Origin of the sequence: Acrocarpospora sp. B8E8 (assembly GCF_039871605.1) — a bacterium.
In the GTDB taxonomy this organism is placed as follows: domain Bacteria; phylum Actinomycetota; class Actinomycetes; order Streptosporangiales; family Streptosporangiaceae; genus Acrocarpospora; species Acrocarpospora macrocephala.
Genome location: NZ_JBDPLV010000002.1, coordinates 1 through 57,671 on the forward strand (window position 1 = coordinate 1; position 57,671 = coordinate 57,671).

The 57,671-nt window shown below is 68.6% G+C and carries 46 protein-coding genes and 2 pseudogenes (1 of these 48 running past the window's edge); 28 read left to right on the plus strand and 20 right to left on the minus strand.

Going from position 1 to position 57,671, the window contains the following annotated elements; genetic code table 11:
- Positions 1-218: 218 nt before the first annotated feature.
- On the minus strand, positions 219-548 hold the full coding sequence (locus ABGB08_RS02740) for a hypothetical protein (protein WP_347585844.1): 330 nt from the start codon (positions 546-548) through the stop codon (positions 219-221).
- A 28-nt stretch (positions 549-576) separates the two neighbouring features.
- On the opposite strand from ABGB08_RS02740, the gene ABGB08_RS02745 reads away from it, so the two are divergent.
- Both ABGB08_RS02745 and ABGB08_RS02750 read left to right on the plus strand, forming a co-directional pair.
- The gene (locus tag ABGB08_RS02745; protein ID WP_347585847.1) at positions 577-1,434 is read left to right on the plus strand and encodes a Tn3 family transposase; all 858 of its coding nucleotides are present in this window, start codon (positions 577-579) and stop codon (positions 1,432-1,434) included.
- 7 nt (positions 1,435-1,441) lie between these two features.
- Positions 1,442-2,010 (plus strand): annotated as a pseudogene (locus tag ABGB08_RS02750) (Tn3 family transposase).
- Between the two features lie 88 nt (positions 2,011-2,098).
- Here ABGB08_RS02750 and ABGB08_RS02755 read toward each other — a convergent pair.
- The 4 genes from ABGB08_RS02755 to ABGB08_RS02770 form a co-directional block, all read right to left on the minus strand.
- Positions 2,099-2,302, minus strand: coding sequence for a M55 family metallopeptidase (locus tag ABGB08_RS02755; protein WP_347585849.1), 204 nt, complete (start codon positions 2,300-2,302; stop codon positions 2,099-2,101).
- 39 nt (positions 2,303-2,341) lie between these two features.
- Positions 2,342-3,124, minus strand: coding sequence for a MerR family transcriptional regulator (locus ABGB08_RS02760; RefSeq protein WP_347585852.1), 783 nt, complete (start codon positions 3,122-3,124; stop codon positions 2,342-2,344).
- Between the two features lie 164 nt (positions 3,125-3,288).
- Positions 3,289-4,854 (minus strand): serine hydrolase domain-containing protein, encoded by a 1,566-nt coding sequence (locus tag ABGB08_RS02765; protein ID WP_347585855.1) that lies wholly within the window; start codon positions 4,852-4,854, stop codon positions 3,289-3,291.
- A gap of 484 nt (positions 4,855-5,338) precedes the next feature.
- Positions 5,339-5,986, minus strand: a complete 648-nt coding sequence (locus tag ABGB08_RS02770; RefSeq protein WP_347585857.1) for a helix-turn-helix domain-containing protein — start codon at positions 5,984-5,986, stop codon at positions 5,339-5,341.
- Between the two features lie 68 nt (positions 5,987-6,054).
- Here ABGB08_RS02770 and ABGB08_RS02775 point away from each other — a divergent pair, with 68 nt between their 5' ends.
- Complete coding sequence (locus tag ABGB08_RS02775) at positions 6,055-6,819, plus strand: SDR family oxidoreductase (RefSeq protein WP_347585859.1); 765 nt, start codon at positions 6,055-6,057, stop codon at positions 6,817-6,819.
- A gap of 277 nt (positions 6,820-7,096) precedes the next feature.
- Here ABGB08_RS02775 and ABGB08_RS02780 read toward each other — a convergent pair whose 3' ends face one another.
- On the minus strand, positions 7,097-7,927 hold the full coding sequence (locus ABGB08_RS02780; RefSeq protein WP_347585861.1) for an NAD(P)H-binding protein: 831 nt from the start codon (positions 7,925-7,927) through the stop codon (positions 7,097-7,099).
- An 83-nt stretch (positions 7,928-8,010) separates the two neighbouring features.
- Here ABGB08_RS02780 and ABGB08_RS02785 point away from each other — a divergent pair, with 83 nt between their 5' ends.
- From ABGB08_RS02785 to ABGB08_RS02805, 5 genes and pseudogenes are all read left to right on the plus strand, one after another.
- Entirely contained in the window at positions 8,011-9,030 is a 1,020-nt protein-coding gene (locus ABGB08_RS02785) for an AraC family transcriptional regulator (RefSeq protein WP_347585863.1), read from the plus strand.
- A gap of 157 nt (positions 9,031-9,187) precedes the next feature.
- Complete coding sequence (locus ABGB08_RS02790; RefSeq protein WP_347585866.1) at positions 9,188-9,517, plus strand: hypothetical protein; 330 nt, start codon at positions 9,188-9,190, stop codon at positions 9,515-9,517.
- Positions 9,514-10,407 (plus strand): recombinase family protein, encoded by an 894-nt coding sequence (locus tag ABGB08_RS02795; protein WP_347585868.1) that lies wholly within the window; start codon positions 9,514-9,516, stop codon positions 10,405-10,407. The genes ABGB08_RS02790 and ABGB08_RS02795 overlap by 4 nt, the downstream gene beginning before the upstream one ends.
- 4,746 nt (positions 10,408-15,153) lie before the next feature.
- A pseudogene (locus tag ABGB08_RS02800) lies at positions 15,154-15,519 on the plus strand (copper resistance CopC family protein); the annotation flags it as partial.
- A 575-nt stretch (positions 15,520-16,094) separates the two neighbouring features.
- Complete coding sequence (locus tag ABGB08_RS02805; protein ID WP_347585870.1) at positions 16,095-16,568, plus strand: CopD family protein; 474 nt, start codon at positions 16,095-16,097, stop codon at positions 16,566-16,568.
- On the opposite strand, the gene ABGB08_RS02810 is transcribed toward ABGB08_RS02805, so the two are convergent.
- Positions 16,556-16,720 carry a hypothetical protein gene (locus tag ABGB08_RS02810; RefSeq protein ID WP_347585872.1) on the minus strand — a complete coding sequence of 55 codons (165 nt, stop codon included), beginning with the start codon at positions 16,718-16,720 and terminating at the stop codon, positions 16,556-16,558. The genes ABGB08_RS02805 and ABGB08_RS02810 overlap by 13 nt on opposite strands.
- An 85-nt stretch (positions 16,721-16,805) precedes the next feature.
- On the opposite strand from ABGB08_RS02810, the gene ABGB08_RS02815 reads away from it, so the two are divergent.
- A complete protein-coding gene (locus ABGB08_RS02815) occupies positions 16,806-16,979 on the plus strand; it encodes a hypothetical protein (protein ID WP_347585874.1) in 174 nt (57 codons plus the stop codon).
- 248 nt (positions 16,980-17,227) lie between these two features.
- On the opposite strand, the gene ABGB08_RS02820 is transcribed toward ABGB08_RS02815, so the two are convergent.
- Together ABGB08_RS02820 and ABGB08_RS02825 are read right to left on the minus strand one after the other, a co-directional pair.
- The gene (locus ABGB08_RS02820; RefSeq protein WP_347585876.1) at positions 17,228-18,076 is read right to left on the minus strand and encodes an SAM-dependent methyltransferase; all 849 of its coding nucleotides are present in this window, start codon (positions 18,074-18,076) and stop codon (positions 17,228-17,230) included.
- A gap of 380 nt (positions 18,077-18,456) precedes the next feature.
- On the minus strand, positions 18,457-19,500 hold the full coding sequence (locus ABGB08_RS02825) for a LacI family DNA-binding transcriptional regulator (RefSeq protein ID WP_347585878.1): 1,044 nt from the start codon (positions 19,498-19,500) through the stop codon (positions 18,457-18,459).
- Between the two features lie 196 nt (positions 19,501-19,696).
- Between ABGB08_RS02825 and ABGB08_RS02830 the strand changes: the two genes are divergently transcribed.
- The 4 genes from ABGB08_RS02830 (at position 19,697) to ABGB08_RS02845 (ending at position 24,708) form a co-directional block, all read left to right on the plus strand.
- Positions 19,697-21,970, plus strand: a complete 2,274-nt coding sequence (locus ABGB08_RS02830) for a glycoside hydrolase family 9 protein (RefSeq protein WP_347585880.1) — start codon at positions 19,697-19,699, stop codon at positions 21,968-21,970.
- Positions 21,971-22,327: 357 nt separating this feature from the next.
- Positions 22,328-23,134: an SDR family oxidoreductase gene (locus tag ABGB08_RS02835; protein ID WP_347585882.1), complete on the plus strand. Its 807-nt coding sequence runs from the start codon at positions 22,328-22,330 to the stop codon at positions 23,132-23,134.
- 36 nt (positions 23,135-23,170) lie between these two features.
- Complete coding sequence (locus ABGB08_RS02840) at positions 23,171-23,674, plus strand: 2,4'-dihydroxyacetophenone dioxygenase family protein (protein WP_347585884.1); 504 nt, start codon at positions 23,171-23,173, stop codon at positions 23,672-23,674.
- A 50-nt stretch (positions 23,675-23,724) separates the two neighbouring features.
- A complete protein-coding gene (locus ABGB08_RS02845; protein WP_347585886.1) occupies positions 23,725-24,708 on the plus strand; it encodes a LysR family transcriptional regulator in 984 nt (327 codons plus the stop codon).
- 87 nt (positions 24,709-24,795) lie between these two features.
- On the opposite strand, the gene ABGB08_RS02850 is transcribed toward ABGB08_RS02845, so the two are convergent.
- Positions 24,796-25,839 carry an alcohol dehydrogenase catalytic domain-containing protein gene (locus ABGB08_RS02850; RefSeq protein WP_347585888.1) on the minus strand — a complete coding sequence of 348 codons (1,044 nt, stop codon included), beginning with the start codon at positions 25,837-25,839 and terminating at the stop codon, positions 24,796-24,798.
- 262 nt (positions 25,840-26,101) lie between these two features.
- On the opposite strand from ABGB08_RS02850, the gene ABGB08_RS02855 reads away from it, so the two are divergent.
- From ABGB08_RS02855 to ABGB08_RS02880, 6 genes are read left to right on the plus strand one after another with little or no spacing between them, the layout of a single operon-like run.
- Complete coding sequence (locus tag ABGB08_RS02855) at positions 26,102-27,457, plus strand: extracellular solute-binding protein (protein ID WP_347585890.1); 1,356 nt, start codon at positions 26,102-26,104, stop codon at positions 27,455-27,457.
- A 2-nt stretch (positions 27,458-27,459) separates the two neighbouring features.
- Entirely contained in the window at positions 27,460-28,386 is a 927-nt protein-coding gene (locus tag ABGB08_RS02860; protein ID WP_347585892.1) for a sugar ABC transporter permease, read from the plus strand.
- Positions 28,383-29,246 (plus strand): carbohydrate ABC transporter permease, encoded by an 864-nt coding sequence (locus ABGB08_RS02865; protein WP_347585894.1) that lies wholly within the window; start codon positions 28,383-28,385, stop codon positions 29,244-29,246. The genes ABGB08_RS02860 and ABGB08_RS02865 overlap by 4 nt, the downstream gene beginning before the upstream one ends.
- Before the next feature lie 26 nt (positions 29,247-29,272).
- Positions 29,273-30,100 (plus strand): VOC family protein, encoded by an 828-nt coding sequence (locus ABGB08_RS02870; protein WP_347585896.1) that lies wholly within the window; start codon positions 29,273-29,275, stop codon positions 30,098-30,100.
- Positions 30,097-31,050, plus strand: coding sequence for an aldo/keto reductase (locus tag ABGB08_RS02875; RefSeq protein WP_347585898.1), 954 nt, complete (start codon positions 30,097-30,099; stop codon positions 31,048-31,050). The genes ABGB08_RS02870 and ABGB08_RS02875 overlap by 4 nt, the downstream gene beginning before the upstream one ends.
- Before the next feature lie 29 nt (positions 31,051-31,079).
- On the plus strand, positions 31,080-32,483 hold the full coding sequence (locus tag ABGB08_RS02880) for a GH1 family beta-glucosidase (protein ID WP_347585900.1): 1,404 nt from the start codon (positions 31,080-31,082) through the stop codon (positions 32,481-32,483).
- A gap of 212 nt (positions 32,484-32,695) precedes the next feature.
- Here the strand turns inward: ABGB08_RS02880 and ABGB08_RS02885 are convergent, their stop codons facing one another.
- The 6 genes from ABGB08_RS02885 to ABGB08_RS02910 form a co-directional block, all read right to left on the minus strand.
- Positions 32,696-33,049 (minus strand): hypothetical protein, encoded by a 354-nt coding sequence (locus tag ABGB08_RS02885; RefSeq protein ID WP_347585903.1) that lies wholly within the window; start codon positions 33,047-33,049, stop codon positions 32,696-32,698.
- A 270-nt stretch (positions 33,050-33,319) separates the two neighbouring features.
- Positions 33,320-34,192, minus strand: a complete 873-nt coding sequence (locus ABGB08_RS02890) for a carbohydrate-binding domain-containing protein (protein WP_347585905.1) — start codon at positions 34,190-34,192, stop codon at positions 33,320-33,322.
- A 482-nt stretch (positions 34,193-34,674) separates the two neighbouring features.
- Positions 34,675-36,639, minus strand: coding sequence for a condensation domain-containing protein (locus ABGB08_RS02895; RefSeq protein ID WP_347585907.1), 1,965 nt, complete (start codon positions 36,637-36,639; stop codon positions 34,675-34,677).
- A gap of 1,332 nt (positions 36,640-37,971) precedes the next feature.
- Positions 37,972-38,247 (minus strand): nuclear transport factor 2 family protein, encoded by a 276-nt coding sequence (locus ABGB08_RS02900; RefSeq protein WP_347586425.1) that lies wholly within the window; start codon positions 38,245-38,247, stop codon positions 37,972-37,974.
- Positions 38,244-38,453, minus strand: coding sequence for a nuclear transport factor 2 family protein (locus tag ABGB08_RS02905; protein WP_347585909.1), 210 nt, complete (start codon positions 38,451-38,453; stop codon positions 38,244-38,246). The genes ABGB08_RS02900 and ABGB08_RS02905 overlap by 4 nt, the downstream gene beginning before the upstream one ends.
- A gap of 40 nt (positions 38,454-38,493) precedes the next feature.
- Positions 38,494-39,342 (minus strand): SDR family NAD(P)-dependent oxidoreductase, encoded by an 849-nt coding sequence (locus ABGB08_RS02910; protein WP_347585911.1) that lies wholly within the window; start codon positions 39,340-39,342, stop codon positions 38,494-38,496.
- Between the two features lie 115 nt (positions 39,343-39,457).
- On the opposite strand from ABGB08_RS02910, the gene ABGB08_RS02915 reads away from it, so the two are divergent.
- The gene (locus tag ABGB08_RS02915) at positions 39,458-40,363 is read left to right on the plus strand and encodes a LysR family transcriptional regulator (RefSeq protein ID WP_347585913.1); all 906 of its coding nucleotides are present in this window, start codon (positions 39,458-39,460) and stop codon (positions 40,361-40,363) included.
- Between the two features lie 155 nt (positions 40,364-40,518).
- On the opposite strand, the gene ABGB08_RS02920 is transcribed toward ABGB08_RS02915, so the two are convergent.
- Entirely contained in the window at positions 40,519-42,588 is a 2,070-nt protein-coding gene (locus ABGB08_RS02920; RefSeq protein ID WP_347585915.1) for an alpha-L-fucosidase, read from the minus strand.
- A 242-nt stretch (positions 42,589-42,830) separates the two neighbouring features.
- Here ABGB08_RS02920 and ABGB08_RS02925 point away from each other — a divergent pair, with 242 nt between their 5' ends.
- From ABGB08_RS02925 to ABGB08_RS02945, 5 genes are read left to right on the plus strand one after another with little or no spacing between them, the layout of a single operon-like run.
- The gene (locus tag ABGB08_RS02925) at positions 42,831-44,168 is read left to right on the plus strand and encodes an extracellular solute-binding protein (RefSeq protein ID WP_347585917.1); all 1,338 of its coding nucleotides are present in this window, start codon (positions 42,831-42,833) and stop codon (positions 44,166-44,168) included.
- A gap of 55 nt (positions 44,169-44,223) precedes the next feature.
- On the plus strand, positions 44,224-45,198 hold the full coding sequence (locus ABGB08_RS02930) for a sugar ABC transporter permease (RefSeq protein WP_347585919.1): 975 nt from the start codon (positions 44,224-44,226) through the stop codon (positions 45,196-45,198).
- Complete coding sequence (locus ABGB08_RS02935) at positions 45,195-46,040, plus strand: carbohydrate ABC transporter permease (RefSeq protein WP_347585921.1); 846 nt, start codon at positions 45,195-45,197, stop codon at positions 46,038-46,040. Before ABGB08_RS02930 ends, ABGB08_RS02935 begins: the two co-directional genes overlap by 4 nt.
- Positions 46,041-46,065: 25 nt before the next feature.
- Positions 46,066-48,036: an alpha-amylase family protein gene (locus ABGB08_RS02940; protein WP_347585924.1), complete on the plus strand. Its 1,971-nt coding sequence runs from the start codon at positions 46,066-46,068 to the stop codon at positions 48,034-48,036.
- Between the two features lie 54 nt (positions 48,037-48,090).
- Positions 48,091-52,554: a glycosyl hydrolase family 98 C-terminal domain-containing protein gene (locus ABGB08_RS02945; RefSeq protein WP_347585926.1), complete on the plus strand. Its 4,464-nt coding sequence runs from the start codon at positions 48,091-48,093 to the stop codon at positions 52,552-52,554.
- 68 nt (positions 52,555-52,622) lie between these two features.
- Here the strand turns inward: ABGB08_RS02945 and larE are convergent, their stop codons facing one another.
- The 3 genes from larE to ABGB08_RS02960 are packed head-to-tail and all read right to left on the minus strand — an operon-like array spanning position 52,623 to position 55,411.
- Positions 52,623-53,429 carry an ATP-dependent sacrificial sulfur transferase LarE gene (gene larE, locus ABGB08_RS02950; protein WP_347585928.1) on the minus strand — a complete coding sequence of 269 codons (807 nt, stop codon included), beginning with the start codon at positions 53,427-53,429 and terminating at the stop codon, positions 52,623-52,625.
- The gene (locus ABGB08_RS02955) at positions 53,422-54,114 is read right to left on the minus strand and encodes a FadR/GntR family transcriptional regulator (RefSeq protein ID WP_347585931.1); all 693 of its coding nucleotides are present in this window, start codon (positions 54,112-54,114) and stop codon (positions 53,422-53,424) included. The genes larE and ABGB08_RS02955 overlap by 8 nt, the downstream gene beginning before the upstream one ends.
- A gap of 1 nt (position 54,115) precedes the next feature.
- Positions 54,116-55,411 (minus strand): enolase C-terminal domain-like protein, encoded by a 1,296-nt coding sequence (locus ABGB08_RS02960; RefSeq protein ID WP_347585933.1) that lies wholly within the window; start codon positions 55,409-55,411, stop codon positions 54,116-54,118.
- Positions 55,412-55,578: 167 nt separating this feature from the next.
- On the opposite strand from ABGB08_RS02960, the gene ABGB08_RS02965 reads away from it, so the two are divergent.
- From ABGB08_RS02965 to larA, 3 genes are all read left to right on the plus strand, one after another.
- The gene (locus ABGB08_RS02965) at positions 55,579-56,427 is read left to right on the plus strand and encodes a fumarylacetoacetate hydrolase family protein (RefSeq protein WP_347585935.1); all 849 of its coding nucleotides are present in this window, start codon (positions 55,579-55,581) and stop codon (positions 56,425-56,427) included.
- Complete coding sequence (locus ABGB08_RS02970) at positions 56,424-57,188, plus strand: SDR family oxidoreductase (RefSeq protein ID WP_347585937.1); 765 nt, start codon at positions 56,424-56,426, stop codon at positions 57,186-57,188. The genes ABGB08_RS02965 and ABGB08_RS02970 overlap by 4 nt, the downstream gene beginning before the upstream one ends.
- A 63-nt stretch (positions 57,189-57,251) precedes the next feature.
- Positions 57,252-57,671, plus strand: the beginning of a protein-coding gene (gene larA, locus ABGB08_RS02975; RefSeq protein ID WP_347585939.1) for a nickel-dependent lactate racemase. Its footprint extends 837 nt past the window's final position; 420 of the gene's 1,257 nt are visible here — the first part of the coding sequence; the start codon lies at positions 57,252-57,254; the stop codon falls past the right edge of the window.

A 57,671-nucleotide genomic window follows, 5' to 3' on the forward strand; every position in this document is an offset into this window, starting at 1 on the left:
CGCAGGCGCAGTTCGGCTTGCCGCACCGGCGGTAGTTCTCGCTTACCGAGCCGCGCCGGAAATCTCCGACCGCGGCCAGTTCGGCGTAGAGCTCGGCCCGCCGGGCCTCCAGGTCTTCGAGAGGAGGAACGGTCATCACGCCTCCGCAATCTGGTTGTTTGATCCGTAACCAGAGTACTCGACGACCAGGACCGATCACAGGAACCTACGATTGTGTCCTACACCCCCTCCGGGGACAGTCCGGAGTACGCGAGCACCACCTGGATGAGGGGAGCGGACGCGCGGAATTCGCCGAGCGCCTGGATGCTCTGCGGGCAGAGCGTGTCCACCTCTACCAGGACCGCGTCGATCCGGTGCCGCGCGCACAGCTCGCGCAGGTGGCGCCAGCTGGCCGCCTGGCCGAGGAGGATGAAGTCCGGGTGACCGGCGATCCAGCTGGAAAGCGCTTCCCTCGCGAGGGTATAACTGGACAGGACGGCCAGTCGGACGGGTCGCGAGGTCGTTTCGGGCAAGCCGCCGAACGCGGCCGAGGCCCTGGAGCAGGGCAAGGAGGAACTGCACGCCGCCCTGGAGGAGTTGGAGAAGACCCTGGCCGGCGCCGCACCGGATGACACCGGCATGGTCCGGCTGGATGAGGACGAGCATCTGGTGGTGCCGCCGCTGTCGGCCGAGGACGTGCCGGCCGAGGCCAAGGCGCTGAAGTACGAGCTGGCCGGGATGCTGCCGTTCGCGCCGATCGCCTCGTTGCTGATCGAGCTGGACGCGCGCACGCACTTCCTGGATTGCTTCACCCACGCCGACGGGCGCAAGCTCAGCACGTCCGTGGAGACCAAGCGCAACATCCTGGCCGTGCTCATCGCGATGTCCACCAACTTGGGCCTGGCCCGCATGTCGGAGGCCTGCGGGGTGTCCTACGACGTGCTGGCCTGGACGATGGAGTGGTATGTGCGCGAGGAGACGCTGCGCGAGGCCAACACGGTCATCGTTGACCACCATTACGGCCTGGAGCTGGCCAAGGTGTTCGGCGGCGGCACCATGAGCTCCTCGGACGGGCAGCGGTTCCCCGTCCGCGGCAAGACCGTGACCGGCCGGAACATGGTCATTCACGGTGGTCAGGTGCTGTCCACCTACACCCATGTCTCCGATCAGTGGTCGACGTACGGCACGAAGATCATCGTGCCGACGGCGCGGGAGGCGCACTACGTCCTGGACGACTTCCTGGGCAACGCGACCGACCTTCCGATCGCCGAGCACGCGACCGACAGTCATGGAGCGACGTTGATCAACTTTGCGTTGTTCGACCTGGTCGGCAAGGCGCTGACCCCGCGGTTGCGGGACTTGACCCGGGTCACCCCCTGGTACGGACGAGACCCCGACCGAGATCGCCAAGCGCTACCCGCACGCCGGGCCGCTGCTGGGTGCCCGCTGGAATGAAGACCTGGTGGCCGGCTGCTGGCCGGACCTGCTGCGGATGGCCGGGGCTCTGAAGTACGGCCAGGCCACCGCCTCGCTGATCGTCGGCAAGTGGTCGGCCGCCTCCCGGCAGAACACCCTGGCCGCCGCGCTGAAGGAATGGGGCATGCTGCGCAGGACCGTCCACCTGGCCAAATACCTGTCGGACCCGGCGTTCCGCAGGAAGATCTCGCGGCAGCTGAACAAGGGGGAGAGCCTGCACGCGCTGCGCCGCGACCTGCACTACGCCCAGCAGGCACGATCACCCGCCCGCACCTGGAGCAGCAGACCGAGCAGGCGTGGTGCCTGACCTTGCTGACCAACTCGGCCGTCGCCTGGACCACAGAATATTATTCTAGGGCGGTGCTGGAGCTGCGCTCGCAGGGCCGGGAGGTGAGCGACGAGATCTTGTCGCACATCTCCCCCGGGCACAGCGACAATATCAACTTCTTCGGGGTGATCAATGTGGATGTCGAGGCGGAGCTGGCCAAGCTGGATGGCAGCGGCTGGCGGCCGCTGCGGCCCGCGCAGCTGCGTGAGCTGGGACTGATGCCCTGACAAGCCCTGCGCCGCGCGCGGTGGAGGAGGCGGCGTAGGCGATGATCGTCGGGGTGGTCTGCGCCGGGCGCGGGCCACCCCCTGGTGCTTACGGCCCGTTCTGGGCGAGCGCGACGATGACCTGGAGCATGCCGTAGGCGGCCGGTATGGTCTCGGCGTCGAAGGCGACGGTGCGCCCGCTTCGGGTGACGCCGGGCAGGAAAGCGGCCAGGTCCGCCGCTCGCGGTTGGTGCAGGTCAACCTCGATGCGGAGCGGCTGCGGCACCGAGGCCGGCGCTCTGGTGGCGTGCAACCTGTAGTCGTAGTGCTCAGGGGTGCTCTCGGGGCGCGGTCAGTGGGTGTCTGGTCTGGGGATATGGATGCCCGCGGCGCGGAGCTTGGCCTCGACGAGCGCGACCCCCCGGGCCGTGGCCGATCCCTGCTCTTCGCCGTAGTGGGCGATCAGGTGGTACCGGGCCGCGGCCTCGGTGCGGGCTTGCAGGCCGGTCACGATCTTCAGGTGTGCGGGGTTGGCGAGGAAGTGGTCGGCCGCGGCGGTGGCGAGTTCGGCCAGGCGCGGGTCGTCCGGCTCCCATGCCGTGGCTTCGATGGCGCGCTTGCTCAACGCGACGAAGCCGGGGTCGTCGAGGGCGTGCTCGACATGGGTGAGGAAGTCGTCGAAGCCCTCGGGAACCAGGGCCCTGGCCAGCACCCAGCCCTCCCTGGTGGCCGCTACCTCGTCCTCGGGGAGGCCGAGGCCGCACAGCCGCTCCAGCAGCGCCACGGCGCGGTCGGGCAGCAGAGCCCGGTCTCCGTCGGCGAGCCGGTGCAGCGTGTCACGGCGCGCGATCAGCTCCTCGATCCGTTCGGTGAGCTGCCGCTCGACGTCGGCGAGCGCGGCGGCGAACAGCGCGGCATCGGCCTCGAGCAGGGGCCCGATCTCGGCCAGCGGCACCCCGGCGGCGGCCAGCGTCCGGACCTGCACCAGCCGCAGCAGCTCGGCCGATCCGTACCTGCGGTAGCCGGAGCTGTCGCGTTCGGGCTCCTTCACCAGGTCGAGCTTGTGGTAGTGCCGCACCGTCTTCACTGTGACGCCGACGAATGCCGCCGCCTGCCCGATCGTGACTCCGTTCATCTGCAAAATCCTGCCTTGTGCTCGAGCTCGGCGACTAAGCAGACCACCGCCGAGCATGTGGACGGGCCACGCCGAGCTCGATGAGCTCGGCGTGGCCCGGTTCGCGTTCTCCCTGATGCACGACCGGAAGGGGTCGCCTCTCAAGGCGTACGGGTCACAGGTGTTCAGTCCGCCGGCTGAGCCGGATCGGCCTGCTCGTCGCCGAACACCTCGTTGAGGAGCCTTTGCTGGGCGCTCTGCCATGCCGTCGCGATGGACAGGTCGGCGTCGTCCACGCAGTTCAGTACGCCGGTCAGGGTCTTGCTGCCGTCGGGTGTGCTGTACATCAGCGCCGCGTAGCCCACGGTGCCGCCGTTGTGGGAGATGACGGTGCCGCCGCCGTCCGTGTTCACCACGAACACTCCCAGGCCGTAGTCCATGTTCGGGATGCCCGTCGGGTGCGGGGTGCACATCTCGGCCAGCAGCGGGGCCGGCAGGAGCTTGCCGCCCAGCAGCGCGGAGATGAACGTGTGGAGGTCCTGGGTGGTCGAGATCATGTCGCCGCCGGTGGAGCTCCAGGAAAGGTTCTGGCGGGTGACGTCGATCGTCTTCTGCTCGCCGGCGTCCTCGTACCGGTAGTAGGCGTGGGCGTGCGGCTCGGGGATCTCCGGCGAGGCGTCCGGCACCACGGTGCCCGACAGCCCGAGCGGCCCCAGGATCCGCCGCTGCATCTCCTTGGCGAGCGAGCGGCCGGTGACCTTCTCGATCAGCAGCCGGGCCAGCACGTAGTTGGTGTTGGAATAGCTCCAGCCCGTGCCCGGCTCGAACCGGGCCGGCTTGGACAGCGCCACTCGTACCAGCTCCTCTGGCCGGTAGGTGTGGAACCGCTTGTCCAGCCACTCCTTGCCCGTGATGCCGTAGGGCACGGGGATCCCGTGCACGATCGACCCGTCCTCGTAGACCTCGCCGATGAAGTTGAACAGCCCGCTGGTGTGCTGCAACAGCATCCGCACCGTGATCCGCCGGTCCAGCCCGAACTCGGGCAGGTAGTCGGCCGCCGGGGTGTCCAGCTCGATCGTGCCCTCAGCCACCAGCTGCAGCACCAGGGTTGCGGTGAAGGTCTTGGTGTTGCTGCCGATCCGGGCATGCCCGTTGACCGGCGGCTTCGCGGTCCCGCCCAGCTCGGCCACCCCGGCGCTGCCGACCCACTCGCCCCGCTCATCGTTCACCCGCAGCGACATCCCGACGAAACCGGAATCGATGATCTCCTCGATCGCCTTCTGCAGCTCCGGGCGATCCTGCCCGGCCGCAGCTTCCGGCACGGCCCCCCTGTCGGCAACGGCCACCCTGGCGGCGTCGAGGGCTTCGGTGATCTTGCGGACCATCACAGCCGAGGCGGGGCTCGGCCGACCCTGCTGCATCTGGGCGGTCTCGACAGCGATGAGAACGGCACTGCGGAAGTTGCCGGCCTCGGCCGGATCCTGCTGCTTCAGCAGGTTCATGGCCGCGGTCAGGGCCGGCAGCACGCGGTCGGCGATCTCGGCCACGGACTTACCGGCCAGATCCTTGGCCTTGGGGTACTCGGCGAGCACATGCCCGATCAGGCCGGTGGCCGAGCCCAGCGCGATACTGCCGTGGGTGGCGATCTCGTGGGGCTTGCCGGCGGCCCCGGCGGCGGTCATCAGCGTCACGGCGCCGTACGCGGCAATCCGCAGGGTGCTCTTGTCCTGATCGGAAAGGGTGATCGTCATGGTTGTCTGATCCTTTGAATCTGTTATGTCCGGGTCGGTATCGACCCGCTGCGCCGAGCTTCCACCCTGACCCAAGGTCAACCTCAACCGTGATCTAGCTCACAGCTGCATTGGGGTTTGAGACAGCTTTGGGAGCAGGACGCCTTCCCCCGCCGGGTGACAGTCGCATCTCGCACGGGAGATCCGGTGGTGTTCCGTAAGGCAATGCCCCACCGGGCGCCGACATGCCGCGCCTGGAGACCATCAACCACCTGAGGGACTGAGCCCACGCCAGGCGAACGTTCGCTGGCGCACGTGGCCAGGCGCCTCGATCACGATACGGATGACAGCGGCGACGTGCTTGAACAGTGGATCGCTAGGTATGCACCGACGGCCGTGGGGGCTCACGGTCCGAGATGTCCAGGCATGGCTCAACCCGCTGCCCACCCTGCGATAGAAATCTTGAGCGCGGGGTTACGGGGTATGGTGGCCTCCGCGCGGATGGTCAGTCGAAGTCGTCGTCGAAGGCGGCGCCGAGTGCGGCGGCGATCAGGCCGGGCAGGTCCGGGCGACCGTCCTCCTGGGCCCAGCGCATCAGGGCGACGTGCATCGCGGCCAGGCAGGTGCTGGCCGCGACCCAGGTGCGGAACTCTACCTCGGGCTCCGGCGCGTCGCCGAGCAAGGCGTCGACGATGGCCTTCTGGGTGGCGAACTGGCTGTCCAGGTGGCGGGCGCGCAGGGCGGGCGTGTCGATCATCAACCGCAGGCGGGCGAGCAGCAAGTCCTCCTCCGGCGACGAGCGCGCCCCCCACGCGTCGTCGGCGGGTCCGGCGGCGGTGCGGCTTGCTTCGACCAGGGCCCGGGTCGTTTCGACCAGGGTCCGCCCGATCCGGCGCACCAAGGGCTCGTCGGCCGGTCGGGCTGCGACCCGGGCCGCGATGAGGGGGTCGTACTGGTCGTAGAGCACCAGGTCTTCCTTGGTCGGGAAGTGCCGGTAGACGGTCATCGTCGAGACCCCGGATGCCCTGGCGACGTGGTCGACGGTGGTCGCGTCGTAGCCGTGCTCTATGAACAGCCGCATCGCATGCGACTGGATCATGCGCTGAGTCTCGGTGCGCCGGCGTTCGCGCAGATTCGGTCTTTCGCCACTCATGTGCGATACAGTACCGTGCTGGTAGTTCATAACAGATAGAGAGTCACTAACATACAGAGGTGAGTGGAATGAGCAGACTGACCGGCAGGACCGCCGTGGTGACCGGAGCCTCGCGCGGCATCGGGCGGGCCATCGCCCTGCGTCTCGCCGCTGACGGCGCGGATGTCGCCGTGCACTACGGCGGCAGCGAATCCGGGGCGAACGAGACGGTCGCCATGATCGAGAAGGCCGGCGGGCACGCCTTCGCCGTCCGGGCCGAACTGGGAACGGCCGGGGACGTTGACACCCTGTTCACCGGCCTGGAGGGCGGGCTGGCGGGGCGAGGGCTGGACATCCTGGTCAACAACGCCGCGGCCCTCCCGGCCGGCCCGATTGGGACGGACACCCCGGAGCAGTTCGACCACCTGTTCGCGGTGAACGTCAAGGCGCCGTACTTCCTCATCCAGCGGGCGCTCACGCTGCTGCGCGACGGCGGCCGCATCATCACCCTGACCTCGGTCGCCGCCCGGATGGCCCTGCCCGGCCAGACCTCCTTCGCCATGGGCAAAGGCGCCCTTGAGACGATGACCCTGACCCTGGCCAGTGCGCTGGGTACCCGCGGGATCACGGTCAACGCCGTCGCCCCCGGCGCCACCAAAACCGACGTCAACGTGCCCGTCTTCGAGGCCCCGGGCGTCGAGGAGCTCATCGTCGGCCAGACCGCCCTCAACCGCCTCGGCCGGGCCGAAGACGTCGCCGACGCTGTCGCCTTCCTCGCCTCCGACGACGGCCGCTGGATCACCGGCCAGATCCTCGACGCCAGCGGCGGCCTCCACCTCGGCGCCCGGAGCTGACCCACAGCCCCCCGCCCTTTGACGGTTCACCGCGGGCCCCGGGCTCGACCAGGACAGTCCATCCGGCACCCAAGGCCACCGGCCCGTGGCGGCCGCGCGTACTTCCTCGGGCCAGAGCCCGTAACCTTGGTCCGCGGCCCCGCGTCCGGCTGGACGATCTCCTCCAGGAGCTCAGGAGCTCAGCGGCCAGCCGGAGCAGGTCCGACTCAGGCTGCTCCGTGCAGCGTCGCCACCCGGCGGCCGGCCTTCCCCGTCGCGCCAAGCACCAGGACCGACATCAACGCCACGCCCCCGCTGCCGCTGCGCGCGCAACATAGGTCTCGAAATCGCGGGGCGGGTGGCCCAGAACGCGGTGCACGTCGTCGGTGACCTCAGCGGTCACACCGCGGCGCATCAAGTCGAACATCTCCCGGCCGTAGCTTGCGACCTCGGGCGAGAACCCCTGCGCCACGAGCGCGGCGACGAACTCCTCGGGCGAGACCTCAACGTAACGAACCGGCCGACCCGATACCCGCGCGATTTCCTCGGTGGCCTCGCGGAAGGTAACCCCCCGCGGGCCGGACAACTCGTAGCTGCGGCCGGCGTGCCCGGGCTCGGTGAGCAGCGCCACCGCCACGTCGGCGATGTCGTCCACGTCGATGAAGGGCTCCACAATGCCACGGGCGGGCAGCGCCAGCTCACCTGCCATGATCGGAGCGTGAAAGAAGCCGTCGTCGAAGTTCTGGCTGAAGTTCGTCGGGCGCAGGATCGACCACTCGACGCCGGACGCGCGCACGGCCTCCTCGGCCGAGCGCACGTCCAGGCCGAAGGGGGAGTCTCCCCAGATGTCGGCGCCGCGGCCGGACAGCAGCACGAACCGGCGCACGCCGGCGGCCACCGCCCTGGGGACGAACTCGTGCGCGGGACCCGGCACCTCGGGCGCGATGACGTACACCACTGAGACACCGTCGACCACGTCGTCCCATGTGGTCGGATCCGCCCAGTCGAAGCGCACCTCACTCGATCGGGAGGCCGCCCGAACGGTCTTGCCAGCGGCCCGCAGCCTGGCGGTCACCCGCCGGCCGGTCTTTCCCGTGGCACCCAGTACAAGGAATACGTCTTGGCTCATGGATCCCATGAAACCGTGCCAGATGTGGACTTTCCATGGGCCAAAACCGCGCTTCGCATGTCCATTCGTCTACGCTTCCAGCCATGGACGCCTTTGCCGATCTCCTGCGCGGGGTACGTTCCAACGGCTCTTTCTTCGGGCACTCAATCCTGTCACCGCCGTGGTCGTTGCGGTTCGTCGACGGCGCGCCACTGATGCTGTGCGCCCTTCTCCAAGGCGAGGGGTGGATCATGGCCGAGGCACAGGCGCCTCAGCGCATCACAGTCGGTGAGGCGGTGGTCGTGCGCGGCCCAGGACCGTTCTTGTTCGTCGACGAGCCGGCCACGAACGCGCCAGTAACCACCGACTATGGGGAGCATTGCGCGACCCCCGCGAACGGCGGCACGGTGCACCATCTCGGCTGGCGAACGTGCGGCGACCCCAACGGGTCCACGACGCTGATCGTGGGCGCGTATCCGGTAGGCGGCGACATCGGCCGGCGGCTGCTCAAGGCGCTGCCGCCGGTGCTGACCGTATCCGTGGACGGCGACACCGCCGCGGTGCGCGAGTACATCGCGGCGGAGGTCGCGCTTGACCGTCCGGGACAGCAAGTGGTACTCGACCGCCTCTTGGACTGGCTGCTCGTCTGCACACTGCGTGCGTGGTTCGACCGCCCGGAGGGCAGCGCTCCGGCCTGGTACACGGCGCTGAGCGACCCGATCGTAGGCGAAGCGCTGCGACTCATGCACGACGACCCGGCGCACCCCTGGACGGTGGCGCAGCTGGCCTCCCGGACCGGTGTCTCGCGCTCCGCCTTCGCGCGCCGGTTCACCACGCTCGTAGGCCAACCGCCGCTGGCCTACCTCACCGAATGGCGCATGACCATCGCCTCGGATCTGCTCATCGAACCGGACGCGACCATCGCCGACGTCGCCAAGCGTGTGGGCTACTCTGACGCGTTCAACTTCAGCGCCGCGTTCAAACGCGTCAAGGGCATGAGCCCAAGCAACCACCGATCACAGCACGCGCGACCGGTCGCATCCGCACGCTCGTCACTCTCCACGCATGACCAACGTGACCTCACGCAGCATCTGGCCATGTCCCGAAGTCCCCGTCCGCGATAGCCCGGGCCGGGTGCGGTCCCTGACGCCACCGCCGGGGGCGCGCCAGTCGGCGTCCGTGAGCCACGCGGTCCAAGCGGGGCCCTTGAAGATCGCTTGGACCACAGCGGCCCGGTCAACGGCACGGCGGGTGTGGTCCTGGCCGGGGCTCCGTTCGCGCATGTGGCGCTACATCGCCGCCGGCGGTGTCATCGTGCTGAGTACCAAGGCCCGCGCGGCCGCCATCGGCGACGGCGCGCTGCCGACCCAGATCGGGCATGATCTCCACGCACTCCTCACCCGGGCTGACGGCGCTGATCGACACCTTCGGCTGGCCACCGGCCGATGCGGACATCTCCGCCAGCTGACGTCGCCGTGTTTCATAAGCGTCACCTATGAAACAGTGGCCCGGCGTCTGGCCGTCCAGGGCGTTCCCGCCCTGATTCTGTTCCATGAGTCGTTTCGAATCGCTGGAGCTTTGAAACGTATCCATGAAACGATCGCGGGGTGAGCGACGACGACTTTTCCCGCGTGGAAGCCTTCGACTGCCCGATGTCCTCCTGCGCCGCCCCGGCCGGATCGCCCTGCCGCACCGGCCGGGGCAAGGTGGCCGCCCAGTACCACACCGCCCGGTTCCGGCTCGTGCCGTCCCTGGCCAAAGTGCTCAACGTGCCGACCCCGGCGCTGCGCAAACCCGGAACCTCGTGGGTGGAACTGCCCCGCCCCGCCGCCGGCACCCAGACGTCCGGACACGCCAAGATCGGCTACGCCCGCGCCTCGACGGTGCGCCAGTCGCTGCAGACCCAGCTCGACTCCCTCAAGACTGCCGGGGTCACCCGGGTCTTCTCCGAGAAGATCTCCACTCGCGCCACGCGGCGCCCCGAACTCGAGCGGGCCGTGACCCTGGCCCGGGAGATGCGCGCCTCCGGCGTCGCGGTCACCCTGGTCGTCCACGAGCACAAGCGGCTCGGCCGCGGTCTGGCCCTGGCCGAGCTCGCCGAACAGCTGCGCGCCTGCGACGTCGGCCTGCAGTTCCTCACCGGCGAGCTGCAAGGCAGCCACGATCCGTCCGGCGTGGTGTTCACCGTGCTGGCCGCCCTGTCGGGGATGGAACGCGAATACATCCGCGACCGCACCCTGGAAGGCCACGAGAGCGCCCGCAAGAACGGCAAGGCCATTGGCGGTGCCGCCGTCACCGATGAGGCCATGCTGTCCATGGCGGTGCATCTGCGCGACCAGGACCTCAGCCTCCGTGAGATCGCCTCCCGCCTGGTCATCACCCAGGGCGCCAAGAGGGGTCGGCACCCGTCCCCGGCCACCGTCATGCGCATGCTCCGCGACCACGACACCAGCATCACCGAGCTGGGCGCCGGAGCCGACGATGCGAAGCAACGGCGGTAGTCGCTGGCCGGTACCCGAGCCGCGAACTGACCTTGGTCATGATCCAACACCGTGATCAAACCGAGACACCAGCCGGTGGCTCCTGCGTTATCGCAGGTCAGACGCTACTTCGTTGAAAATTTCTTCATTGCTACCGGGACTCCACTGAACCGCTTCGGCGATCACGACCCGTTAGGGTACATGTACACGCTCACCAGCAACCTGCCCGCCGTCCGCGCGCAGGAGGCCGCGCTCAAGGCGGCCTCGGCCCAGCCGCTCAACGCGCCCGGCGCGGCCAAGGTGTCGATCGGGCTCGGGCAGGACGCCATCCAGCCGCTGGTGCTGCGCGCCCGGCTCGGCGAATGCGTCGTGATCATGCTCAAGAACGAGATCACGCAAGCGCCGCGCGGCGGCCCCAACGGCAACCCGTCGATCGTGCAGCCCGGCGGCGCGCCGTCGGTATCCATCGACATGCAGGGCGTCTCCTACGACGCGGTAGGCGGCTTCGGCGGCCAGATCGTCGGCAACAACACCCTGTCCGGTACGGCCGTGCCGGGCTCGACCCGCATGTACAAGTTCTACCTGGACCCCCTGCTGGGCGAGGGCACCAAGGTGTTCCGCAGCGGCGGGGACAGCACCCAGCTCACCGCGCACGGGTTGTTCGGCGCGCTGATCGCCGAACCGGCCGGGGCGCGCTGGTACGACCCGGTCACCGGCGCGGAGAAGACCAACGAGGTGAACTGGAGCAACTGGGAAGCGATGGTGCGGCCCGTCAGCGGCCCGGCGTTCCGCGAGTTCGGCATCATCTACCACGAGGTCGGCGACGAGAACTACAACGTCCGGCGGCCCCTGCGCGAGAACGCGGAAGGCACCCCGCAGGGCGACGAGGTCCAGTTCGGCCGGCCCGTCCCGATGATCGACACCGGCGCGCCGAACCCGACCACCCCGACGGCCGGCGGCGGCGGAACCAACTCCTACCGGCCGAGCTCGCGGGCGCTCAACTACCGCAGCGAGTCGTTCTGGCGCCGGCTGCAACTGCTCGCGGCGCGCGGCCTGGAGGTCCAGCAGGCCAACGAGTCGCTCGCCTACAGCTCCTACTCCAACGGCGACCCGGCCACCCCGATCCCGCGCTCCTACCTCGGCGAGCCGACCAAGACCCGGCTCATGCACGCGGGGTTCGAGCAGCTGCACGTGCACCACCTGCACGGCGGCGCGACCCGGTGGCGGCTGAACCCCGGCGCCGACAACACCGACATGGCGGGCGGGCTCAAGAAGGTCCCGCTCCAGAACGCCAGCTCGATCCGGCTCGACTCGCAGACGATCAGCCCGCAGGAGTCCTACAACCTGGAGCACGAGTGCGGCGCGGGCGGCTGCCAGCAGGCGGCGGGCGACTTCCTCTACCACTGCCACATCGCCCACCACTACATCGCCGGCATGTGGGGCATGTGGCGGGTCTTCGACACCAGGCAGTCCGACCTGGCGACGCTGCCCGGCCGCGCCAACGCCCCGGCAGCCGTCAATTCGAACGGCCTGATCGGCAAGACCATGCCCGACGGCAGGAAGGTCGTGCTCCAGGCCGGCCTCACCAACCCCACCACCCAGGTGGCACTGGAGTCCCTGGTCGAAGGGCAGCTGCCGCCGCCGGGCGCCCGGTGGAACACCGGCACCGGCGAGGACCCCGACGACGCCACCGTGTGGGACTGGCAGAAGGGGGGCATCCCGACCGCGCCGGTCTACCTGGGTGAGCCGGAGACGGCCAGCCAGTGGGCCAACTACGTCTCGCCCGCGCCGGGCGCGCGGCCCGAGATCCTGTTCAACCCGGTCAACGGGCGGCCCGCGTACCCGATGCTGAAACCGCACCTGGGCATGCGCCCGCCTTTCTCGCCGAACGGGCACTCGGGCGCACCGTACCTGGGTGACACGGCGACGAGCGGACGGCCCGACGGGCTCTGCCCGCAGAGCGCGCCGCTGCGCACCTACGACATCACCGCCATCCCGGTGGAGATCCAGGCGACGGTCCGGGAGCGGGACGCCGACGGCGAGATCTACGTGCTCAACGAGGACAAGAACGCCGTCGTCAGCGGGGCCAGGCCACCGGAGCCGCTGACGATCCGATCCAACGTCTTCGACTGCGTGGCCGTCACCCTCGGCAGCGAGCTGGACCCCGATGTCCAGCACAAGATCAACATGCACACGCACTTCGTGCAGTTCGATCCGCGCGCCTCCGACGGCGTGATCACCGGTTACGCGTACGAGCAGTCGATCTTCTCCACCGCCCGGGAGAACCGGCAGCTCACCACCGTCAACTCGCCCACCAGCATCACCGTCTCCACCCTCGGCAGGATCAGGCCGGGCATCTCGATCGGCATCGGGGTCGGCCGCCCGAGCATCGAGATCCAGAAGATAACCGCGATCAGCGGCAACGTGCTCACCCTGGACAGCGCGCTGACCAAGACGCACACCGCGGGCGAGCCGGTCACCGTGGAGTTCGTCCAGTACCGCTGGTACTCCGACGTGGACTCGGGCACCGTCTTCTGGCACGACCACGTCAACGGCATCGAATCCTGGGCGCACGGGCTGTTCGGCGCGCACATCATCGAGCCGAAGAACTCCACCTACCACGACCCGGTCACCGGCGCTCAGGTGCGCAGCGGCAACATCGTCGACATCGTCAACACCGGCGGCTCGGTCGGCGTCGGCCAGTCCGGCTCCTTCCGCGAGTACATGATCTACCTGCACAACGGCCGCCGCGGCCGATTGGAGGTAGCAGGCGACAATCGCAACTTCGGTCAAGAATGCGAGGAGGGCTCCATCAACCTGCGGGCCGCGCCGCTCGGTGAACGAACACCGCCGGGGGCCACGCCCGCCAACCCGGCCACCACCGACCAGCGGCAGGAGTACAACGGCCAGCGCTGCCGCAACGCCTTCCGCAACGACGGCGACATCGCGGGCAACCCCAACAACAACACCACCCGCGCCACGGTGACCTCGGTCGACCCGAACGTGTTCTCCTCGGTCAAGTACGGCGAGCCGCTGACGCCACTACTGCGGGCCTACGTCGGCGACCCGGTGGTGATCCGGACGATCGGCCTCAACGAACGCGCCGAGGCGCTGCGCATCCAGGGCCACCGGTTCCGGATGGAGAGATTCAACGCCGACGGGCAGCTGACCGACGCGGCCACCACCGGCATCTCGGAACGGTTCGACTACGTCCTGGACGGCGGTGCCGGCGGCACCGGCGGCATGTCGGGTGACTTCCTGTACTACAGCACCCGCACCTTCGCCCTGGAAAGCGGCGCCTGGGGCCTGTTCCGGGTGCACGACACGCTGCAATCGAACCTGCGGGTGCTGTCCGGACGTGCCGCGCCACCCGGCGGCGCGGGATTCCCCAAACTGTCGGCGGCCACCGGGAACACCCAGCAGAACCCGGGACCCAACCCGGCGTCGGCGTTCAACCCGAACGGCACCCCGAACACAGCGGCGGTCTCCCAGACCAAGACGCCGTGCCCGTCCGGGGCCTGCGCGCTCGGCTACGACGTGTCGATCTTCAACCGGGCCCTGCCCACCACACCGTTCCCCGACACCAGCGGCGTGATCTACTCGCTGACCTCGGACAAGGCGGCGATCCAGGCCGGGACCAAGCGGGTCGAGCCGTTGGTGCTGCGCGCCAACGAGGGCGACTGCGTCACGATCACCCTCCGCAACCAGATCACCCCCGGGTCGCTGTACGGCGGCACCCGGGCCGGATTCGACCTGGCCAAACTGCCACACAACCAGCAACTGTCCGCCGGTGCCACGGTCGGCCTCAATGCCGACAGCTCGGTGGCCGCCGGGCAGAGCGGAACCTACACCTTCTACGCCGACAAGCAGCTCGGCACCTCGATCTTCCAGAACCTGGCCAACGTGGGCTCCATCCGCCACGGCGCGTACGGCCTGCTGATCGTGGAGCCGAGGAACTCGACGTGGTCCAGCAGCGCCGACAACACCCCGCTGGGAACGGCCGCGACCAGCGCGCAGGCCATCATCCGGGTGCCGAACGGGGCGAAGTTCCGCGAGTTCGCCCTAACCCTGCACACCACCGACCAGCAGTACGCGCGGAGCATCGTGCCGTACATCGACTGGGTGGCGGGCGTCGGGGTCAACAGCGTGACCGCGGCCAACATCCCGACCCCTCCGGTGGAGGGCGCTCCGCCGGGCACGGCCGGCAATCCGGGCTCCCTGGACAAGGCGTTCAGCCACGTCAGCTACCACAGTGAACCGCTGACGGTACGCCTCGGGCTGACCGCCAACCCGTCCAGGCCCGACCTGGCCACGCTCACCGCACCGCACGACCGGGCGTTCAGCTCGGTGGTCTTCGGAGATCCGGACACTCCGGTGGCCAGGGCGTTCGCCGGCGATCCGGTGGTCTTCCGGCTCGGCGTCGCCGCGTCCGACCAGTTCCACGCGTTCACCGTCTCCGGGCACATGTACCCGCTGGAGCCGAACATGTGGACCGACGCGAGCGACCACCGCTCGCAGCTGCTCACCTCGCGCACGGTCACGGCGGGTGAGGTCATTGACGCCGAACTCGTCGGCGGCGCGGGCGGCCCGCAGAACTACGCCGGCGACTACCTGTACGGCGACGGCCGCCAGCCGTTCGCCCAGGCGGGCATGTGGAGCGTCTTCCGGGTCCAGCCGACTGGCACCTCGGGAATCCCCCCTCTAGAAGATCCCTATAGGAAAGGACTGGAAATGCGCCAGAGGCAGCCCGACAGAAAGCGGAAGACCATGGGCCGCCTCTGGCGCGTCCGCCTGGCCGGGATCACGGCGGCGCTCGCCGCCGCGATCGGCCTGGCGCTGGCCACGGCGTCACCCGCGTACGCCCACGCCAGGCTCCTCAGTTCCACGCCCGCCGACGGCGAGCACCTCGACACCCCGCCCGCCGAGATACGGCTCCGCTTCGACGAGGAGGTCGTCCTGGTGGGCGAGGGCGTCAGGCTGCTCGACGCGGGCGGCACGACGCTCGGCCTCGCGGTGGTCGACCCCGCGGATCCCGCCCAGGTGGTGCTCCCCGTCCCGACCGGCCTGGCCGACGGCGTCTACCGCGTGAACTGGCGCGTCTCTTCCGGCGATTCGCATCCCGTCGAGGGCGCCTTCGTCTTCAGCACCGGCAGCGCGCGGGCCGCCCCGCTCAGCCTGTCCAGCGGCGCCGGGGCGGTGAGCGATACCTCGGTGGCGGCCCTGTACTGGGTGTCGCGGTGGGCCGGCTACGCCGGACTGGCCCTGCTGGGCGGCGGCGTCGTCTTCCTGACCCTGTGCTGGCGGCCCGGCTGCTCCGATCCGCGGGCCCGCCGGATCCTCACCGCGGGCTGGCTGGCCACCGCGCTCGCCGCCGTCGCCGGACTGCTGCTCCAGGGCCCGTACGCGGCGGGCAGGCCGTTGAGCGCGGTGGCCGACACCCACCTGCTGGCGGTCGTCGCCGACAGCGACTTCGGCCGCCACGTCCTGGCCCGGCTCGCCATCCTGGCCATCGGAGGCGTGCCCCTGTTCCGGCTGCGCCACCGTGCCGGACAGTGGGCCGCGCTGGTCCTGCTCGGCGTGGGCCTGCCGGTGACCTGGACCGGCACCGGCCACGCCAACGCGGCCGACGGCATCGTGCCGGTCGCGGTGAACGTCGTGCACGTGCTCGCGATGGCGGCCTGGCTGGGCGGCATGGTGTTCCTGATGGCGTGCGTCCTGGCCGGTTCGCCGCCCCGCCCGCTGACGGAGGTGCTGGCGGCGGAGGAGCGTTTCTCGCGGCTGGCCACCGTCGCGCTTGGCGCGCTGATCGTGACGGCGGCTACACCTCCTGGCGCGCGCTCGGCTCGCTCGCCGCGCTGCCCGGCTCCAGCTACGGCACGCTGCTGCTGTTCAAGCTGGCCGCGCTCGGGCTGCTGCTGTGGCTGGGCATGTGGTCACGCTCGGCGGTCCGCCGCCGTTCCACGGTCCGCCACCAGTACGCCATCCCCGCCGGGGTCGGCCGCCGGACCCGGTTGAGCCCGGGCCCGGCGCAGGAGGAACTGGTTACCCGCACCCAGTTGCGCCGCTCGATCAGGATCGAGCTGATCCTGGGCGCCCTCATCCTGGCCTTGACCTCGGCCCTGACCGCCACCGCCCGCCCGTCGGCCGTGCCCGCCCCGCCGGCCGCGAGTCAGATCAGGTAGGCCGCAGTCCCCACACCGCCGGCCCGTCCTGCGGGTGGGCCGGCGGGTTTCACCCAGATCGAGATGTGCCGATCGGCCTTCCACCTCTGCCACACCTCCGCGCCCGCGTCACCGCACCGCATCGTCCAGGTGGCCGGTGCCAGCTGGAGCATCGAGGGACGCTTCCAGACCGGCAGGAAACGAAGCCGCCGTCGACCGCTACCCGGTCCGCCTCCCCATCCCACCTGGTATCGATACATGACCCTGGCCATGTTCGCCGTCACCCACGCCAACCTCATGGACGAACCGGAGTCTGCACAATCCGACCCCAGGCAGAACCCGATCGCGGTCTCGGCCAACGAGATCTTCCGCCTTTTCGCCCTCCTGACCCGGCCACCGCTGCACGATGCCCACAGTCAGCACTGGTCATAATGGCGACGACAACGACAAGCCCAAGCCCGCCGATCCCACTACCAGCGCCAACGAATCAAAGATCGCTAAGTAGGCTATTGGCCCATCCCGCGCATAATCGCCTGTCGGAGCATTTTCAGGATTTCGCGCTATTCGCGGCCGAATCGTCCACGGCAACAGGCCGCCACGGGCGAGCAGGATATCGCGGGGGATCCAACAAACAGCATCGGGAGTTCAACCCGCTCCGCCGCACCTTTGGCCGATGGACGTCAAGACTTCCTGCCGACCCCTGCGTAAACCCAGGCACGTTCATGCGAAGGCGTGGACATGTCCGCGCTCCCTTCGGGGTGCCAGTCGAAAACCCTGGTCAGGCCCGGGCCGACGAGTTGCCAGCCCTCGAAGAACCGCGTGATCTGAGCTCTCGTGCGCTGGGTCAGCGGGAAAGCGGTCCGGGCGTGCTGGTCGAGGGTCGCCCGGGCCAGTTCAGGCGGGATGAAGTCGTGAGTCACATGCGAGATGACCAGGTGGCTGCCCGCGGGCACCGCATCAGTCAGCTGCTTGAGCACCTCGGCGGGCTGATCCGCGTCATGGATGAACATCAGCACGGCGACCAGCATGATCCCCACGGGCTGGCCGAAGTCGATGATCTCCCGCACGTCGGGATGGTTGAGGATCGTCTTCGGCTCACGGAGATCGGCGTGCACGTAGGCAGTCCGGCCCTCAGGCGAACTGGTGAGCAGGGCTCGTGCGTGGTTCAGCACGATGGGGTCGTTGTCGACGTAGACGACCTTTGCGGCGGGGTCGGCGGCCTGGGCGACCTCGTGGGTGTTCCCTTGAGTCGGGATGCCGGTGCCGATGTCGATGAACTGAGTGACACCCTGCGCGACCAGATAACGAACAGCCCGGCCGAGGAAGGCACGATTGTCCTGGGCACTGCGCTTGAGATCGGGAGCGAGCTTCAGCAACTGCTCGGCGTGGACGCGATCGGCCTCGTAATTGTCCCTGCCTCCGAGCCAGTAATCATACACCCGGGCGGAATGCGGCCGGGATGTGTCAATCTTGCCGGGCATTTGTGGCTTGAACTGGGACAAGGACAGGGAGTTCGTTGCGTCGGTCATATACACCCTCGGCGGAGAAGGCCTGAAATAATACGTTTGTTAACCGGTTTATTTACCACATCCGGGGGACAAGTCAACCCGAGCACCCGCGGCACCGTCGATGACGTGCACGGCATCGCGTGCGGTACGAGAACCACCGTTAGGGGCGTGGTGAGCGGGCGGGCGACCTAAGCAGCTCATCCGCGACAGCCGCCACGGCGATCACAATGCTGGAGAGGTTCCGGCGGCGCCTCGCCGCGTCCGCGCGGGTGAGCTGCGCTACGACGACGCAATCCCGCTGATCGCGCGATGGCCGGCTTCGCTCACTCCGCGCTGAGGGCGGAAGGCGGGCCGCAACCCTCCCGGAGGGATACCTCGGTCAGCGCGTCGGACCCGAGTAATCAAGAACGCGGGGGCGCCGTACTCTGGCGGACGATCAGGGAGGTGGCGAGTTCGATCCGGTGCTGGTCGGGGGGGCGGCCTGCGGCGATGGACATGATGAGGGTGGCCGCGGTGCTGCCCATCTTGACCAGGGGCTGGCTGATGGTGGTCAACGGCGGGTCGGACCACTGGGCCAGCGGGAGGTCGTCGAAACCGACCACGCTCAGGTCCTCGGGCACGCGCAGGCCGGCGCGGCGGGCGGCCTGGCAGGCGCCGAGGGCCTGCAGGTCGTTGGCGGTCACGATCGCGGTGGGCGGCTCGGGGAGCGCCAGGAGTTCCTGGGCTTCGGCTAGGCCGCCGTGCACGTAGAGCGGGCCGTGGCGAACCAGAGCGGGATCCACGGGCACGCCGGCGGCGTCGATCGCCGCGCGATGACCGTCCAGGCGGGCTCGGCAGCAGAGCAGCGCGGGTGGTCCGCCGATCACGGCGATCCGGCGGTGGCCGAGTTCCAGCAGGTGGCGGGTGGCGGTCAGGCCGCCGTTCCAGTTCGTCGCCCCGACCGAGGGGATCCGGTGGCTTGGCTCGCCGTTGGGATCGAGCGCGACGAGCGGGATCGCCCGGCTGGCCAGCTGGGCGCGCTGCCGTTCGCTGAGGTTGGCGGAAACGGCGATCACTCCGACCGGCCGGCGGGCGAGAACTTGGTCGGTCCAGGCGGGCGGGGGGGTATGCAGGCCTCGCATGTCGGTCATGGCGACCGCGAGGCCGTGGGTGCGGGCCACCTGGTCGACGCCGCGGATGATCTCCAGGGCCCAGAGGCTGTCCAGCGACTGGAAGAGGATCTCCAGGATGGCCGCGGGGCCGGTGACCTCCGGGCGGCGTTGCCAGCCGTGCTGTCTGATGAGCTCCTCGACTCGCCGCCGGGTGCTGGCCGAAACGCCTGGATGGCCGTTGATGACCTTGGACACGGTGGGCGCGGACACACCGGCGAGTTCCGCGATGCGGGCAACCGTGATCTCCCGGCGGGGATGCGCTCCAGATTGATCGCGGCGAGTGGTAGCGGTCACATCAGAAGTCTATTGGCCTGCGGCCAATGGTCCTATGGAACGAGTGTTTCGTGAAAATTTCAGAAGCATTCGTTCTTTTTCCACCAGTGACCTGGGCGAACGAACCTCCAGAGGACAGAGCGGTGTCCGCAGTGGGCGCGCTGCCTCACGATTTGGGCACACAAACCCGCGCAGAACGCTCCTAAGGGAGTCAACGATGAACAAATCAATGAGGACAGGACGCTTACGAACGGCCTTAGCGGTGGCGCTGGCCGTCGCCGTCGGCTCGATCACGTTAACGGCGCCCGCCGCCCGGGCCGCCGTCCGGCCGCCGCTCGGCCAGAACATCAAGGTCAACCAGGTCGAGTACGCCCCTGGAGCGGCCAAGCAGGCGACCCTCATCAGCGGTTCCACAGCACCGGTGACCTGGTCGCTGCTCAACGGAGCCGACCAGGTGGTGGCGAGCGGAACCACCAGTGTCTTCGGCCAGGACTCGGCCTCCGGAGACACCGTCCACAAGATGGATTTCTCGTCGTATCAGGGCTCGGGCGCCAACTTCGTGCTCGCCGTGGGGAACGAGTCCAGCCAGCCGTTCGACCTGGGGACCACGGCCTGGCGGCGCCTGCCGTCCGACGCGCTCGCGTTCTTCTACCACCAGCGCAGTGGGATCGCGATCAGCTCGCAGTTCGCGGGGAGCCAGTACGCCCGCGCCGCCGGGCACCTCAACGTCTCGCCCAACCGGGGAGACAACGCGGTGGCGTGTCGGGTGAGCTGCGGTTACACGCTGGATGTGCGGGGCGGCTGGTACGACGCCGGCGACCACGGCAAGTACGTGATCAACGGCGGCATGTCGGCCTGGCAGTTGGTCAACCTCTACGAGCGGGCCAGGAACGTGCCCGGCGCGAATCAAGCCCTGCTCGCCGACGGCACCCTGGCCATCCCGGAACGGGGCAACGGCGTGCCCGACATTTTGGACGAGGCCCGCTGGGAGATCGACTTCCTGCTGAAGATGCAGGTCCCCGATGGGCGCACCCGGGCGGGCATGGCCCATCACAAGATCCATGACCAGAACTGGACCGGGCTTCCGCTGCTGCCCGCCCAGGATCCCGAAGTCCGGTTCCTCTCACCGCCGAGCACCGCCGCCACCTTGAACCTGGCCGCAGCGGGCGCGCAGTGCGCACGCGTCTGGGCTTCCATCGACGCGTCGTTCTCCGGCCGGTGCCTGACCGCGGCCGAAAAGGCCTACACGGCGGCAAAGGCCAATCCGTCAGTGTTCGCGCCGGAGAGCGACGGCGTCGGAGGCGGGTCCTACGTCGACGGCAAAGTGAGCGATGAGTTCTACTGGGCGGCGGCCGAGCTGTTCGTCACCACAGGCAAGCAGATCTACCGCAACGACCTGACCGCCCACAGCCTTTACTTCGGGAGGAGCTTCACCAACGAGGGCGCTCAGTGGTCTGAGGTGGGGACCCTTGGTGACATCACCCTCGCGCTGGTGCCCAACGGGCTGACCTCCTCGATCGGGCAGACGTTGCGCGGCCAGTTCGTCAGCAGGGGAGACGCGCTGCTGAACATCATGCGCAACCAGGGTTACCCGGTGCCGTTCCAGCCGAACGGCGGAGGCTACATCTGGGGGTCCAACAATCTGATCCTGAACAACGCGGTGGTGCTGGCGCTGGCGTACGACTTCAGCCAGCAGGAGAGGTTCCGTGGCGGGGTGTTCGAGACGATGTCCTACGTTCTCGGGCGCAACCCGCTTGGTCAGTCGTATGTGACCGGGTATGGCGACAAGCCCTCGCGGAATGTCCACCATCGTCACTGGGCCAACCAGCTCAACTCCTCGCTGCCGATCGCGCCGCCCGGGTCGCTGGCCGGAGGGCCGAACAGCGGGCTCCAGGATCCGGTGGCCCAGCAGCGCCTGGCCGGGTGCCGGCCGCAGAAGTGCTACCTGGACGACATCAACGCGTGGTCGGTGAACGAGGTGGCGATCAACTGGAACGCGGTGCTGGCCTGGGTGAGCACCTGGACCGCTGAAAAGTCCCAATCTGGCCCGTCCCCGTCCCCGTCACCCAGCCCGTCCCCGTCACCCAGCCCGTCCCCGTCACCCAGCCCGTCCCCGTCACCCAGCCCGTCACCTAGCCCGTCACCTAGCCCGTCCCCATCGCCGTCTCCGTCCCCGCCGGCGGGTAAGGCCTGCACCGCGACGTACCGAATCGTCAACCAGTGGACGCCCGGCTTCCAGGCGGAGGTGACAGTACGGAATTCGGGCTCGGCCGCCATCACGGGCTGGACCGTGCGCTGGGCCTTCCCCAACGGGCAGACGATCACCCAGCTCTGGAACGCCACGCACACGGTCAGCGGCGCCAACGTGACCGCCACGAACCTGTCGTGGAACGGCAACCTGGACACCAACGCCTCGGCCGCGTTCGGGTTCAACGGTTCTTGGTCCGGGACCAACGGCGTGCCGGCCTCGATGACCTGCACCGCGGCCTAGCCGTCCAAGATCGTGCCGCCCGAGACTCCTCCTCGGGCGGCACGAACCATGCCACGACACGCCTACCTGCAGGCTCCTGACGAGCCAGCGACCGGCCGTCGAAGCCGCGCGATTTCAGAATCAGGACGGCCGGCACCCACGTGCTCATGAAGAACCGCGACTACATCCCACCTGCTGCGTGACCTGTCGCCCTTCCCGGTCCGGCCGCCGGTCGAGATCGCGTGAACCGCCCGTCCGGGCGGCGGCCCTCTCGAATCGAATGACGGTCATCCTGGTCCCGCATGAACGGCGGCCGGTCGCAGTACCGGCGGGTTAAATCGTGTTCGTCCAGTCATCTTCCGCCCGAAAGGGATGGCCGTGAGCGAGCAGAGCGAGCAGGTTTCCGTCGCGGCAGATGGAGCGGGCTCGCCGAGGTCCGCCGCCCGCCTGGATGCCCTCCCTTCGGACCTGGCGCGGCCGGACGCGGGCCGTAGTGTCGTCGTCATCGGTGGGACCAGCGGGATCGGCACCGCGATAGCCGAGCGGTTCGCCGGGTCCGGCGCGAGCGTGATCGTCGCCGGGCTGCGCTCCGCGGACACGCCGGCCTCGCTGGCCGCGGTCGCGCGCACGGTCGAGTTGGACATCACGAACGGTCACGATCTGGAGGACTTCCTCGCCGGCTTGCCCGCACTGGACGTTCTGGTGAACGCCGCCGGAGTCCTCCACCGCGGGGAGGAGTATCGCCCCGAGGTCTTCGCGCGGGTGGTGGAGATCAATCTGACCGGAACCATGCGCGCCTGCGTCAGCGCCAAGCCGCTGCTGTGCCGCGGCGGAGGCTGCATCGTCAATGTGGCGTCGATGCTGAGTTTTTTCGGCGGGCCGCTCGTGCCCGCGTACACCTCGAGCAAGGGCGGGGTGCTGCAGCTCACCAAGGCGCTGGCGGTGGCATGGGCGGCGGAGGGGATCAGGGTCAACGCCGTGGCGCCCGGCTGGATCCGCACCAGCCTCACGGCGGGTCTGCACGACAACGCCGAGACGTTCCAGCGCATCGTCGACCGCACGCCGATGGGCCGGTGGGGCGAGCCCGCGGACGTCGCCGGGGCCGTCGCCTTCCTGTGCGGGCCAGACGCCCGGTTCATCACCGGTGTCGTGCTCCCGGTCGACGGCGGCTACCTCGCCGCGTGACCCAGTCCCCTGAAACGACCAGAGAAAGGCAAGACCATGACGAGTGCCCAGGGACCCGTGATCGCGATCTCCGGAGAGGTGCCGCCGGAGATCGCCGTCGCGGCGGTTCCGGACGACGACCGGGTCTGGGTGCCCCAGGCCCCCAACGTGTGGTTCCGCCCGCTGATGTTCAACACGGTGACCGGCCAGTGGTGCAACCTGCTCAAGGTGACCACGTCCGGCATCGTCTCGCGCCACCGTCACCCCGGCGCGGTCTTCGGCTACGTGATCAAGGGGAAGTGGCACTACTACGAGCATCCGTGGGTGGCCGAGGCCGGTCACTTCGTGTACGAGCCGCCGGGGGAGATCCACACCCTCGCCGTGCCCGACGACTGCGACGAGATGATCACGTTTTTCAACATCTCCGGTGCGATGGCGTACGTCGACGAGGCCGGGGTGCAGATCGGCTTCGAGGACACGTTCACGAAGATCGACATGTGCCGTGCGCACTATGAGAAGGTCGGGCTCGGGGCCGACTACGTGCGCCAGTTCATCCGCTGACCTGCGGCCGCCCGGGGCGTGCCGACTCCGCATAGGTAGGCTCGTCGCCGATGGACATCAAGAGCGTTCACCACTACCGCATCGACTGGATCGCCAGCTTCGTGGCGGTCGCGCGCTATGGCGGGTTCTCCGCCGCCGCCAAGGCGCTCTACCGTTCGCAGCCGCGGGTCAGCAGCCACATCGCCGACTTCGAACGCGAGTTGGGCACCAAGCTGCTCGACCGGTCCGTGCACCCGGCCGTGCTCACTGCCGAGGGGCGGGCGCTGCTGCCGCACGCCGAGGAGATCCTGCGCCACCTCACCATACTGGCCGACCTGACCGGGGGAGTGGTGCGCGGCGAGGTGCGGCTGGGCGCCTACCCCAGTGCCGCCGCGTACCTCTACCCGCTCGCCGTGCGCGCCCTGCGGCGTTCCCACCCGCAGGCGCGGCTGGTGTTGCGTGAGGGGCCGAGTGTCGCGCTCGGCAGCTCTCTCATCAGCGGGGACGTGGATCTCGCCATCCGGCCGCTGCTGCCGTTGATCAACGCAGACCAGGTCGCCCACCGGATCCTGTGGCGGGAGCCGCTGGTCGCGGTGTTCCGCGAGGATCACCCTCTCGCGCGGGCCCGTTCGGTGTGGCTCAGCCAGATCGCCTCGCTGCCGGTGATCAGCATCGGGGAGAGCGACGAGGGGTACGGCCGGCAGTACGAGACCAACCTCGCCTTCGCCCAGGCCGGGCTCACCCCGACGATCACGGCCCAGACCAACCAGCCGCAGACGCTCATCTCCCTGGTCCGCTACGGCATGGGCACCGGAGTCACCAACAGCCTGGCCATGACCACGGCCAACATCGAAGGGGTCGCGCTGGTGCCGATCGCCGACCCGCACTGCGAGCGGGTGGTCGCGCTCTGGTGGCGCGGCGACGGCGTCAAATCACCCGCCGTGGACGCGGTGCGGGAGGTCATCGGCAGGCTCCCCTCGCCCCAGTGGCCCTGGGGTGAGGAGTCGCCCGTCCCGCCGCCCGCGGATCAGCGCCGAACCCAGGGCCACCGCTGACTCGTCCACGCCGCGACAGGCCACAGACGATGGGCGATATCATCCGATATGTCATAATTGTGGTCGTTCGGCCTCGCCAGCCGGAACTCACCGGTCCGCGTGCACCCGTACCAGGATCTTCGCGTGCCGGTCCCGGCCGGGGCCGACGAGCACGTCGAGTCCGTGGCTGACGGTCTCGGCGAGGGCGACCCGCGCGGTCACGATCCGCCCGGCCCGCTCGCCGTGGGCGGCGAGGATCTCCATGGCCGGGGTCATGTCGGCGTCGGCGAGGTGCGACATGCTGCCGATGATCCGTATCTCGCGCAGCGCCACGTCGGCGAGGTCGAGGGTGCTGGGGCCGCCGGGCAGTCCCACGATCACCACGACGCCGCCGGGTTCGGCGAACCGCACGGCCGCGTCGCCCGCCGACGCCGCGCCCGAGCACTCGATCACGACGGGGGCCTGGATCCCAGCGGCGCGGGCCTCGGTCACCTCGAGCGCCGCCAAGCCCAGGCCGGCCGCGTGCCTGATTCGTTCCTTGGCGATGTCCAGCACGGTGACGCCGTTGCCGTCGGCATCGAGGATCAGAGCCGCCGCCAGGCCGATGGTGCCCGCGCCGATCACCACGCACGGCATGCCGGCCGGGCGGCCCGCGTGCCGTACCGCCCGCATCGCCACGGCGAACGGCTCGGCGAGGGCGGCCAGTTCGGGGCTCATGCCGGGCGGCGCGGGCACGGCCATCGAGGCCGGGACGGTGAGGAGGTCGGCCAGCCCGCCGTCGGCGGACTGGCCCAGATGGCCGAGGATCAGGCAGAGCTGGACGTCGCCCCGCGCGCACGGCCGGCAGGCGCCGCACGGCAGCAGCGCGTTGAGGGCGACGAGGTCTCCTTCGGCCGGCGCGGTCACGCCGGGGCCGGCCGACTCGATCCACCCGGAGATCTCGTGTCCCATGGTCAGCGGTGCCGACCGCCCGGTCACCGGGTGCGGACGCACCGGGACGTGCACCGGGCCGAAGCGGTATTCGTGCACGTCGGTGCCGCACAACCCGCACCAGGCGACCCGGACCCTGACCTCGCCGGGCCCCGGGAGCGGTGGTGGCGGGACGTCCTCGACCCGGACGTCACCCGCTCCGTGCCAGCGAACGGCTCGCATGCGGGGAACCTCCTCGTCATATCCCGGGCGGCGCCGGGCTTTCGCAGTTTAGGCGGCCAGCCGAGGACGGGAATCGGATGCCGCAGCGGTTCGAATAGCCCCGATACGCGGCGGAAATGTTTCGTTGACGTCCCTGTCACAGCGGTGTGGACTGCCGTTCCAACACCTTCAGTCGTTCTCAATATTTCGTGACGCCGGCGCTCGGGGGCGAGGCCAGACCTGCGAACAGGGTCAAACGATCATCAAACGGAAGGACGCCGCCATGGTCCAGGGATTCCCGGGCAGCGCTGAGACATCGCCCAGCAGTTCCGGCGCCGGAGTGAGCCGGCGCAACCTGCTGCGCAACAGCCTTCTGGGCGCGGCCGCGCTCGCGGCGCCCGGCCTGCTCAGCGCGTGTGACGCGGACACATCGACGGGAGGCGGCACCACTGCCGGAGGCAAGGCCAAGGTGCGCCTGTGGCACTGGTACAGCCAGCAGCGCGACCAGTGGGGTCCGCTGATCCAGGAGTTCCAGGCCGCGCACCCCACCATCGTCGTGGAGAACCGCCTGTTCGGCGACCCCGACTCCTACCTGCCCGCGCTGCAGGGCGCGGTCGCCGCAGGCGACCCACCGGAGATCTTCGCGCCGCACGTCCTGGCCATCGAGTACGGCAAGGCCGGCATCTCCGCCGACCTGCGTACCGAACTGGGCGCGGACTTCCTGCAGGACTTCTTCCAGTCGACCAACGACGAGTACACCGACAACGGCAAGCAGTACGCCCTCGGCTGGATGGCGCAGACCTTCGGCATCTTCTACGACCCCGACATCTTCGCCAGGGTCAAGGCCGACGTGCCGGAGACCTGGGAGGACCTGCTGACGGTGGCCGGGAAGCTCAAGGACGCGGGCGTGCTGCCCTGCGTGCTGTCCAACAGCCCGGGCACCAACGGCCTGGACTTCTTCCTGCCACTGATCACCCAGGCGTCCGACGACCCGAAACTGCTGCTCGACATCGACCAGCAGCGCAACGGCGCCAAATGGGATCACCCCAAGGTCACCGAGGCGCTGAAGAAGCTGGAGGAGCTGGTCAAGGGCGGCGCGTTCGCCCCCAACGCCAACGGCATCACCACTCCGCAGGGCGAGACCCTGCTCTACACCGGCAAGGCGGCCATGCTCTTCATGGGCTCCTGGGTACCGCAGGACTTCATCCAGAACGCCCCCAAGGACTTCGTCCAGCGCTACAAGGTCATGCAGACCCCGGCCTGGGCGGCGGGCAAGCGGCACTGGTGCGCCAACCAGGCGGGAGCCGGCTTCGCCGTGAGCCAGACCAGCAAGAACAAGGCGGCCGCGCTGGAGTTCGTGAAGTTCATGTACGAGTCGCCCCGGTACGCGAAGATCATGAACGATTCGGCCAGCATGCCCTCCACTCAGACGGCCGGCGCCCAGGTCAGCGACCCGGTGCTGAAGGAGATGACGTCCTGGCTGATCAACGGCGACGGGGCGCCGCACATCCTGTTCGGCAAGGGCTCGTCGGGGTCGGCCGCCAACGCGGTGGCCGCGCTGATCGGCGGGCAGGCGGCGCCCGAGGAGACCGCGACGAAGATCCAGGCCGACGTCGTGCGCGCCCGCGGCGGCAACTGATCATGTCCATCGTCCGCGCCGCCCGGCCCGGGGCCGGTCTCCAGCCCCGGGCCCGGGAGGCCGTGATCGGCTACCTCTTCGTCGCCCCGATCGTGGTCTTCTTCGCGATCTTCGTCGGCGTTCCGTTCCTGCGCTCGCTCTACCTGAGCCTGTCGGAGTGGAGCGGCTTCGACGAGCCGAGGTTCGTGGGGCTGGACAACTTCGACTTCATGATCCACGACCCGGTGTTCTGGAAGGCTCTGGGCACCACGTTCCTGTTCACCGCCGTCACCACGGTCCTGCAGACGGTGCTGCCGCTGCTGCTGGCGGTGCTGATGAACGGGCGGTGGCGTGGCACGGTGATCTACCGGACGCTGCTGTTCATCCCGGCGGTGATCTCGTTCGTGGTCACCGGCGTGCTCTGGCAGCTCATCTACGAACCCAACCTCGGCACGCTCAACGAGGCGCTGCGCGCGGTCGGGCTGGGCGCGCTGGCCCAGCCGTGGCTGGCCGACCCGAACCTGGTCGTGCCGGCGCTCATCGTGGTATCGCTGTGGCAGTCCGCGGGCCTGTACATGCTGATCTTCCTGGCCGGGCTGCAGGGCATCGACCCGACACTGTACGAGGCCGCCCGCATCGACGGCGCAGGACCCGCGCAGCAGTTCCGGCGGGTGACCGTGCCGATGCTGCGCATGGTCACCGGGGTGGTGGTCCTGCTCAACCTGATCAACGGGTTCAAGACGTTCGACCTGATCTACGTCATGACCGGTGGCGGCCCCAACCGGGCCTCCGAGGTGCTCGGCACCTACCTGTACGGCCTGGCCTTCGGCAACGAGTCCGGGGCCACGCCGTCGTTCGGGTACGCCACCGCGATCAGCATGGTGATCTTCGCGCTGTGCATGATCGTGACGCTCGCCCAGTTGCGCACCTCCCGGAGGGCCTCCCGATGACCACCACACAGGCTTGGCGCAGCGCCTCGTCGGTGCGCGTGCGGCGCCGAATCTGGCGATCCACGGGATACGTGCTGCTCATCGCGATCTCCGCGGCCACCGTCTTCCCGTTCGTGTGGATGCTGCTGACCTCAGTACGCCGCAGGGACACCGTCTTCGGCGGCGGGATCATCCCCGACCACGTCACCTTCGACGCCTACCAGCGATCCTGGTCGCAACTCGACTATCCCTCACACTTCCTCACCACACTGGCGATCACCACGCTCACCGTCCTCGCGGTGGTGGCACTGGCCACCCTCGGCGGCTACGCGTTCGCCAAGCTGCGCTTCCCGTTCCGGCAGACGCTGTACGTGATCCTGCTCAGCACCCTCATGCTGCCGGTGACGGCGATCATCCTGCCGCTGTTCCTGCAGTTGCGCACGCTGCACCTGCTGGGCACCCGGCAGGGCCTGCTCCTGGTGTACATCGGCACATCGCTGCCGTTCGCGATGTTCCTCATGCGCGCCTTCTTCGAGACGCTGCCGGACGAGCTGATCCAGGCGGCCCGCGCCGACGGCGCGGGAGAGTTCACCATCTTCCGGAAGATCATGCTCCCGCTGGCCGCGCCCGGAGTGGCGACCGTGGTCATCTTCCAGTTCATGAACACCTGGAACGAGTTCCTCTACGCCCAGACGTTCCTCCAGAATCCGGACTACCTGCCGCTGCAGCCCGTGCTGTACACCATCGTCGGGCAGTACTCGACCGACTGGCCGCTGGTCTGCGCGTCGCTGACCATGTCCATCCTGCCGATCGTGCTCGTCTACATCCGGATGCAGCGCCGGTTCGTCGCCGGCCTCACCCTCGGAGCGGTCAAATCCTGACCGCTCAACCCCACGAAAGGACGCTCGTGCCCAACCATCCGATCGGTATCCAGCACGTCGAGATCGGAGTCACCGACCTGGCCCGCTCACTCGATTTCTACCAGGGCCTGCTCGGTTTCCGGCCGGTCCAGGATCTGGACTCGCCCGGTGTCCGCTGGCTGTCGGCCGGCCCCGCGCTGCTCAAGCTGGCCGAGGTCGGGCCCGGCGACCTCGGCGGCTGGATCAACGACGACCTCCAGCGCGGCGTGCGGCACATCGGCTTCACGGTCGGCGACGTCGATCTCCAAGCGGAAAAGGTCCGCGACGCCGGCATTCCCTTCACCCTGCCCCCGCTGGACGCCGTCGGCGGTGTGCGGCTGGCCTTCTTCCAAGACCCCGATGGGACCCACCTGGAGATCGTCGACAAGTACCTGCAATACCACACGGTGACCTCGCCGGAACTGGCCGACCGCGAGCGCGCCGCCGCGCAGGCCCGCCCCCGCACCGCCGGCCCGGCCTTCGGCCACGTCGCGGTGACCGTGGCGGACCTCGACGCGACGCTGGCGTTCTACCGCGACACCCTGGGCTACGAGGTGATCGGCGAGATCTCGCAGGACCAGGATCCGCGCGGCTTCCTGCTGACCTACCTGCAGGCCGGCGACGTCGTGATCGAGGTGTTCACCTTCACCGCGCCCAAGGCCCCCAGCCCTTGGACGCCCGATGCGTCCCGGCACGGCTTCCGCCACATCGGCATCGCCGTCGACGACACCGCCGAAGCCGCGGCGCGGCTGGTCGCGGCAGGGGCGCACCCGGCCGGGGACGGCCTGCTCACCGACGCCGACGGCGTGCCGCTGCGGCCGGTGAGCGCACGATGACGGCTCCTGTCTTCCCTCGGCGGCCGCTGGGCCGGACCGGTCTGGAGGTGACCCAGGTATGCGTCGGCGGCGGCCCGCTCGGCAGCATGCCGGAGAACTTCGGCTACGAGGTGAGCGCCGAGCGCGGAACCGCGACCGCGCTGGCGGCGCTGACCGGGCCGTTCAACTTCCTCGACACCGCCGCGGGCTACAGCGACGGCGAAAGCGAGCGGCGCGTCGGCGCGGCCCTGCGCCGGATCGGGGGAGTGCCGGACGGCTTCGTACTCGCCACCAAGGTCGACCGGGACGGCGTGACCGGGGACTTCTCCGGCGACCAGGTACGCCGCTCGGCGGAGGGCAGCCTGCGCAGGCTCGGCCTCGACCGGCTGCCGCTGGTCTACCTGCACGACCCCGAGCACATCAGCTTCGAGGCGGGCATGGCGCCCGATGGACCGGTCGAGGCCCTGCTGAAGCTCAAGGGTGAAGGCGTGATCGGCCATCTGGGCGTGGCCGGCGGCCCGGTGGAGCTGATGGCGCAGTACCTGCGCACCGGGGTCTTCGAGGCGCTGATCACGCACAACCGGTGGACTCTGGTCGACCGGTCCGCCGGCGACCTGCTCGACGAGGCGGTCACGCTCGGCGTGGGCGTGGTCAACGGCGCGCCCTTCGGCGGCGGCATCCTCGCCAAGGGCACCGCCGCGTCCGGCAAGTACGCCTACCAGCAGGCCGACGAGGAGGTGCTGCGCCGGGTACGGGCGATGGAGGCCGCCTGCGCCGAGCACGGCGTGCCGCTCGGCGCCGCCGCGTTGCAGTTCTCCATGCGCGACCCGCGCATCACCTCCACGATCGTCGGCGTCTCCCGACCCGAACGGGTCGAGGAGACCGCCAGGCTAGCGACCTGGGAGATTCCCGCCGGGTTGTGGGACGTCCTGCAACCGCTGGCCGCACCCCCCGCACTCTGGCAGTGGTGACCGCGCACAACCCAGGAGGAGTTTCGTCCATGACCGACACCGAGATCACCCACCTGTCCGCCGAGCCGGTGGCCTTCCCCGCCGGATTCGTCTGGGGCGCCGCCAGCGCCAGCTACCAGATCGAGGGCGCGACCACCGAGGACGGCCGCGGCCCCTCGGTCTGGGACACCTTCGCGCACACCCCCGGCGCGATCCTCGGTGGTGACACCGGCGACGTGGCCTGCGACCACTACCACCGCTACCGCGAGGACGTGGGACTGCTGGCCGACCTGGGAGCCACCCACTACCGTTTCTCGCTGGCCTGGCCCCGGCTGCAGCCGGGCGGGCGCGGACCGCTGAACGAGGCGGGCGTCGGCTTCTACGACCGGCTGATCGACGAGTTGCTGGCGCGGGACGTGCGGCCGTGGGTCACCCTCTACCACTGGGACCTGCCCCAAGAGCTTGAGGACGCGGGCGGCTGGCCGGAGCGGGACACCGCCCACCGGTTCGCCGACTACGCGGCGGCCGTCTACGCCCGCCTCGCCGACCGCGTGGAGAACTGGACGACGCTGAACGAGCCCTGGTGCGCCGCCTACCTCGGGTACGCCTCCGGGGTGCACGCGCCGGGCCGTCGCGAGCCGGCCGCCTCCGTGAGCGCGGCCCACCACCTGATGCTCGGCCACGGCCTGGCGATCCAGGCGATGCGCGCCCACGACGCGAGCCGATCCTTCGGCGTCACCGTAAACCTGTATCCGGTCGACCCGGCCGGCGACTCCGACGCCGGCCGCGACGCGGCACGCCGTATCGACGCGCTGATGAACCGTCAGTTCCTCGACCCGATGCTGCGCGGCGCCTACCCCGCCGACCTGCTGCGGGACCTGGCGGAGGTGACCGGCTCCGGGCACATCCTGGAGGGCGACACCCAGGTGATCGCCCAGCCGCTGGACTTCCTCGGCGTGAACTACTACAGCAGGCACGTGGTGCGGGCCGGAGACGGGCCGCGCCAGGCGCCGGACGCGGCCTCGGCATGGCCGGCCAGCAACGACGTGGAGTTCGTCAGCCGCGGCCTGCCCGCGACGGAGATGGGCTGGGAGATCGACCCCCAGGGGCTGTACGACGTGCTCAGCCGGGTGCACCGCGAGTACGGGCCGATGCCGCTGTACGTGACGGAGAACGGCGCCGCCTTCGCCGACGAGATCGGCCCCGACGGCGAGATCGCCGACCCGGCGCGGGTGGCCTACCTCGACAGCCACTTCCGCGTCGCGGCCCGCGCCATCCAGGACGGGATCGACCTGCGGGGATACTTCGTGTGGGCGCTGACGGACAACTTCGAGTGGGCCTGGGGCTACTCCCGCCGCTTCGGGCTGGTCTACCTCGACTACGCCACCCAGCGGCGCATCCCCAAGCAGAGCGCCCGCTGGCTCGCCCAGGTCACCCGCCGAAACGGACTGTGATCACCTGATCGGCGTCAGCCGACGCCATGGGGGTCAGGACGGCCTGGAGCCGCCGCAGGGAGCTCCTGCGAGGTGGAGGACGCCGTCGTGGAGATGAGCTTGCTGCTCGACCAGGGCGAGCCCGAGACCGGAGTCACCAGCGCGGGGCCTGGTTGTAGCGAAACAGTGCCGCCCGAAGTCCCGCCTCGGGCGGCACGAACCAGAGTCGGATGTCAGAACGCCCGCCTGATCGCGATCGCGTTCACCGAGCCACCGTTGTACTGGCACGCCCCAGAGGTGACGGGGTTGATGGCGAACCATCCGTTCGGCACCGATTGGGTCGAGCACATCACCAGGTGGCTACCGATCGGTAGGTTGTCGACACGAGTGATCCTTTTCCAGTTATAGAGGGGGTTGAGCGGGCCTGCCCCGCAGGAGGCATTGTGCAGCCAGGCGGTGACGGTCCAGCCGGCCGGGGTGGGGCTGGATCCGCAGACGAACTGCTCCTCAAGGGCAGCAGCGGACGCGGGGGCTGCCGTCGAAAGCACGGCCAGCGCAACGAGGGACGCGAGAGAGATGGCACGCATGAGATCTCCTTGCGGGATCGATCGGTCGTTCTACCAATGGGCCGCACATCGCACAATCGCGGCTTGAACAGGATCACTAGTTGACTGGTGGTCGATCCTGAATCCGATGCGCGGAAGGCCCGTATTCAGTTGACGGTGACTGTGGTTCATCGCATACGGCCGAGGGCCCGCGCCTGAGTAGGCTGTTCCTCGAATATGCGCATGCCCGGCCCTCGCTGGGCGGCGGCACCGTGGCTGGATCAGGTAGCCACGTCACCGCCGCCCACTGGTTCAGATGGCCGGGACGTTCACCCAGAAGCGGGTGTCGTTGGTCAGGTTGGCTGAGCTGCTGTTGAGCCGGTCGCGGATCCAGTTGATCGCGGTGCGGTAGGCGTTGATGTCGGCGGTGTTGGGGTTGCTGAGGCCGGTGGCTCCGTTGCGGTGGCCCGCAAACCAGGTGTTGATGCCGTAGTAGCTCTGGCTCTGGTGCAGGCAGGAGACGTCGGCGCTCAAATTGCTGTTCAGGGCGGCGCCGTTGTTGTAGCTACTGGTGGCCTGGCCGCGGAACTGGCTGCACGCGGTGCGGAGCATGAGCCAGTTCTGCTTGAAAATGCCGAAGTTGGCGGCGTCCCCGGACTTGTTGTCGCCGTAGGGGTAGTTGGTCTGCATGTTCTCGGTCTCCAGCATGGCGACCGCCAGGTCCAGGACGTTGCCGCCGGCACTGGTGACCTGCCGCTTTCGGTTGCCCAGACCGCTGACGGAGTAGGAGCCGCAGGTCGCACCGGAGGGACAGGTCAGCGTCCCGGACCCGCCTCCCGAGCCACCACCGGAGCCGGTGTCGGCACTGCTGCCGCGTACCACGCAGGAGCGGTTGTTCTCCCAGCCCCAGCCGTCCCCATCGGGGTCGGAGGAACTGCCGTTGACGCAGTACGGGTAACCGTTAGGCGCCGTACCACCGGTACCCGACCCGGCTGCCGGATCGGCGAGGCTGCCGCGTACCACGCAGGACTGGTTGTTCTCCCAGCCCCAGCCGTCCCCATCGGGGTCGGAGGAACTGCCGTTGACGCAGTACGGATAACCGTTGGGCGCATTCTCGGCAAAGGCCGGCGGGGCTACCATGATCGCCATGAGGACGACCAGCAGGAGCCCGAGGATTCGTCTCAATTCTGGTTCCTTTCACCGTCGCGGGAAGCAGGTTGTGGGGCGGAGCCAATATGACTTAAACGGTTAAGTCAATAGATCTGGCCCAACATCAGACAATGAGCTGGACATTTGCTTGATCGGTTGAGTGAAATGTTCAGCGAGCGGGGACTCTACTGCGGGCTAGGGGGGCGGCGCTGAACGTGGTGAAGTCCAGGATGAGCGCGTTGATCAGGCCAGATGGCAGCACCATGGACTTGCCCTCGCCGGCCGGGCCCGCCGCCAGTGGATCGGTCGCCCCTCATCGACGGCTGGGCCGTGTCGATCGCCTTGATCTGCCGGCTGCCCCGGTCACATGGCCACCCCCATTCGCCGGTGCCGAGGGCACCTCGGCCGTCAGGGTGGGGCGCCGTGCTCGCGGTAGAGCGCGGCCCAAAACTCCAGGGCGCGTACCTCGGCCGGGCTGTCGAGCGCGGGCCGGCAGTCGCGCGGGTAGAGCGAATCGTTTATCTGGATTGAATCGGTCGGACCCGGCGGGGCACGTCGCATGGGACGGGCTTCAGGCGGGCGGCGAGTTCCCCGAGCGGGATGTTGGTCATCAGGTCACGCATGTCGAGTCCCTGGTAGCCCTCGCGGCGCAGCGCCGTCAGCACCGCAGGGATGCGGATCGGTTCGCCACCCGCGATCGTGTACGACTCCTCCGGAGTGGCGGCGGGGGCGGCGTGTCTGAGGACCGCCGAGAGCAGCGGGCCTTCGTCCGGGAGGGGGTCGGGCACCGGTCCACGCCCGTCGTCCTCGGCCACGACCGGCAGTGCGGCCCACGCAGCCGTGGATGCCGGGTCGGTCGGCGGTGCCGCCACGATCACATACCGGCGGGGGGCGATCGCGGCGGGATGGCCGGGAAGGCGGCGGACGACCTCGCGGTGCAGCAATTGCGGCACCGGCTGCGGGGAGCCTGCTGCGACATAGGCCAGGACGCCATCGCCGTCGAGGACGACCATGCAGTCCCGGACACCGGCGCAGCCGAGCAGCATCCTGCGGATCTCCGCGAGGTCGATCCGGCAGCCGTCTATCCAGAGAGCGGGCGGGTGGATGGCGCGAAATGGGAAGGCGTCCTCGGCAGGCTCCCGAAGTTCCGCCCGCGCGAAGGAGACGAGCAGTTCCTCAAGCAGTTCCAGGAAGGCCGCCGCCTGCGCGGTGGTCCAGATCCGGCGCGAGGCGAAGACCGACACCCGGGTGCGCGGGCCATCGGCTTCGACCTGGATGCGGAAGCGGTCCCACCAGTCGATCTCCTCGGTGGTCACCTTGCTTTCCGCGGCCGCCTTCTCCAGGTCGGCCAGCCCGGGCTCGACGGGGTGGGGCTGCTGCTCGTCCTGCCCCGCGAAGTGGTTGTACTCCGGCAGGGCGTAGAAGCAGACGCCGCGCTCGTGGGCGATGCGCATGAACGAGGCCATCCGGTGCATGTGGTCGCAGTGGCCGTACCGGAGGCCGCGGACCATCTCGGCGGCCACGGTTTGGGTGAGCGAGCGCATCGTGTCGCCGGGGTGCACGCGCACCATGGCCATCGCCGGGAGGACCTCGGAGCTGACCAGGCCAGCCTGGTGGGGGCGGAAGCGGTTGGCGCTCTGGATCTCGATCGGGATCGTGGTGAAGCCGGTGGTGGCCGACAGCGCCGCGATCGACGCGGTCAGCAGCACGCTGACGGGTGAGACCTGGCGGCGGCGCGCCAGCAGGGCGGCGGCCAGGGTGACCGCGCCCGAGCGCAGCTCGGCGTGGGCGGCGCGGGCCGCCCGGTGCGCTCCGACGAGCGGGTCCGCCTCCGGGAAGAGCGTCTGCGGCATCTCGCGCAGCTGCCTGTCCCAGAACTCCAGCGCGCGCCGTTTGCGGCGCTCGCCGGCCTCGCCGGACTCGATCGCGGCGGCGTCCAGGGGCTGCACTTTGGCGGGGTCCAGGACGGAAGCCCTGCCTGCGGCGGCCGCCTCCAACAGCTCGGTCAGATCGCGGCAGAGCAGGCCGAAGGCCCACCGGTCGACGGCGATGTGGTCGAGGGCCAGCAGCAGCTCATGCGGCACGCCGCCCACGGTGACGACGGCGGCGGCCACCGGCAGGTGGGTGAGGTCGACCGCCCGCCTGGCTTCGGTGAAGAACCGGAAGGCCCGCCGGTTGGCCTCGCCCCCCGGCGCCGTGACCGGGAGAATCACCGGTTCGAGCGCCTCCACCGGGCATACCACCTGCACCGGGTCGCCTTCTTCGCCGATCACGAAGGCGGTGCGCAGCACCTCGTGGCGGGCCACGAGGGCGCGTAGCGCTGCCAGGACCTGGCCGGTGTCCAGACCTGCGGGGATCGGCTGGCGGAGTGGGAAATCGTTGAACTCGCGGTGCTCGGGGCGGTTGTAATGGTCGAGCCACGGCCATCGCTGCCCCCAGGTCAGCGGGCCGGATCTCAGCGGCGGCTCGGGGTCGACGGGCACGCGCTCTCCTCCGTTCAGCTCGAAAAAGCGGAAATGTTACGCGAAGGGTTAAGTAGTCAGACTATTAGATGAAAATTCCCGAGTGAGCATTTGTCATGCTAGTCACTGAACTGGTTAAGTACAAGTGTGTGAAATTCGCCGAACGTCCGCGAGTGGCCGCCCGGTGTGGCTCGGGCGGTGGGAGAATATCGTGATAATTGGTACGTCAAAGTACGAGGTGATCATGCCGACAGGGTCAGCTGGAGCGTGCGGGGCTGTCGGCGATCCCCTGCATCGGTTCGAGCGCGCTGACCAGCATGCCGGAACTGTACGGCTCTATGGTGAGCCCCGAGCGGGCCAGTCGAGACGGTGCGAGAACACGCTGGACGGCGAGATCAACTTCATCGACGGTGGTCTCACCGGCATGGCAATGTCATATCCATCTCCGATGCGTTCCAGTGGCCTGACACGGGGAATGAGGTTCCCCCATCGGGTTGCTCCGTCGGCAGAAAGCTGCCCTGGCCTCACAGGAACTTTAGGGCGAATCCGTACACGAGGAGAAACGGAACGCATGATCGGCGGCTATCAGCTATGACTCAAGGGGGGATGAATCGCCACGGTTTCTCGGAAATCGCGCTGCTGCAACGGGCCCCTGCCTGTATCCGCCGGGCCATCGCGGGCATTTGGAACAGACAGGTGGATCATCGGAGCCGGAGCCATCGGCCACGCACTCGCCGGCCGCCTCACCGCTGCCCGCCAGCAGGTCTGGATCAGCAACAGCCGCGGCCCGGACACTCTGAGACTCCTCCAGGAAACCTGACCCAGCACCTGCCGGAGCGGGTCAGAAGGGCTGCTGGGCCTCCAGACCCGGCCCGAAATCGAGTCGTTTACTCATGTCGAGCTCGAACTTGCACCGATTACGCGGTGCCTTGGCTGGCCACCGCGTACATGCCCGGCCCGTCCTTTGCCAAGACAGTCGCGGAATCTGGGCCGTCGCCGGTGGGCGCGATCGTGGTACTGGCCAGTGGCGTGGCGGAGGCTCCAGGCGATCCACGCGGCGACGTCGTCCGCGTCAATCACCGGTGCCGTGTAGTGACTCTGTACCCGCTCGACGGGCCGGGACTTCCTGGCGGAATTGGCGACACCAGCCGGGTCGGCCCTATCTGGAGATCTGCACCGCGCGGTCCGACTCCCACATGCCCTCGCCGACCTGCTCCGCACCGTCGTTCGAGGACGGGCTGCGGGTCCAGCGGGTGCTCGACGCGGTGGCCACAAGCTCGGGCTACTGGCGGGAGGTGTCACATCCAGCGACGACGGTTGTGAAACTGGGTCTTGATAGCAGAGTGCACGTTCTTATGCGGCTGCTTGAGGCGTGGCGGGACGGCTGTCGGTCCAGTCTACGATGATCTTCCTTTCGGTGAACAGCCACTGCCCGTCCCTACGGACGAAGACGTCCCGGTTGCGGATGGACATCACCATCAGCATCCGCTGGCCGCTGTGCTCGAACAGGTGGTAGGCGAGGCAGTGGGTCTCGCCTGTGGCGCTGTCCTCGTTGAAGTCCACGACATGCTGACCGATGAAGTGCGTCGTGGCTTGGAAGGTGTTCAGAAATTCCAGGGCAGCAGTCAGCTCGGCACGGCCCTGGAGAAGCTGGACGGGCTCACTGTTCGCGGGGTCGCCCTGGTAGGGGCGTCCTCGGCGAACAGCGCCGCCTGCCCCTTGGCGTCCCGGCGGTCGGCGTAGCGGGCATAGAGATCGACGAGCCTGCGGACGGCCATCCGGTCGGCGATCTCCCGGAGGAGCGCTTCGGAGGATCCTGCAGCGAGGGCGGTCATACGGGTTGCTCCTTTCCTCAGATGTATTCGATGTGCCGGGTCAGGCAGCGGCGTCGGTGGAGCGGCTGAGTTCCTCCCAGTCGGCCACCTCCTGCAGCCGGGACGCCAGCTCGGCGCGGATGCCGTCGACCGCATCGCCGCCCAGCACCAGCCGCAGGGGTGGGTTGCCGCTGTGAACGGCGGTGACGATGGCGCTTGCGGCCTTGGCGGGATCGCCCGGCTCCTGGCCCCGTATCGAGTCGATGGCTGTGCGGAAGGCGCCGACGCTGCCGTGATATGCCTCCGGAACCGGAGTGACGATCTTGCTCGCGTTGATCTGGGTCCGGAACGCCCCGGGTTCGACGATCATCACGCGGACGCCGAGCGGGGAGAGCTCCCGGGCGAGCGTCTGCGACAGGCCTTCCAGGGCGAACTTGCCCGCATGGTAGGCGCCGAACCCGAGGAAGGTGACCTGTCCACCCATGGAGCTCATCTGCACGATCGTGCCGCTGCCCTGCTCGCGCAGGTGCGGCAGGACCGCCTTGGTGACCTCGGCGGCGCCGAAGAACAACGTATCCATCTGGCTACGCAGATGGTCCATGCTGAACCCCTCGACGGCGCCGAAGAGCAGGTTACCGGCGTTGTTGACCACGACGTCGATCCGGCCGTGGACGGCCAGTGTCGCCTCGACCGCATCCTTGATGGAGGCGGAGTCGGTCACGTCCAGCGTGGTGGTGCCGACCCGGCCCTGTCCGAGATCCGCCAGGTCGCCCAAGACCTCGGGGCGACGGGCGGTTGCCATCACCCGGTCGCCCGCGGCAACCGCGGCACGCACCAGCTCGCGACCGAACCCGCTGGAACAGCCAGTGATCAGCCAAACCCGGGCCTGGTCGGCGGCGATGTCGGACATCAGTGAACCCCCTTATGAGTACGGGTCGCCCAGTGCTTCCCGCTATCCACCAGCCTGTCGGGGGCCATGATCAAGATCCAACACCCGCTTCCTGCCCGCGCTACAGTCGGAAGCTGTGACCCATCCTGAACTGCGGCAACTGCGATATTTCCTGGCCGTGGCCGAGGAGCTGAGCTTCACCAGGGCGGCGGAGCGCCTACTGATCGCCCAGCAGTCCCTCTCCCAGCAGATCACCGCTCTGGAGCGCCGGCTGGGGGTGCGGCTGTTCGACCGCGACAGCCGTGGCACCCGGCTGACCGGTGTCGGCGATGTGTTCGCCGCCGAGGCCCGCGCCGTCCTGGAACGCGCGGACCAGGCCCTCGCCGTCGTTCAGCGGGCCCAGCGGGGCGAGGTCGGCGACTTGCGCCTGGCCTTCTTGACCACCGTCGCCAACCATCTGCTGCCCCCCATCATCCGAGCCCTGCGCGAGCAATTGCCGGACGTGCGGATCACTACGGAATCGACGACCATCGCCACCCTCATCGAGGGCGTTACCAGCGGACGCTACGACGCCGCGTTCACCCGCCCGCCATTGGTCGACGGCCTCGCGTCCCAGACCTTGACCAACGAGCCCGTGTGTGCCGTCCTGCCCGAGGACCACGCCTTGGCCCACCGCACTGAACTGGATCTGCGGGAGCTGGCGGAGGAACGCTGGGTCCTCACCCCGCCGAGCTCATGGGAGCCCTGGCACCGGACCTACACCGACCACTTCCACGAGGCCGGCTTCATTCCCAACATCGTCCATACCGACGCCAACCCCCAGAACCTCCTTGGTCTGGTCGCCGCCGGCGTCGGCATCACCCGCCTAGCCCGCTCTTCTCAGAGCCTCCGCCGTACCGGCGTCGTTTTCATCCCCTTCACCGACGCCTACGCCCCCACCGACGTCACCTGGCTACCACGTAACGACAATGCCGCGCTCCCGCGCCTCCTTGAGATCGTCACCGACCTCGCGGCAACTCGTGATCTCACTCAGAGCGGATGATCCACGGCAGCCGAGATGGATTCACGCCGCGACGGTGGACGCGGCACCACCGCGGCGGCGCTGGCGATGGTGCTCGTCCCGCTGTCATGGCCACTGTCGAGGTTGCCGAGACCGCGGTCCACCCGGTTCTCTTCCCAGATAACACCAGACGCGGTTCACCCTGTTTCGGGGAGGGGGGTGACGCGCAAGACCCGTGCGGGCGACGCCATGAGCTCTGGCAAGGCGAGGATGCTGCCCTTCCTCCCGGGACTGGTGACGATCGAAATGCCAGTAGAGAGATCGTGAGCCTCTGTCCCCGATGGCAAATGCAGTCCATTGACCACGGTCTCTCCGGCGGCCGGCCCGAGCAGGTGGACGTACAGCGCCTCGCCTTTCACAGTGAAACGGACTGGGAGGCCGTCCTGCGTGGTGGACTCCGGTGTCGTCCAGGGGCGAGTGCCGTACACGGCCTCTCCGTGGACGGCTAGCCAGGCACCGAGTTCTGCCAGCGAGCGCTGCTGGATCTGCGGGATCCGGCCGCGGTCGTCGGGGGAGACGCCGAGCAGGAGATTGCCGTTCTTGCTGACCACGTCCAGCAGGAGGTGGACGAGCTGACTGCCGGTCAGCGTGTGCTCGGGGCCCTCCTGGCGATTCCAGCCGTAGGAGACGCCGACCGGCCGGGCCACCTCCCAGGGGCGGGTGTCGATCACGTGCCGCCGGGCGTAGTTGGGAGTGGCGACGTCGTAGCTGCCGGTCCAGAATCGATCGGTCACCACACCGTCGGGAACCCGAGCGTAGTAGTCGCGGAACACGGCTGCGGGGTCGCCGGGATAACCCATGTCGTTCCAAAGGATGTCCGGGCGATAACGGTCGATGAGCTCACGCCAGTGCGCGTCCACGTACGCGGCGTACTCGGGGCCGGGAGGGCAGCTGTCGCGGACCTCGACCATACGCCGGACCGGCAGGTTCGCGAAGGACCAGTCCAGGCCGGAGGAGTAGTAGACGCCCAGTCTCAGCCCCTTTTCCCGGATGGCCGCCGCAACGTCTCCGACGACGTCGCGTGGGGCGGTCCAGCCGTCGGGATGCGGCACGGCCGAGGGCCACATGCGGTATCCGTCGTGATGCTTGGCGACGGGCACGGCGTATCTGATGCCGGCGGTGGCGAACAGTTCGGCCCATTCCGCCGGATCCCATTCGGTCAACGCGGTTGCGAAGGGGGCTTGGAACTGCCGGTAGGGCATGGTCGCGTAGGTGGCGCGGTGGTAGGTCCAGGTTGGGCTGCCTTCGATCGCGAGGCTGTTCTGGTACCACTCGGAGAAGGGATGGGCGACGAGCGGGTCGGGCTCGTCGCTCACGTGCGGCCGGATCTCGTCGTCGGTGAGCAACTCCACCAGTGATTCGTCGAGCGGTGCCCAGCCGGGCACCGAGTACAGGCCCCAGTGGATGAGCACGCCCAGTTTCGCATCGCGGAACCAGGCGGGCGTCTGCCGCTCCACGGCGGCCTCGGCTGCGGCACGGTTTCGGCGCTTGACGATCCGAGGTTTCGTTTCCGGCCTTCGGCGGGCGGCGGCGGCCCTGGACGCGTGAGTGAGTGCCCAGGCGCGTGCGCCCTCGGCATCCCGGTTCTCCAGCGATGCGATCACCATGTCGTGATCCAGCAGCAGGTGCTCGCGCCCCTGCTCCCACATGGTCTGCCAGACCGAAAGACGGGTGGCACCGCTGAACAGAGCATCGGCGAGGGCGGCGAGTACGGCGTTGCCACTCATCTGCGCCAAGCCGAGGTGAAAGTCCCGATCGGCATGGGCGGCTTCCGCCGGGGTGTCGGCTTCGGCGACTTCGGCCGCCAGCTTGGACAGCGTGGGCACGCCGTCGGGTCCGGTGCGCACCGCCGCCAGCCCTGCCGCGGCTCCTTCGAGTACGGCCTGTACCTCCAGAAGCTCCTCTCTCCGGGTCTCGTCGGCGATTGGCAGGACCAGTCGAAGACCGGACAGCAGCTGTTCGGGGTCGAGCGCGGTGACGAACACGCCGGCACCCTGCCGCGGATCTACCAACCCGAGCGCCACCAGAGCGCTCATGGCCTCACGGATGGAGCCACGGGACACGCCGAGTTGCAGGGCTAGGTCACGCTCGACGGGAAGCTGCTGCCCGGGCCCGAACGCGCCGCTCGCGATGCGATCGAGAACCTGGCGTAGTGCCCACGACACGGCAGGGCGGCTGCCCCCAGGGCGCTGGTCCCCGACTGTCATCAAACCTCCAGGTAAACATCAGGACAAGGAGACTCTAAGTCATCGGACCAATCGACGCCAGATCACTGACTCCTCGGGCCAACTCGAAGGGCTGACCCAAGAGTCATTGGGTCAATTTCACGTAACAACCTCTTTACATGGCCTTCATGGGGGAGTAGAACTCTCCTGCGCTCACAAGTCATCGGGACAATTTCACCTGCGCTTGATTCGCTGGTCCTAGCACAACCCCCTGTGAGGATCCCATGAACATCAATCGGCGGACTTTCGCCCTCCTAGCGGCCGGAGGCGCACTGGCGCTGGCGACCGCGTGCGGCGGCACACCCGACCCTGCCGCGAGTGGCCCGGCCACCGAGGCCGCCACAGGCCCGGTCACTCTCAACCTGTGGACCTGGGCAGGGGCGCCGGGCGGCGCGGCAATGCAACGCGCCATCGACGCCTACACCAAGGACCATCCGAACATCACGATCAAGAACAACGAGATCGCGCAGCAGGATTTCAAGGCCAAGGTCCCACTCGCGCTGAACGCCGGCGAGCAGATCGACGTCCTGGCCGTGCAGCCCAGCCTGTTCGCCGAACAGATCAAAGACCAGTTGCTCGCGGTCTCCGCCTGGGAGAAGGACCTGCCGGCCGGGACGATGGCCAAGTTCCAGCCGCTGTCGCTGGAACAGAACAAAAAGCTCTACAGCGACGGCCAGCTCTACTCGGTGCCGTTCGGTCTGAGCGGCTCGGTGGTCGGTTTCTACAACGCGGCCCTGCTCAAGGAGATCGGCGTCGAGCCGCCCCAGACCTTCGCCGACATGGCGAGCCTGGCCACGGTGCTGAAGGAGAAGAAGCCGGGTGTCGCGGTGGCTGTCATGCCCTCCGGCGCCGACTCCTGGTTCCAGGACGAGTTCGCTCTCACCCTCGTCGGCCAGCAGGACAAGGACTTCTTCAATAACGTCCGCTACAACAACGGGCCCTGGAACACCCCGTCGTACGTTCAGGGACTGACCGCTCTGCAGAAGATTTACCAGGACGGCGGGCTCGACAAGAACCTGATCGACGTGGACTACGCCAAGGCCGAGGAGACCTTCGCCACCGGCAAGGCTGCGATGATCTTCAACGGCACCTGGGATTCGGTGCTGCTCTCACCCGCCTACCGTGCAGCGAACAAGATCGCGCTCACCGACGTCGGCGCGCTGCCGGTCCCGGCGGTGAGCGATCCGGCCACACGATCGCTGCGATCCTTCCTCGACGTCACCATGGGCATCCCGAAGACGACCAAGCATCCCATGGAGGCTGCCGACTTCATCGCCTACATCACCACGGGCGCGGGCGTCGACCAGTGGGCCAAGGAGCTCGGGCTCATCCCGGCAATCCAGGATTGGGCGGCTCCCGAGGGCGCTCTGGACAGCGACGCGGAGAAGGCGGGTTTGAAGACGATCCAGGACCTCATCGCCAACCCGCACGGCGACCGCAACAACCTGAGCGCCTTCTCCGCCGAGGTCGGTAAGGGCGTGCTGAAGGTCATCGGCGGGGGCGATCCCGCGGAGGCGGCCCAGAAGATGCAGGACGACCTCGACAGCGGCAAGTTCAGCTGACGATCCCTCCGGCCGGGCAGCACGCGTGCCCGGCCGGATGCCAGAAAGGTTATCCATGCGCCGCACGCTGAAAGGCGAGGGCCGGATCGCGTTGCTGTTCCTGGTCCCGCTGTTCGTCATGTACGCGATCTACTTCGGGTACAGCTTCTGGTTCCTGATCCGCACCAGCTTCACCAAGGTGTCGATCAGCTTCGCCAACGCGGTCGAGGTGGGCTGGAAGAACTACCGCCTCCTGCTGGAGGACGAGACGTTCCTCCACGCGATCCGCAACAACCTGCTGTTCGCCGTCGCGAGCATCGCCGTCGCGCTGACCCTGGGCTTCGTGATCGCTGTGCTGCTCGCCGCCGGCATCGGCGGACGCAAGATCTATTACGCGATCTTCCTGGTTCCGGCGCTCACTCCGATTGCGCTGGTGGCCACGGTCTTCGGGCGGATGCTCCAGTACCAGGACGGCGCGCTGAATCAGGCGCTGCGGGCGATGGGCCTGGACGGGCTGGCCGCGCACTGGCTCACCGAGCCCGGCTGGGCGTTCGCCGCCGTGGTGGGCCTGTTCGCCTACCTCATCGGCCTGCCCATCATGTACTACACCGCCGACCTGTCCGCGCTGCGGACCGATGTGCTGGAGGCCGCGGTCCTGGAAGGGGCGGGCCCCCTGCACATCATGCGCACGATCATCCATCCGATGATGCGCAGCACCCACATCACGGTCATCCTCGCGCTGCTCCTCGGCTCGTTCAGAGCCTTTGAGGTCGTGCTGCTGTCCACGGGCGGCGGGCCCGACGACACGACCGAGATCGTCGGAACCTACACCTACCGGTTCGTGACCTCGGCCGGTTCCACGATCGGCTACGCCTCGGCAGCCTCGGTCCTGGTGCTGATCGTGGCGCTGCTCGTCTCCGCGACGCAGGCCCTGCTCACTCGTCCGCGCCGCACTCGGCAAAGACGGCGCAGCGGTGGGGGCACCGGGGCGCCGGCGTCGCCCTCCCGCCCGGCCGCCGACCAGCCGGTCGCGGAAAGGATCTCGCGATGAGTGCCAGCACCTCACACACCGGCGGTTTCGGCCTGCTGAGCCGCCGCCGCCGTGATCGCGTGATCATGCAGCTGTTCCTCGGGCTGACGGCGGTGGTCTGGCTGTTCCCGATGTGGTCGGCGCTCAGCGAGGCGTTCCGGCTCGGCGGTCCGTCCACATTCGTGTCGCTGTTCACCGACCCCCTGGGGGGCGTGCCGATCTGGCGAACATACCTGAACTCCCTGGCCAACGGTGTCGTGCACACCGCGGTGGTCCTCGGCGTGTCGCTGCCCGCCGGCTATGCCTTCGGGAAGTTGCAGTTCCCCGGCCGTGAGCTGCTCTACTACGGCACGCTGTTGTTCCTGGCCATCCCCGGCACCGCGATCCTGGTGCCGCTCTACCACGTCACGCACGAGTTGGGCCTGTTCAACACCTACCTGGGCGTTGGCCTGCCGGAGGCGGCGCTGACCGTGCCGTTCGGTGTGCTGCTGATGCGCAACTACGCCGACAACGTGCCCGACCAGCTGCTGGAGGCGGCGATCGTGGACCGGGCCGGTCATCCGCAGATCTTCCGGTACGTCTTCGTCCCGATGGCCCGACCGGCCATCGTCAACCTGACCGTCCTGTGCTTCATGTGGTCGCTGCAGGACTTCCTGTGGCCGGCCATTTTCAACACACGGCCGGAGATGACCACGGCCGCGCAGGCGGTGTCCACCTTCCACAACGCCCTGTCCGCCTCGCCTGTCGACGCCGCTCGCTACAGCGCAAGCCTCGTTCTACTCGCCCTTCCCGCGGTCCTTCTCGTCGTGTTCGGCCTTCGCTTCATCACCAGCGGGCTGACCAGCGGCGCGCTCAAGGACTGACCCATATCTCGGGGGTTGACCCATCATGCTGCCCAGGCGCACCGTTCACCTGGACTTCCACACCGGCCCGAAGGTTCCCGCCATCGGCGCCGCCTTCGACACCGGCACCTTCGCCCGCACCTTCGTCGAGGCACACGTCGAGAGCGTCACCCTGTTCGCCAAATGCCATCACGGGCACCTCTACTACGACACCGACCGTCCGGAGCGGCATCCCGGCCTGGCCAAGGACTTACACCTGCTGGAGGAGCAGGTCGAGGCGCTGCACCGAGCCGGGATCAAGGCCCCGATCTACCTAAGCATGGCGGTGGACGAGTACGCCGCCGAACTCGCCCCGGAGTGGATCGCTCTGGAAGCCGACGGCCGGCAGGTCAGGCGCTCCCGGGGGCGGTTCGACCCCGGCTGGTACGTGCTCGACATGTCCAGCCCCTACCAGGACTACTTCACCGACCAACTGGCCGAGGTGCTGACCCACTTCGGCACCGTCGACGGGATATTTCTCGACATGTGCTGGGATCAACCCAGCTCCTCCAAGTGGGCGGTGGACGGGATGCGCCGCGCCGGGCTGAATCCCGCCGACGGGACCGACCGGGACCGGTTCGCGCGGAGGGTCGCCCACGAGTACATGGGCCGCTACCGCGACATGGTCCTGCCGCATCTCGCCGACGACGCGCCGATGAGCATCTGGTTCAACAGCCGGCCCAAGACCGCGCTGGCGGAGGAGATCGGCTTGGTCTCCCACGTGGAGATCGAGGCGCTCCCCACCGGCGGCTGGGGATACGGCTACCTGCCGTACGTGGCCAGGTTCGTCCGGCCCCTGGGGCTGCCTGCCCTGGCGCACACCGGTCGCTTCCACAAGAGCTGGGGAGACAATGGCGGCCTGAAGACCCCCGCGGCCCTGAAGTTCGAATGTGCGCAGATGTTGGCCTACGGCCTGACCGCCGGGGTCGGCGACCTGCTGCACCCGAGCGGACGGCTCGCCCCAGAGACCTACACCCTGGTCGGCGAGGCATACGCCTACCTCAGGCAGTGTGAGCCGCACGTCGAGGGCGGTGCGCACGTCAAGGAAGTCGCCGTGGTCATGGACCCCCGGCTCGGCGACGACCCCGGCCCGGCCGGCACCGGTGTGGTCAAGGCGCTGCAGCAACTCCGGCTCCAGTTCGACGTGATCCCATTGGACGCGGCCCTCACCGACTACCGGGCCGTGGTCGTTCCCGAGGCGACACCCGTCTCGCCCGAACTCGCCGCCCGGCTCCGGCACTTCACCGACGCGGGCGGAGCGCTACTGGTGAGCGGTGCTGCCGCCGCGGCCGCCGACATCGAGGGCGTGCGACTCCACGAGGGGGAGCCCCTGGAAGGAACGTTCCTGCGCCCCGCCGGGCAGGCCGACTCCTTCCCGCACGCGATGTACGAACCGACGCTCAGATTCACCGCGGCCGACGGTGCCGACGTGCTGTACGACGTCGTCGAGCCCTACTTCGCCCGCACCTGGGACGCCTTCAGCGGCCACGACTACACCCCGGTCGGAACCGGGCAGCCGCGCTACGCGGCGGCGATCGTCACCGGCCGCACGGCCGTGACCGCGGCGCCCATCTTCACCGCCTACGGCAGGCACGCCCCGCTCGCCTATCTGCGGATGCTGGCGGAGATCTTCGATCGGATCCTCCCGGACCCGATCCTGCGGACCGGCGGACCCTCCCACCTGGAGGCCATGGTCGTCGACACTCCGGACGCCCGCGTGGTGCACCTGCTCAGCTTCCTGGCCTCCCGGCAGGCCGAGGGACTCAGCCCGATCACCTTCGAGGTGGAGGGCATCGATCTCATGCGCGACCCATTCCCGCTGGTCGGGATGGAACTCGCGGTGAGGTCCGAGGCCCCGCCCAGCGCCGTCCGGCTCGAACCGCACGGTCAGGACCTGTCCTTCACCTACGAGAACGGATACGTCCACACCACGGTCGACGTCCCGGACGGCCACGGCATGGTCGTGATCAAGACCTGAACCGCTCCGCTTGCATTCCCCCCGTGCCCCCCAATCATCTCTAGTGGAGGAAGAATGCCCTCTTCTGCATTACGGCGGCCACCCCAGTACCTCCGAGGACTTCTCCTCGCGTTACTGGTCACCTGGATCGGAGTCTCGCCCGTCACGCTTGCCCAGCCCGCGGCGGCGGCAGGCGGTGTCGTCGACGCGCCTCTCCGGTTGACCATTGACAACAAGAATCCGCTGCTCATCACCCAGCTGCTGATCGGCTACAACTTCGGCCAGGATCCCGGTTTCCGGCGTGACCTCAACGAAGGCTGGAACATCAAGCAGGCGTGGGCCGCCCTGCCCGACGAGCTCAAGAGGCACACCGCGTTCGTGCTGCACCCCGGGCACAACCGGTGGGCCGACGCCAGTCCGGCCGTCACCCGCCGATGGGTGGAGGACAACCTCGCCGAAGGGCGGGACCTCGGCATCCCGATGCTCGTCCTGTGGGGTGAGTCCCCGACCGCTCCCGCCGACAGGTACGAGTGGATCGAGAAGCTGTACCAGACGTATCCGAACTTCGCCGGAACGGTCGTGTCGGAACTGACGAACACCCTGAATGACCTGCCGAAGATCCTCGAGCTGGCCAACCGGTACGGCGGGTTCCACATCCTCGGTTCGATGGAGGAGGCCAACCTCCTCGGCGCCAAGCTGGAGGACCCGGCGTTCTGGGGCAGCCTCACCCGGTACTCCAAGAACTTCATTCTCGATCCGAAGAACATCCACGAGAACTTCGACACCGCCAACGCGCAGGCGCTCGGCGCCTGGATGGCCGGTGCGGTGGGCAACTGGGGGCCGTACTTCGACGGCTACGCCTACTACGGGTGCAACGTGTTCGGGCAGGGCAGCAGTGGATCGCTGAGCCGCGGCGACCGGTGCTCCAGATCGCAGCCCGAGACGGTCTACGCGATGGCGATGCTGGACCAGTGGCAGAACGGCGCGACCATCTTCCACCTGGAGAACCACCTCGACACCCCGGCGCCGAACAACCTCTACACCCCGGCGTTCTACCAGTCCGTGCTTCCCGCGATGCGGTACATGCTGACGCACGCCGGGCCCACCAAGGACGAGGTCATCGCCAAGACCAAGGTGGCGTTCTCCGAACGGGAGGGCACCATCGGCTCGCTGTCGGACACCGTGTCCGCACGCAATGCCCGCACCACCTTCTACGACCTGTACGAGAAGGTGCCGGACGCCCTCGGCAGCCAGCAACTCTGGTACTACCTGCGCTCCTCCGGCCGGTACGGAATCATCCCCCGGCTGCCCAAGCTGACCGGACAGGACGTTATCGACAAGATCGGCACCGTGCTGACCAAGTCGACCTACAACGCGCAGCTGATCTCCGGTGACGCGAAGAAGGCCTTCTTCGACGAGCGCTACCCCAAGATCTCTTCCGGCGACGCGTTCGCCCAGCAGTGGAGCGGCCATTGGCTGGTCTACAACTCGCGTTACTGGGACAACGTCAACCAGGACGCAGCCCTCCACCTGAACGGCAAGACGTTCACACAGGTGGACATGCCGGAGATGACCCCGCACACGTACGCGATGCTCGACGAAGGCGATCAGAAGCTGTCGGTGCTGGTCGACAACTACCGATCCGACCGCAGCCAGGACCTGCTCCGCGACGGCGGCCGGCGGGACATGGAGTTCATCCGCAACTACCCCAAGTACGCCTACGTGCCGAACGCCGCCGACGACGCGCTGCGTACCACGAAGATCCAGGTGCACGCCACCGTCCAGCCGGTGCTCACCATCTCCGGCTACGACGGACAGTACACCTACACCCAGGAGTGGAACGCCCGCACCGGCGTCTACACACTGACCCTGCGGCACAACGGCGTGGTGCAGTTCGACCTCGCCACGAAGCCGGACGACAAGGGCTGGACCCACGTCGACGGCCAGGACGAGCGGATCGTGAAGGAGCCCGGTGCCCGGGAGTTCACTTTCGACGGCACCTCCATCCAGTGGGTGGCGCCGGAGAATGACAAGGGCACGATGAAGGTGTCGATCGACGACGTGCCCTACGGCACCGTGGACGTCGCGCCCGGCGGCGTGCTGTTCCGGGCCACCGGGCTGTCCAACGGGCCGCACACGCTGCGCCTGGAGGGCGTCGCCGGGAACAAGCCGCAGATCGAGCGGCTGTCGTACGTGCCGTCCGTCGAGCACATGCTCAGCGGGATCCAGGACAACGACTTCAGCTACGCCACGGCGGCGCAGGACCAGAACATCGTGTTCGGCTCCGACAAGTGGCGGGTCGCGGACGGCCAGCTGAAGCTGCTGCCCTATGTCTTCCCGTTCTTCGGCGACGTGTCGGTGTACAACACCAACATCACCGCGGCCGACGTGGTGTACGAGGCCAAGATGACCTTGCTCAAGGGCACCACCGGTCAGCTCATGCTGCGCGCGAACGACAAGGACAAGACCAGCTACATGCTGCGGCTGGACCCGAACCGCGTGGGGGAGGGGGAGCGTGCCGCGGCCACCAACGCCGACGTGCAACTCATCCTCGACCACGCCACCACGATCGCCACCAACACCTCGATCGATCTGATCAGCGGCCGCCAGTACGCGGTACGGTTCCAGGCGATCGGGGACCAGATCAAGGCGTGGATCGACGGCGCCTTGGTGATCGACTACACCGTGAACGCGAGCCAGCGCCGGCCCGCCGGATACACCGGGATCCGGATCGCGCAGCGCAACGGCGGCGGGCTCGGCGACTTCGTGCTCCTCGACGACGTGCGGCTGACCGACCCCGCCGGGGCCGAGCTGTACTCCACCGACTTCGCCGACTGGAACGCGGCCCTAGGCTGGATCACCGAGGGCGCGCTGGTGTTCGGCGCCACCGACACCCGCTCCAGCTTCAACTTCCCGTGGCAGTGGCAGCCGTCCGGCGGCGCCTGGAAGGTCGTCAACACCGGTGCCTTCACCAGCGGTGAGACCGGCTACTACACCGGTGCCACGGAGGAGAAGGAGGGCCTGGTCACCGCGGGCGGCGAGGCCGGCTGGGCGTCCGGCGACTACCTGTACTCCTCGCAGCTGCGCGTCGACGACGGGCGCAGCGCGGGCCTGGTGTTCCGGGTCCAGGACGCGGACAACCTCTACCGGGCCGCCATCGACGTCGACACCCAGCAGGTCGCCCTCGACAAGCGGGTCGGTGGCCTATGGAGGAGGGTGGAGAAGGCGCCGTCCCCGGTGCCGCTCACCACTGGCCGATGGTACGCGGTGAAGGTGAGCGCACGCGGCGAGCTGCTCACGGTGACCGTGAACGGCGAGCAGGCGCTCAGCGCCCAGGATGGCACCTTCTCCGGCGGCGGCATCGGCTACTACCTGGACAGGCGGAGCAAGGCCGCCTTCGACGACGCCCGCGTGGCGGCGGTGCCGAACGCGCCGGCCGTCGGCCCGGCCGCCGTCTCGGTCATCGCCGGGGACGACCTCGCGGAACGGCACATCGTCGGCTACGACGTGACCGGCGTCAAGACCGCCAAGGACAGCCAGCCGACGCTGCCGGAGCAGGTCACCGCGATCTTCTCCGACAGGACACGGGACAAGGTCGCCGTGACCTGGCCCGCAATCTCCGCCGACCAGCTCGCGATCGCCACCACCCCGTACGCGGACGGACAGACCCGCGGAAAGTTCACCGTCGAAGGCACGGTCGAAGGCACGGACCTCAAGGTCCCCGTCCTGGTGACGGTCATGCCCAAGCTGGCCTCGCCGCTCGCCACGAGCCTGGTCTACAACCCGGACACGCCCGCCCTCCCGGCGCAGACGTTCCCCAACGCGCGTTTCGACGCGGGCGGCGGTGTTACCTTCACCCGGTTCGCCTACGTTCGCTGGGACCAGGCGATCACCGGGGACAAGGACCAGACTCTGACGGGCACGATCGCCGACCACCCCTGGGAGAAGGCCACCGCGACGGTCACCATCAACGTCAAGCCGCCGAACCTGGCGCTGAACAAGCCGGTGACCGCCTACGGCCAGACCTCGAACGTGAACAGGACGCCGGCCAAGATGGTCGACGACGACGCGACGAGCGGCTGGTACTCCGGCGGCGCGACCGACGGAGCCTTCTCCGACGGCAACTCCGGCTCCACCCAGGGGTCGCTGTGCACATGGGCCTACGTGGACTTGGGGTCCGACCAGAAGATCGGGTCGTACTCAGTCCAGTTCGGGGAGAATCTCGCCACCTACGACGCGATGTACAACTCGCCGTTCCAGATCCAGGTGCTCTCGCAGGCCCAGGCCGACGCCCACACGGCCGCCGAGCGCAACTCCAGCATCTGCACGCGGCTGAGCGGCGGCAACGGCTACCCGACCGTCACCGCCGACAAGGACATCTGGGCGACCGTCTCGTCGGGCCTCGGATCGGCGACGTCGGAGACCTACCCGCTCGCCCAGCCGGTCACCGCCCGGTATATCCGGGTGTTCTCCAACGAACCGCTCACCGCGCACCGGTACGGCGCGGCGGTCTTCGACTTCGAGGTATACGGACAGTGATGACCACCGGCTGATCAAAGACAGGTACGGCGTGCTCCGCGATCGCGGCGCACGCCGTACCTGTCGGTTCAGACAAGCAGGGGAAGCAGGGCGTTGAGCCGTCCTGAGGCGAAGCCCGACAGGTCCAGCGAGCAGAAGGTGAATCCGGCGCCGCGTACCTGGGCGTCGATCCTCTCGCGCAACTCGCTCGCCCGGGCGATCTCCGTGACCGGGACCTCGACCCTGGCCAGCGTGCCGCCCGAGTGGGCGCGGACGCGGCAGACCGGAAATCCAAGTTCGCGCACGGCCGCCTCGGCGATCTCGACCCGGCGGAGGATCTCCGGCGTGACCGGATCGCCGTAGCTCACCCGGGAGGCGAGGCAGGGCGCCGCGGGCTTGTCCGCGGTGATCAGGCCGAGCTCCTGGCTGAGCGCGCGGACTCCGGCCTTGGACAGCCCAGCCTCGACCAGTGGGGCGATCGCCGCGCGCTCATTCGCCGCGCGCAGGCCGGGGCGGTGGTCGCCTAGGTCGTCGAGATTGGTGCCCAGGGCGATCTGGGCGTCCATCGCTCGGGCCAGTGGGGTGAGCGCGTCGAACAGCGCCGACTTGCAGTGGTAGCAGCGGTCCCGGCCGTTGGCCGTGTACTCGGGGCGCTCGCCCTCGTCGGTGCAGACCTCGATCTGCGCCAGGCCGTGCTCGCGGGCGAAGGCCTTGGCCGCCGCCCTCTCGATGGCGGCGAGGCTGGGGGAGACCGCAGTCGCGGCCACCGCCCGGGCCCCGAGCACGTTGGTGGCCACCACGGCCAGCAGCGCCGAGTCCACGCCGCCGGAGTAGGCGACCACGACCGCGTGCTCGCGGCTCAGCCGCTCGGTCAGCCGGTCCAGGTTCTCACTCATGTGTCGCCTCCACGAGAGCGTCCTCGACGCCGAGGATGTGCACCGCGGCGTGCAGTCGCGCGCGTTCGGTGTCGCCGGCGCGCAGCGCCTGATAGATGAGTCGGTGCTCGCGCAGGGTGCGCTGTACCGCGCCGGGATCGGTCATGCCGCGCCACACTCTGGCGCGGACCGTCCTGCCGGACATGTTCTCGATGACCGCGGCCAGGACCGCGTTGCCGCAGCGCGAGCTGATCAGGGAATGGAAGCTCTGGTCGATGTCGACGAGACCGTCGTGGTCGACCGGGCTCTGGCCGGCGAGACGCTCAGCCCGCGAGAGCAGCTCGTCGAGCCGCGCCAGCTCCGGCTCCGGCATCCGGGTCGCGGCGAGCGCCGTGGCCTCCGGTTCCAGCAGCCGGCGAACATGCAGGAAGTGCTGGGCCTCCGCGTCCAGATGCAGGTCCGCGACGAAGCTCAGGCCGTCGAGCAGCAGGCCAGGAGAGAGGCTGGTGACGTAGGTGCCGTCACCCTGCCTGGTCTGGAGCACGCGCATCGTGGTCAACGCGCGGACCGCCTCCCGCAGCGTGTTGCGGGAGACGCCGAGCTGGTCGGCCAGATCCCTCTCGACGGGAAGCTTCTGGCCGGGGAGTAGCTCGCCGTCGACCAGCATCTGCTTGACCTTCTCGATGGTGGCTTCGATGACGCCCATTTCAGACTCCCTGTGACCAGTACCGGCCGTCAGGGTAGCGGTAGGTGTCGACGGACTCCTGGTGCATCCGCGTGCTGTAGCCCGGAAGCTCCGGCAGCCGGTACCGGCCGGCGTCGATCCTGACCGGGTCGGTGAAGTGCTCGTGCAGATGGTCGACGTATTCCAGCACGCGGCCGTCCAGGGCGCCGCTGACGCAGACATAGTCCACGACGGACAGATGCTGGACGATCTCGCACAGGCCGACCCCGCCGGCGTGCGGGCACACGGGGACACCGAACTTGGCGGCCATGAGCAGGATCGGCACTATCTCGTTGACCGATGCGAGGCGGCAGGAGTCGATCTGGCAGAAGTCGATGGCCCCGGCCTGCAGGAGTTGCTTGAACATCACCCGGTTGTGCGCGTGCTCGCCGGTGGCGACCCCGACCGGGGCGACCGCCTGGCGGATCCGCGCGTGGCCGAGGACGTCGTCGGGGCTGGTGGGCTCCTCGATCCACAGCGGGCCGAACGAGGCGAGCCGGTTCACCCAGGCGATGGCCTGCGGAACGTCCCAGACCTGGTTGGCGTCCATCATCAAGGTCCGCTCGCCGAGCTCCTGGCGGGCGATCCCCAGCCTGCGGACGTCATCCTCCAGGTTGGCGCCGACTTTGAGCTTGACATGTGTCCAGCCTTCCTCGACCGCCTCCTTGCACAACCGCCGGAGCTTGTCGTCGGAGTAGCCGAGCCAGCCGGGCGAGGTCGTGTAGGCCGGATAGCCGTGTTCGGCCAGCTCCGCGATGCGTTGCGCCCGGGTGGGGGCGAGCCTCTCCAGCATCTCGACGGCCTCGTCCGGGGTGATCACATCGGTCAGGTAGCGGAAGTCGCACGCGGCGACGAGCTCGGCCGGGGTCATGTCGCTGACCAGGCGCCACAGCGGTTTGCCCGCACTCCTGGCGGCCAGGTCCCAGGCGGCGTTGAGGACGGCGGCGGCGGCCAGGTGCACCACGCCCTTCTCCGGCCCCAGCCAGCGCATCTGGCTGTCGGACATGATCTCGCGGTACAGGCCGCCCAGGTCTGAGGTGATCTTGCCGACATCCCGGCCGAGTAGGGGCGCGGCGATCTGCCGTGCCGCGGCCACGCACAGATCAGTGCCGCGTCCGATCGTGAAGGTCAGCCCGTATCCCGTGTGGCCGGTGTCGGTGCCAAGGATGACGTACGCGGCCGAGTAGTCGCCGTCCGGGTTCATGGCGTCGGAACCGTCAAGCGTCGCAGAGGTGGGGAACCGAACGTCGATGACATCGACGGAGGTGATGGTGGGCATCGGCCAAACTCCCAAGATTAACCCGATGAATATGACGGACGGTAAGACTGTCAGAGAGGGAACGTCAACCCGATCATGGCTAAGAGGAGCTACTTTACGCGCAACGGCATATTGTGCCAGGCTAACTACGTGCTGGAAAGATTGGGTGAATCCTTGAAGGGGTCAACATGAGATTGCTCAGGGTGGGGCCTCCGGGTAGTGAGCGGCCCGCGGTCATCGGCCCGGACGGCCGGGTGCTGGACCTGTCCGCGCTGACCGCCGACATCGACGGGGCCTTCCTGTCCGGTGACGGCGTCGCCCGAGTCCATGCCGCCGTCGCCGCCGGAGCGCTGCCCGAGACCGGGCCGTACGAGCGGATCGGCGCGCCGATAGCCCGGCCCGGAAAAATCGTCTGCATCGGGCTGAACTACTCCGACCACGCCGAGGAAACCGGTGCCGAGCCGCCGACCGAGCCGGTCATGTTCCTCAAGGCGTCCAACACCCTGGTCGGTCCTGACGACACGGTCCTGGTGCCGCGCGGCAGCGTCAAGACCGACTACGAAGTCGAACTGGCTGTAATCATCGGAAGGACCACGCGCTACCTCGGCAGCCCGGCGGAGGCCGCCGATGTGATCAGCGGCTACGCGATCGCCAACGACGTCTCCGAGCGCGAGTTCCAGAACGAACGCGGCGGCCAGTGGGACAAGGGCAAGTCCTGCGAGACCTTCAACCCGCTCGGACCGTGGCTGGTCACGCCGGACGAAGTCGGCGATCCGCAAGCGCTCGGCCTGCGGCTGTGGGTGAACGGCGAGCTACGCCAGAACGGCGACACCAAGAACCAGATCTTCGACGTCCACCACGTGATCTGGTGCCTCAGCCAGTTCATGGTGCTCGACCCCGGCGACATCGTGAACACCGGAACCCCGGCTGGGGTGGCGCTCGGACGCGGTCCCGGGGCTTATCTGCGTTCAGGCGACCTCGTCGAGGTCGAGATCGACGGCCTCGGCCAACAGCGGCAGAAGGTGGCGCAGGCATGAGCGCCGAGTTCGCCGACTTCGAAGACCTGGTGGCGGTGGTCACCGGCGGCGCGTCCGGTATAGGACTCGCCACCGCCTGGGAACTGTCTCGGCGCGGCGCGCAGGTCGCCGTACTTGACGTACGGCCCGAGGTGCCTAAACCGCTGACCGGGTTCGCCTGCGACGTCACCGATGACTCCAGCGTCCGTACGGCCGTCGCCGGAGTCGCCGATCGGTTCGGCCGGATCGACGTGCTCATCAATAACGCCGGCATTGGCGCGCAGGGGACCGTCGCCGACAACGCCGACGCGGAGTGGCTGCGCGTGTTCGACCTCAACGTGGTCGGCATCGCCCGCGTCACCCGGGCGGCACTGCCACACCTGCGGCGCTCACCGTCGGCGTCGATCGTCAACACCTGCTCAATCGCCGCCACGGCCGGGCTCCCTCAACGGGCGCTTTACTCCGCGTCCAAAGGCGCCGTACTGGCGCTGACTCGGGCGATGGCCGCCGATCATGTCCGCGAGGGGATCCGCGTCAACTGCGTGAACCCCGGCACCGTGGACACCCCCTGGATCGAACGCCTCCTCGCCGCCGCTCCCGACCCTGCCGCGGAACGGGCTGCGCTGTGTGCCCGCCAGCCGCATGGGCGGCTCGTCACCGCCGCAGAGGTTGCCGCGGCTGTCGCCTACCTGGCCGGTCCCGCTTCGGGTTCCACCGTCGGCGTCGAACTGCCCGTCGACGGTGGCATGGCGGGCCTGCGCCTGCGGCCCTCGGCTCCATGAGGAACAGCCATCAGATGCCCGCCCCGGGGGAACTCTGGGCTGACGCGAAGGACACAGGAATCCATGCTGGTTGATCTGGCGTACGGCCGCACCGGCCTGGCCGTGGAGCTTCCCGCCGACCGCACCACGGTGATCACACCTACGGTACGGCCAGCCGTACCGGACGAGATGGCGGAACTCCGCCGAGCCCTGCGCGAACCCGTCGCCGGTCCGCCGCTGCGCGAGCGGGTGCGGCCCGGACAAACCGTCGCCATTTCCGCCTGTGACGGCACCCGGCCGCAGCCCCGGCACCTGATGATCCCCGCGATCCTGGACGAGCTTGACGGACTGGTCGACCTCGACGACGTGGTCATCCTGGTCGCCACCGGCACGCACCGAGGCAACACCGAAGCCGAGCTTCGGGCGATGTTCGGCGATCAGGTCGCGGACCGTGTGCGCATCGTCAACCACGATGCCCGCGATCCGGACAGCCTGATCTGGATG

What these genes read in the sequence shown, in the direction of transcription:
- ABGB08_RS02760 (WP_347585852.1), bottom strand. Translation starts at nt 3,124, where the DNA reads ATGAACGGAGTCACGATCGGGCAGGCGGCGGCATTCGTCGGCGTCACA.
- ABGB08_RS02765 (WP_347585855.1), bottom strand. Translation starts at nt 4,854, where the DNA reads ATGACGATCACCCTTTCCGATCAGGACAAGAGCACCCTGCGGATTGCC.
- ABGB08_RS02770 (WP_347585857.1), bottom strand. Translation starts at nt 5,986, where the DNA reads ATGAGTGGCGAAAGACCGAATCTGCGCGAACGCCGGCGCACCGAGACT.
- ABGB08_RS02775 (WP_347585859.1), top strand. Translation starts at nt 6,055, where the DNA reads ATGAGCAGACTGACCGGCAGGACCGCCGTGGTGACCGGAGCCTCGCGC.
- ABGB08_RS02780 (WP_347585861.1), bottom strand. Translation starts at nt 7,927, where the DNA reads ATGAGCCAAGACGTATTCCTTGTACTGGGTGCCACGGGAAAGACCGGC.
- ABGB08_RS02785 (WP_347585863.1), top strand. Translation starts at nt 8,011, where the DNA reads ATGGACGCCTTTGCCGATCTCCTGCGCGGGGTACGTTCCAACGGCTCT.
- ABGB08_RS02790 (WP_347585866.1), top strand. Translation starts at nt 9,188, where the DNA reads ATGTGGCGCTACATCGCCGCCGGCGGTGTCATCGTGCTGAGTACCAAG.
- ABGB08_RS02810 (WP_347585872.1), bottom strand. Translation starts at nt 16,720, where the DNA reads ATGCTCCAGCTGGCACCGGCCACCTGGACGATGCGGTGCGGTGACGCG.
- ABGB08_RS02815 (WP_347585874.1), top strand. Translation starts at nt 16,806, where the DNA reads ATGACCCTGGCCATGTTCGCCGTCACCCACGCCAACCTCATGGACGAA.
- ABGB08_RS02820 (WP_347585876.1), bottom strand. Translation starts at nt 18,076, where the DNA reads ATGACCGACGCAACGAACTCCCTGTCCTTGTCCCAGTTCAAGCCACAA.
- ABGB08_RS02830 (WP_347585880.1), top strand. Translation starts at nt 19,697, where the DNA reads ATGAACAAATCAATGAGGACAGGACGCTTACGAACGGCCTTAGCGGTG.
- ABGB08_RS02840 (WP_347585884.1), top strand. Translation starts at nt 23,171, where the DNA reads ATGACGAGTGCCCAGGGACCCGTGATCGCGATCTCCGGAGAGGTGCCG.
- ABGB08_RS02845 (WP_347585886.1), top strand. Translation starts at nt 23,725, where the DNA reads ATGGACATCAAGAGCGTTCACCACTACCGCATCGACTGGATCGCCAGC.
- ABGB08_RS02850 (WP_347585888.1), bottom strand. Translation starts at nt 25,839, where the DNA reads ATGCGAGCCGTTCGCTGGCACGGAGCGGGTGACGTCCGGGTCGAGGAC.
- ABGB08_RS02855 (WP_347585890.1), top strand. Translation starts at nt 26,102, where the DNA reads ATGGTCCAGGGATTCCCGGGCAGCGCTGAGACATCGCCCAGCAGTTCC.
- ABGB08_RS02860 (WP_347585892.1), top strand. Translation starts at nt 27,460, where the DNA reads ATGTCCATCGTCCGCGCCGCCCGGCCCGGGGCCGGTCTCCAGCCCCGG.
- ABGB08_RS02865 (WP_347585894.1), top strand. Translation starts at nt 28,383, where the DNA reads ATGACCACCACACAGGCTTGGCGCAGCGCCTCGTCGGTGCGCGTGCGG.
- ABGB08_RS02875 (WP_347585898.1), top strand. Translation starts at nt 30,097, where the DNA reads ATGACGGCTCCTGTCTTCCCTCGGCGGCCGCTGGGCCGGACCGGTCTG.
- ABGB08_RS02880 (WP_347585900.1), top strand. Translation starts at nt 31,080, where the DNA reads ATGACCGACACCGAGATCACCCACCTGTCCGCCGAGCCGGTGGCCTTC.
- ABGB08_RS02885 (WP_347585903.1), bottom strand. Translation starts at nt 33,049, where the DNA reads ATGCGTGCCATCTCTCTCGCGTCCCTCGTTGCGCTGGCCGTGCTTTCG.
- ABGB08_RS02905 (WP_347585909.1), bottom strand. Translation starts at nt 38,453, where the DNA reads ATGACCGCCCTCGCTGCAGGATCCTCCGAAGCGCTCCTCCGGGAGATC.
- ABGB08_RS02910 (WP_347585911.1), bottom strand. Translation starts at nt 39,342, where the DNA reads ATGTCCGACATCGCCGCCGACCAGGCCCGGGTTTGGCTGATCACTGGC.
- ABGB08_RS02920 (WP_347585915.1), bottom strand. Translation starts at nt 42,588, where the DNA reads ATGACAGTCGGGGACCAGCGCCCTGGGGGCAGCCGCCCTGCCGTGTCG.
- ABGB08_RS02925 (WP_347585917.1), top strand. Translation starts at nt 42,831, where the DNA reads ATGAACATCAATCGGCGGACTTTCGCCCTCCTAGCGGCCGGAGGCGCA.
- ABGB08_RS02930 (WP_347585919.1), top strand. Translation starts at nt 44,224, where the DNA reads ATGCGCCGCACGCTGAAAGGCGAGGGCCGGATCGCGTTGCTGTTCCTG.
- ABGB08_RS02935 (WP_347585921.1), top strand. Translation starts at nt 45,195, where the DNA reads ATGAGTGCCAGCACCTCACACACCGGCGGTTTCGGCCTGCTGAGCCGC.
- ABGB08_RS02940 (WP_347585924.1), top strand. Translation starts at nt 46,066, where the DNA reads ATGCTGCCCAGGCGCACCGTTCACCTGGACTTCCACACCGGCCCGAAG.
- ABGB08_RS02945 (WP_347585926.1), top strand. Translation starts at nt 48,091, where the DNA reads ATGCCCTCTTCTGCATTACGGCGGCCACCCCAGTACCTCCGAGGACTT.
- larE (WP_347585928.1), bottom strand. Translation starts at nt 53,429, where the DNA reads ATGAGTGAGAACCTGGACCGGCTGACCGAGCGGCTGAGCCGCGAGCAC.
- ABGB08_RS02955 (WP_347585931.1), bottom strand. Translation starts at nt 54,114, where the DNA reads ATGGGCGTCATCGAAGCCACCATCGAGAAGGTCAAGCAGATGCTGGTC.
- ABGB08_RS02960 (WP_347585933.1), bottom strand. Translation starts at nt 55,411, where the DNA reads ATGCCCACCATCACCTCCGTCGATGTCATCGACGTTCGGTTCCCCACC.
- ABGB08_RS02965 (WP_347585935.1), top strand. Translation starts at nt 55,579, where the DNA reads ATGAGATTGCTCAGGGTGGGGCCTCCGGGTAGTGAGCGGCCCGCGGTC.
- ABGB08_RS02970 (WP_347585937.1), top strand. Translation starts at nt 56,424, where the DNA reads ATGAGCGCCGAGTTCGCCGACTTCGAAGACCTGGTGGCGGTGGTCACC.